This is a genomic window from Amycolatopsis sp. A133, from assembly GCF_031082405.1.
GTDB lineage: Bacteria > Actinomycetota > Actinomycetes > Mycobacteriales > Pseudonocardiaceae > Amycolatopsis.
On the sequence record NZ_JAVHJU010000001.1, the window covers coordinates 224522 to 282192 of the forward strand.

The 57671-nt window shown below is 71.4% G+C and carries 49 protein-coding genes (2 of these 49 running past the window's edge); 21 read left to right on the top strand and 28 right to left on the bottom strand.

The annotated features are described in order from the left end of the window. From Q5425_RS01130 to Q5425_RS01140, 3 genes are all read right to left on the bottom strand, one after another. On the bottom strand, positions 1–115 hold the 5' end (the start) of the coding sequence (locus Q5425_RS01130) for a CBS domain-containing protein (RefSeq protein WP_308670133.1). The gene continues 317 nt to the left of window position 1, outside the view; 115 of the gene's 432 nt are visible here — the first part of the coding sequence; it begins with the start codon at positions 113–115; its stop codon lies beyond the left edge, outside the window. Between the two features lie 102 nt (positions 116–217). Beyond that, the gene (locus Q5425_RS01135) at positions 218–664 is read right to left on the bottom strand and encodes a hypothetical protein (RefSeq protein ID WP_308670134.1); all 447 of its coding nucleotides are present in this window, start codon (positions 662–664) and stop codon (positions 218–220) included. After that, positions 661–2076 (bottom strand): PLP-dependent aminotransferase family protein, encoded by a 1416-nt coding sequence (locus Q5425_RS01140; RefSeq protein ID WP_308670135.1) that lies wholly within the window; start codon positions 2074–2076, stop codon positions 661–663. The genes Q5425_RS01135 and Q5425_RS01140 overlap by 4 nt, the downstream gene beginning before the upstream one ends. An 83-nt stretch (positions 2077–2159) precedes the next feature. Between Q5425_RS01140 and Q5425_RS01145 the strand changes: the two genes are divergently transcribed. Then, positions 2160–2732 carry a TIGR03086 family metal-binding protein gene (locus tag Q5425_RS01145; protein ID WP_308670136.1) on the top strand — a complete coding sequence of 191 codons (573 nt, stop codon included), beginning with the start codon at positions 2160–2162 and terminating at the stop codon, positions 2730–2732. Here Q5425_RS01145 and Q5425_RS01150 read toward each other — a convergent pair. Then, entirely contained in the window at positions 2725–3702 is a 978-nt protein-coding gene (locus Q5425_RS01150) for a neutral zinc metallopeptidase (protein ID WP_308670137.1), read from the bottom strand. The two genes, Q5425_RS01145 and Q5425_RS01150, sit on opposite strands and share 8 nt — an antisense overlap. 113 nt (positions 3703–3815) lie before the next feature. On the opposite strand from Q5425_RS01150, the gene Q5425_RS01155 reads away from it, so the two are divergent. Further along, complete coding sequence (locus Q5425_RS01155; protein WP_308670138.1) at positions 3816–5828, top strand: prolyl oligopeptidase family serine peptidase; 2013 nt, start codon at positions 3816–3818, stop codon at positions 5826–5828. Here the strand turns inward: Q5425_RS01155 and Q5425_RS01160 are convergent. Beyond that, positions 5818–6132, bottom strand: a complete 315-nt coding sequence (locus Q5425_RS01160) for a multidrug efflux SMR transporter (RefSeq protein ID WP_308670139.1) — start codon at positions 6130–6132, stop codon at positions 5818–5820. The genes Q5425_RS01155 and Q5425_RS01160 overlap by 11 nt on opposite strands. Further along, positions 6132–6743, bottom strand: a complete 612-nt coding sequence (locus tag Q5425_RS01165; protein ID WP_308670140.1) for an NAD(P)H-dependent oxidoreductase — start codon at positions 6741–6743, stop codon at positions 6132–6134. Before Q5425_RS01165 ends, Q5425_RS01160 begins: the two co-directional genes overlap by 1 nt. Before the next feature lie 76 nt (positions 6744–6819). Here Q5425_RS01165 and Q5425_RS01170 point away from each other — a divergent pair, with 76 nt between their 5' ends. After that, the gene (locus Q5425_RS01170; protein WP_308670141.1) at positions 6820–7395 is read left to right on the top strand and encodes a helix-turn-helix domain-containing protein; all 576 of its coding nucleotides are present in this window, start codon (positions 6820–6822) and stop codon (positions 7393–7395) included. Here the strand turns inward: Q5425_RS01170 and Q5425_RS01175 are convergent. Together Q5425_RS01175 and Q5425_RS01180 are read right to left on the bottom strand one after the other, a co-directional pair. Further along, the gene (locus Q5425_RS01175) at positions 7357–8040 is read right to left on the bottom strand and encodes a ferritin-like domain-containing protein (RefSeq protein WP_308670142.1); all 684 of its coding nucleotides are present in this window, start codon (positions 8038–8040) and stop codon (positions 7357–7359) included. The genes Q5425_RS01170 and Q5425_RS01175 overlap by 39 nt on opposite strands. 206 nt (positions 8041–8246) lie before the next feature. Then, a complete protein-coding gene (locus Q5425_RS01180) occupies positions 8247–9011 on the bottom strand; it encodes a DNA-processing protein DprA (RefSeq protein ID WP_308670143.1) in 765 nt (254 codons plus the stop codon). Between the two features lie 421 nt (positions 9012–9432). Between Q5425_RS01180 and Q5425_RS01185 the strand changes: the two genes are divergently transcribed. After that, positions 9433–10224, top strand: coding sequence for an isocitrate lyase/phosphoenolpyruvate mutase family protein (locus tag Q5425_RS01185; RefSeq protein ID WP_308670144.1), 792 nt, complete (start codon positions 9433–9435; stop codon positions 10222–10224). Positions 10225–10260: 36 nt separating this feature from the next. Here the strand turns inward: Q5425_RS01185 and Q5425_RS01190 are convergent, their stop codons facing one another. The 3 genes from Q5425_RS01190 to Q5425_RS01200 form a co-directional block, all read right to left on the bottom strand. Next, on the bottom strand, positions 10261–15438 hold the full coding sequence (locus Q5425_RS01190) for an adenosylcobalamin-dependent ribonucleoside-diphosphate reductase (protein ID WP_308670145.1): 5178 nt from the start codon (positions 15436–15438) through the stop codon (positions 10261–10263). A gap of 29 nt (positions 15439–15467) precedes the next feature. After that, positions 15468–15962 carry a transcriptional regulator NrdR gene (nrdR, locus tag Q5425_RS01195; protein WP_308670146.1) on the bottom strand — a complete coding sequence of 165 codons (495 nt, stop codon included), beginning with the start codon at positions 15960–15962 and terminating at the stop codon, positions 15468–15470. Positions 15963–16240: 278 nt separating this feature from the next. Next, entirely contained in the window at positions 16241–16714 is a 474-nt protein-coding gene (locus Q5425_RS01200) for a LysM peptidoglycan-binding domain-containing protein (protein WP_308670147.1), read from the bottom strand. Between the two features lie 358 nt (positions 16715–17072). Between Q5425_RS01200 and lexA the strand changes: the two genes are divergently transcribed. Then, positions 17073–17732, top strand: coding sequence for a transcriptional repressor LexA (gene lexA, locus Q5425_RS01205; protein WP_308670148.1), 660 nt, complete (start codon positions 17073–17075; stop codon positions 17730–17732). A 75-nt stretch (positions 17733–17807) separates the two neighbouring features. Here lexA and Q5425_RS01210 read toward each other — a convergent pair whose 3' ends face one another. The 3 genes from Q5425_RS01210 to Q5425_RS01220 form a co-directional block, all read right to left on the bottom strand. Further along, positions 17808–18815, bottom strand: a complete 1008-nt coding sequence (locus Q5425_RS01210) for a hypothetical protein (protein WP_308670149.1) — start codon at positions 18813–18815, stop codon at positions 17808–17810. A 71-nt stretch (positions 18816–18886) separates the two neighbouring features. Further along, positions 18887–20335 carry a GTPase HflX gene (hflX, locus tag Q5425_RS01215; protein ID WP_308670150.1) on the bottom strand — a complete coding sequence of 483 codons (1449 nt, stop codon included), beginning with the start codon at positions 20333–20335 and terminating at the stop codon, positions 18887–18889. Positions 20336–20377: 42 nt separating this feature from the next. Then, entirely contained in the window at positions 20378–20881 is a 504-nt protein-coding gene (locus Q5425_RS01220) for a winged helix-turn-helix domain-containing protein (RefSeq protein WP_308670151.1), read from the bottom strand. Between the two features lie 63 nt (positions 20882–20944). Here Q5425_RS01220 and Q5425_RS01225 point away from each other — a divergent pair, with 63 nt between their 5' ends. The 5 genes from Q5425_RS01225 to Q5425_RS01245 all read left to right on the top strand — a co-directional run bounded on the left by Q5425_RS01225 (position 20945) and on the right by Q5425_RS01245 (position 27886). Continuing rightward, positions 20945–22198 carry an MFS transporter gene (locus Q5425_RS01225; RefSeq protein WP_308670152.1) on the top strand — a complete coding sequence of 418 codons (1254 nt, stop codon included), beginning with the start codon at positions 20945–20947 and terminating at the stop codon, positions 22196–22198. A 9-nt stretch (positions 22199–22207) separates the two neighbouring features. Beyond that, complete coding sequence (gene valS / locus Q5425_RS01230) at positions 22208–24733, top strand: valine--tRNA ligase (protein ID WP_308670153.1); 2526 nt, start codon at positions 22208–22210, stop codon at positions 24731–24733. 123 nt (positions 24734–24856) lie between these two features. Beyond that, positions 24857–26182, top strand: coding sequence for a hypothetical protein (locus tag Q5425_RS01235; RefSeq protein WP_308670154.1), 1326 nt, complete (start codon positions 24857–24859; stop codon positions 26180–26182). 19 nt (positions 26183–26201) lie between these two features. Continuing rightward, entirely contained in the window at positions 26202–26954 is a 753-nt protein-coding gene (locus Q5425_RS01240; protein WP_308670155.1) for a hypothetical protein, read from the top strand. After that, on the top strand, positions 26954–27886 hold the full coding sequence (locus tag Q5425_RS01245) for a RimK domain-containing protein ATP-grasp (RefSeq protein ID WP_308670156.1): 933 nt from the start codon (positions 26954–26956) through the stop codon (positions 27884–27886). Before Q5425_RS01240 ends, Q5425_RS01245 begins: the two co-directional genes overlap by 1 nt. 7 nt (positions 27887–27893) lie before the next feature. On the opposite strand, the gene dapF is transcribed toward Q5425_RS01245, so the two are convergent. Together dapF and miaA are read right to left on the bottom strand one after the other, a co-directional pair. Beyond that, entirely contained in the window at positions 27894–28721 is an 828-nt protein-coding gene (dapF, locus tag Q5425_RS01250) for a diaminopimelate epimerase (RefSeq protein WP_308670157.1), read from the bottom strand. 10 nt (positions 28722–28731) lie between these two features. Continuing rightward, complete coding sequence (gene miaA / locus Q5425_RS01255) at positions 28732–29643, bottom strand: tRNA (adenosine(37)-N6)-dimethylallyltransferase MiaA (protein WP_308670158.1); 912 nt, start codon at positions 29641–29643, stop codon at positions 28732–28734. A 217-nt stretch (positions 29644–29860) separates the two neighbouring features. Between miaA and Q5425_RS01260 the strand changes: the two genes are divergently transcribed. Both Q5425_RS01260 and Q5425_RS01265 read left to right on the top strand, forming a co-directional pair. Continuing rightward, entirely contained in the window at positions 29861–31174 is a 1314-nt protein-coding gene (locus tag Q5425_RS01260; protein WP_308670159.1) for a DUF349 domain-containing protein, read from the top strand. A 603-nt stretch (positions 31175–31777) separates the two neighbouring features. Continuing rightward, positions 31778–32233, top strand: a complete 456-nt coding sequence (locus tag Q5425_RS01265) for a hypothetical protein (protein ID WP_308670160.1) — start codon at positions 31778–31780, stop codon at positions 32231–32233. Between the two features lie 19 nt (positions 32234–32252). Here the strand turns inward: Q5425_RS01265 and Q5425_RS01270 are convergent, their stop codons facing one another. The 3 genes from Q5425_RS01270 to Q5425_RS01280 form a co-directional block, all read right to left on the bottom strand. Beyond that, complete coding sequence (locus tag Q5425_RS01270) at positions 32253–32726, bottom strand: hypothetical protein (protein ID WP_308670161.1); 474 nt, start codon at positions 32724–32726, stop codon at positions 32253–32255. Next, positions 32723–34216, bottom strand: a complete 1494-nt coding sequence (miaB, locus tag Q5425_RS01275; protein ID WP_308670162.1) for a tRNA (N6-isopentenyl adenosine(37)-C2)-methylthiotransferase MiaB — start codon at positions 34214–34216, stop codon at positions 32723–32725. Before miaB ends, Q5425_RS01270 begins: the two co-directional genes overlap by 4 nt. A 330-nt stretch (positions 34217–34546) precedes the next feature. Next, a complete protein-coding gene (locus Q5425_RS01280) occupies positions 34547–35656 on the bottom strand; it encodes an FAD-dependent monooxygenase (protein ID WP_308670163.1) in 1110 nt (369 codons plus the stop codon). Between the two features lie 67 nt (positions 35657–35723). Between Q5425_RS01280 and Q5425_RS01285 the strand changes: the two genes are divergently transcribed. Then, the gene (locus Q5425_RS01285) at positions 35724–36449 is read left to right on the top strand and encodes a TetR/AcrR family transcriptional regulator C-terminal domain-containing protein (protein WP_308670164.1); all 726 of its coding nucleotides are present in this window, start codon (positions 35724–35726) and stop codon (positions 36447–36449) included. Here the strand turns inward: Q5425_RS01285 and Q5425_RS01290 are convergent. Next, positions 36414–37511 (bottom strand): NAD(P)/FAD-dependent oxidoreductase, encoded by a 1098-nt coding sequence (locus Q5425_RS01290; RefSeq protein WP_308670165.1) that lies wholly within the window; start codon positions 37509–37511, stop codon positions 36414–36416. The two genes, Q5425_RS01285 and Q5425_RS01290, sit on opposite strands and share 36 nt — an antisense overlap. Positions 37512–37595: 84 nt before the next feature. Here Q5425_RS01290 and Q5425_RS01295 point away from each other — a divergent pair, with 84 nt between their 5' ends. After that, positions 37596–38249 (top strand): helix-turn-helix domain-containing protein, encoded by a 654-nt coding sequence (locus Q5425_RS01295; RefSeq protein WP_308670166.1) that lies wholly within the window; start codon positions 37596–37598, stop codon positions 38247–38249. A 16-nt stretch (positions 38250–38265) separates the two neighbouring features. Here the strand turns inward: Q5425_RS01295 and Q5425_RS01300 are convergent, their stop codons facing one another. The 4 genes from Q5425_RS01300 to Q5425_RS01315 all read right to left on the bottom strand — a co-directional run bounded on the left by Q5425_RS01300 (position 38266) and on the right by Q5425_RS01315 (position 43451). Beyond that, positions 38266–38550 carry a hypothetical protein gene (locus Q5425_RS01300; RefSeq protein WP_308670167.1) on the bottom strand — a complete coding sequence of 95 codons (285 nt, stop codon included), beginning with the start codon at positions 38548–38550 and terminating at the stop codon, positions 38266–38268. A gap of 230 nt (positions 38551–38780) precedes the next feature. After that, positions 38781–40532: a cellulase family glycosylhydrolase gene (locus tag Q5425_RS01305; RefSeq protein ID WP_308670168.1), complete on the bottom strand. Its 1752-nt coding sequence runs from the start codon at positions 40530–40532 to the stop codon at positions 38781–38783. Between the two features lie 81 nt (positions 40533–40613). Next, positions 40614–42050 carry an RICIN domain-containing protein gene (locus tag Q5425_RS01310; RefSeq protein WP_308670169.1) on the bottom strand — a complete coding sequence of 479 codons (1437 nt, stop codon included), beginning with the start codon at positions 42048–42050 and terminating at the stop codon, positions 40614–40616. A 21-nt stretch (positions 42051–42071) separates the two neighbouring features. Continuing rightward, on the bottom strand, positions 42072–43451 hold the full coding sequence (locus tag Q5425_RS01315) for a glycoside hydrolase family 43 protein (RefSeq protein WP_308670170.1): 1380 nt from the start codon (positions 43449–43451) through the stop codon (positions 42072–42074). 210 nt (positions 43452–43661) lie between these two features. On the opposite strand from Q5425_RS01315, the gene Q5425_RS01320 reads away from it, so the two are divergent. Then, positions 43662–44384 (top strand): protein kinase domain-containing protein, encoded by a 723-nt coding sequence (locus Q5425_RS01320; protein ID WP_308670171.1) that lies wholly within the window; start codon positions 43662–43664, stop codon positions 44382–44384. Here the strand turns inward: Q5425_RS01320 and Q5425_RS01325 are convergent. Further along, positions 44369–45697, bottom strand: a complete 1329-nt coding sequence (locus Q5425_RS01325; RefSeq protein ID WP_308670172.1) for a jacalin-like lectin — start codon at positions 45695–45697, stop codon at positions 44369–44371. The genes Q5425_RS01320 and Q5425_RS01325 overlap by 16 nt on opposite strands. After that, positions 45694–47538 carry a phosphatase PAP2 family protein gene (locus tag Q5425_RS01330; RefSeq protein ID WP_308670173.1) on the bottom strand — a complete coding sequence of 615 codons (1845 nt, stop codon included), beginning with the start codon at positions 47536–47538 and terminating at the stop codon, positions 45694–45696. The genes Q5425_RS01325 and Q5425_RS01330 overlap by 4 nt, the downstream gene beginning before the upstream one ends. A gap of 906 nt (positions 47539–48444) precedes the next feature. On the opposite strand from Q5425_RS01330, the gene Q5425_RS01335 reads away from it, so the two are divergent. From Q5425_RS01335 to Q5425_RS01350, 4 genes are all read left to right on the top strand, one after another. After that, positions 48445–49173, top strand: coding sequence for an NUDIX domain-containing protein (locus Q5425_RS01335; RefSeq protein ID WP_308670174.1), 729 nt, complete (start codon positions 48445–48447; stop codon positions 49171–49173). Continuing rightward, entirely contained in the window at positions 49170–50303 is a 1134-nt protein-coding gene (locus tag Q5425_RS01340) for a 5'-methylthioadenosine/S-adenosylhomocysteine nucleosidase (RefSeq protein WP_308670175.1), read from the top strand. Before Q5425_RS01335 ends, Q5425_RS01340 begins: the two co-directional genes overlap by 4 nt. Continuing rightward, positions 50300–52288 (top strand): hypothetical protein, encoded by a 1989-nt coding sequence (locus tag Q5425_RS01345; RefSeq protein WP_308670176.1) that lies wholly within the window; start codon positions 50300–50302, stop codon positions 52286–52288. Before Q5425_RS01340 ends, Q5425_RS01345 begins: the two co-directional genes overlap by 4 nt. 70 nt (positions 52289–52358) lie before the next feature. Further along, positions 52359–54674, top strand: a complete 2316-nt coding sequence (locus Q5425_RS01350) for a tetratricopeptide repeat protein (protein ID WP_308670177.1) — start codon at positions 52359–52361, stop codon at positions 54672–54674. A gap of 1 nt (position 54675) precedes the next feature. Here the strand turns inward: Q5425_RS01350 and Q5425_RS01355 are convergent, their stop codons facing one another. Then, positions 54676–55239 carry an ABATE domain-containing protein gene (locus Q5425_RS01355; RefSeq protein ID WP_308670178.1) on the bottom strand — a complete coding sequence of 188 codons (564 nt, stop codon included), beginning with the start codon at positions 55237–55239 and terminating at the stop codon, positions 54676–54678. A gap of 47 nt (positions 55240–55286) precedes the next feature. Between Q5425_RS01355 and Q5425_RS01360 the strand changes: the two genes are divergently transcribed. Together Q5425_RS01360 and Q5425_RS01365 are read left to right on the top strand one after the other, a co-directional pair. Then, positions 55287–56192 (top strand): 2-dehydropantoate 2-reductase, encoded by a 906-nt coding sequence (locus Q5425_RS01360; RefSeq protein ID WP_308670179.1) that lies wholly within the window; start codon positions 55287–55289, stop codon positions 56190–56192. A gap of 38 nt (positions 56193–56230) precedes the next feature. After that, a complete protein-coding gene (locus tag Q5425_RS01365) occupies positions 56231–57157 on the top strand; it encodes a TAXI family TRAP transporter solute-binding subunit (protein WP_308670180.1) in 927 nt (308 codons plus the stop codon). Here the strand turns inward: Q5425_RS01365 and Q5425_RS01370 are convergent. Then, on the bottom strand, positions 57154–57671 hold the end of the coding sequence (locus Q5425_RS01370; RefSeq protein ID WP_308670181.1) for a HAMP domain-containing sensor histidine kinase. 880 nt of this gene lie beyond the right edge of the window; only the last 518 of its 1398 coding nucleotides appear in the window; its start codon lies off the right edge, out of view; the stop codon is at positions 57154–57156. The two genes, Q5425_RS01365 and Q5425_RS01370, sit on opposite strands and share 4 nt — an antisense overlap.

Consider the following 57671-nt stretch of genomic DNA (forward strand, 5'->3'; position numbering starts at 1 on the left):
CCATCGCGCCGACGTTGTGGTCGGCCAGTCCGGCCAGCAGCGTGGTCACCGTCGTCTCCGGGGTGACCGTCGCGACTGCCGACCCCTTCTTGCGCAGCAGATCCGCAATCCGCATGGCGATCCTTCCCGTCGGTGAGCTGGATCACCACAGGTTAGGGCCCCGCGACGCCCCGCGAAAGTCCGGCAAACGGGGCGTCTTCGTGGTATTCGGACCGATTCAGCCGAGCCGTTCGGCCAGGCCGTCCAGCGCCAGCCGGATTCCGGCCGCGTAATCGTCGTCGCCGAGGGCGTCCAGGCGCGCGCGGGCCAGCCCCAGCTGTTCGCGGGCCGCGGCCAGGTCGCCGAGCTTGCGGTAGTCCTCGCCCAGGTTGAGGTGCAGCGACGGGTAGAAGCCGCGCACGGCCAGCGACGAGTGGTACTCCTGGGCGCGCGAGTCGGTCAGCGAGTCGGCCGCCGCCAGTGCCCGCAGGTCCCACTCGAGTTCCTCCGCCGGGTCGTCGCAGACGTCGGCCATGTGGTGCGCCAGCGCGACGCGGTGCAGCGGGTCGCCGTCGTCGCCGATCGACGCCCACAGCGCCGCGAAGGTCGCGTACGCGCCGGCGCGGTCGCCGCCGACGTGCTGCCGCAGACCGGCGTCGATCGCCACCATCACGTCGTCGGTCATGCCGCTCCTTCGTCCGCCAGTGCCCGCAGCCGGGCCAGTCCCGGCTCGATCCGCTCGGCCGCGACCGCACCGTAACCGAACACCAAACCGGGCCGCCGCTCCCCCACGCCGAAGTCGCCGAGCGAGTACAGCCGGACGCCGTGCCGGCGCGCCGCGCGGACCAGCGGGCCCGTGTCGGCGGCCGAAGCGGCGCTCAGGTGCAGGCCCGCCGTCGACGGCAACGGCGTGAGGAAATCCGCGAAGTCCCGGGCGAGCACCGCGGACAGGAGTTCGTGGCGGGCGCGGTAGACCTTCCGCATCCGCCGGACGTGCCGGGCGAAGCCGCCTTCGGCCATGAACGCCGCCAGCGCCGCCTGCTCGACGTTCGGCGCGTGCCAGTCGGTGAGGTAGCGGGCCTTGACCAGGGCGGGCACCAGTGACGGCGGCGCGATGAGGAAACCCAGCCGCAGCGCCGGCGAGAGCACCTTCGAAAACGAGCCGACGTACACGACGCGGCCCCGGGAATCCAGGCTGTGCAACGGTTCCAGCGGCCGGCCGGTGTAGCGGAACTCGGTGTCGTAGTCGTCCTCGACGAGCACCGCGTCGTTGCGCTCGGCCCAGTCGAGCAGCTCCAGCCGGCGGTCCAGCGACATCGACAGGCCCAGCGGGTACTGGTGCGACGGCGTCACGTACACCAGCCGCGTGCCCGCCGGGATGGCGCCGACGACGATCCCGGAGGCGTCCACCGGCACCGGCGCGACGCGGACGCCGCGCGCGCCGAGCACCAGCCGCGGCGGCGGGTAGCCGGGGTCCTCGACGGCGGCGAGGTCGCCGGACCGCAGCAGCACCCGCGCGACGAGGTCGGTCGTCTGCTGGGCGCCGGCGGTGACGACGACCTGCGCCGCACTCGCACGGACGTCGCGCGACACGCCCACGTGGCGGGCGATCTCGGCGCGCAACCCGGCGTGGCCCTGCGGGTCGCCGTAGGTCATCAGATCGGCCTGGCCGGCGCGCAGCCGCTGCGTGATCAGCCGCCGCCAGGTGTCGAACGGGAACCGCGAGAGATCGGGGACGCCCGGCCGGAAGTCGAACTCCGGTGCCGGGGCGAACGGCGCGGGCGGCGGCGGAACGGCGTCCCACTCCGGCAGCGGCCGCACGCCCGGGCCGTCCGGGACCGGCGAAGGACGCTCCGCCGGCGAAGCCGTGACGAACGTGCCCGCGCCGACGCGCCCGGTGAGGAACCCTTCGGCGGTGAGCCGGTCGTAGGCCGCGCTGACCGTCGTCCGGGAGACCGCCAGCCGCTGCGCGAGCTCGCGGGTCGGCGGCAGCGCCTCGCCGGGCCGGATCCGCCCGGCCAGGATCGCCGCGCGCAGCTGCCGGTAGATCGCGTCGCGGTGGCCCCGGGTCCCGGTCAGGTCGATGTGGATCTCCACCCTTCCCAGCCTAGATCGGCCCACGAAGGTTGCGGTGGATTTGGCACTGTTCGTGGTCCGCTTCCCCGCCTAACGTCCCCGGCATGGATCTTCGCGAACTCGACCGCCGCACCCTGCTCGTCCTCGACAAGATGGTCGCCGGCGTCACCCCGGCCGACCTCACCCGCCCGACGCCGTGCACCGGCTGGACCCTCGCCGATCTCCTCCGCCACCAGGTCAGCGAGAACCACGCCTTCGCGACGGCGGCCCGCGAAGGCTCGGCTCCGGACTGGGACGCCGGTTCCCTGGGCGACGACGTCTACGCCGCGTACCGGGCGTCCGTCGACGACTTCCTCGACGCCTTCGCCGGCGACGCCGTGCTGGAGCGGAAGCTCACCATCAACCACTTCGGCACGTTCCCCGGCTCGATCGCCGCGCACATGCACCTGGTCGACACGGTCGCGCACGGCTGGGACCTGGCCCGCACGCTCGGCCTGCCCTACGAGCCGGACGCCGAAGCCGTGTACATCGCCACGAAGCTGGCCGAGCGGATCCCGGACGAAGGCCGCGAAAAGAACGGCTCGTTCGCCCGCAGCGTCGAGGTTCCCGCCCACGCGAACGAGCTCGACCGGTTCCTCGCGCTCCTCGGCCGCGACCCCGCCTGGACCCTCAGCTGACCTCGTCGACCGGGGCGCTCCACGTGTCGCACGCCTTCGTGGCCTTGGCGTCGTAGCCCGCCTTCGCCCAGGACAGCTGGTGCTCGCGGGAGCCGTGGGTGTCGCTGTCGTTGGCCCGGCCGTAGTCGGCGACCGCGGCGTTCGCCAGCGACCGGCTGATCGAGCCCGAGCCGGCGACGGCGGTCAGGAACAGCGCGCCGAAGCAGTTCGCCTGCAGCTCGATCCGGCGCACGACCTCCTTGTCGGCCGCGCTGTCCTCGTCCGGCGAGGTCATCTTGTCCGCCGCCGCGGAGAGGATGCCGCTCTCGCGCTGCACGTGGTGGCCGTACTCGTGGGCGATCGTGGCGATGTGCCGGGCCTTGTTGAGCCCGGCGTCCGACAGCATCCAGTCGGTCGGCGCGTAGATCGTCGTGTCACCGCCGCAGTAGTAGGCGACGGCTTCGTTCTCCGTCGGCGCTTCGCCGCACGAGCTGTGCTCCGGCAGCGTCACCGACACGGTGGCGGTCAGCGTCGGCTCGTTCGCCTTCTCGAGCGCCGGGCGCCACGACTGCTCCAGGCAGGCGACGAGCGCGCCGTAGTAGGCCTTGAGCTGCTCGGCCGCCCGGCCGAGGTCGGGCAGGTTGCAGGTGGCGGGCCCGGGGCTGATGCCGGCGCCGAGCAGCGGGTTGCGCGCCAGCTCCGGCACGGCCTTCGGGGTCTTCCCGGTGCCGCCGAACGTCCGGCCGGTGTCGGCACCCTGCGCGGCGAACGCGCGGCCGTCCACCCGGTGCGGCATCGTGGCGGCGATCAGGGAGAAGGCCACCACCACGATCAGGACCCCGGTGACGGCACCCCAGAGCCGGTTGCGCGGCGGCGCGATCGGGACGGGCGGGGCCGGGGCCCAATTCGGCGCCCACGGGTTCGGCTCCGGCACCCACGCGGGCTCGGGCGGCCGGGCCGTCCCCGGCCATGGCGGCTCGGCGTCGTTCACGTTCTCCCCCTGCTGTGTGGCACCAGCATACGGACCCCCCGGAAGGCGGGGATCACGAAACGAAAACGCGGCCGGGTGGCCGCCGGACCCCCGGCCGGGCGAGACTGAACCCCATGAGTGTCGAGGATCCTTACCTGTGGCTGGAAGACGTGACCGGCGACGACGCGCTCGGCTGGGTGCGCGCCCGCAACGGCGAAACGCTGGCCGAGCTGACCACCGGGGCGCGGTTCGCCGAGCTGCGTGACGAGCTGCGCGAGGTGCTCGACGCCGACGACCGGATCCCGTACGTGCGCCGCCGCGGCGAGTACTTCTACAACTTCTGGCAGGACGCGAGCCACCCGCGTGGCCTGTGGCGGCGCACGACACCGGAGTCCTACCGGCAGGCCGAGCCCGAGTGGGAGCTGCTGCTCGACGTCGACGCGCTGGCCGAGGCCGAGGGCGAGAACTGGGTCTGGCAGGGCGCCACCGTGCTGCGGCCGGACTACCGGCGCGGCCTGGTCGAGCTGTCCCGCGGCGGCGCCGACGCCACCGTGGTCCGCGAGTTCGACCTCGACGCGCACGAGTTCGTCGAGGACGGCTTCACGGTGCCGGAGGCGAAAACGCGGATCGGCTGGATCGACGAAGACCGCGTCTACATCGGAACGGACTTCGGCCCGGGTTCGCTGACCAGCTCCGGGTACCCGCGGCTGGCCAAGGAGTGGCGGCGCGGCACGCCGCTCTCCGAAGCCGTCACGGTCTTCGAAGGCAAGCCCGACGACGTCTCGATCGGCGCGTCCCACGACCCGACCGAAGGCTTCGAGCGCGACTTCGTCAGCCGCGCGATCGACTTCTACCGCTCGGAACTGCACCTGCGAACGCCGGGCGGGCTGGTCAAGATCGACATCCCGGACGACGCGAGCGCGTCCGTGCACCGCGAATGGCTGCTGGTGCGGCCGCGGACGGCGTGGACCGTCGGCGGCACCGAGCACCCGGCCGGCTCACTGATCGCCATCCTCTTCGACGCCTTCATGGCCGGCGACCGGGACTTCACGACGCTGTTCACACCCGACGAGCACACCTCGCTGAGCTACTGGGCCTGGACGCGCCACCACCTGCTGCTCGGCACGCTGCGCGACGTCCGCACCGAGCTGCGCACGCTGACCCCGGGCCCGGACGGCTGGCCGGAGGCACCGCTGGCCGGCGGGCCCGAGTTCGGCAGCGCGGACATCTTCGACACCGATCCCGACGTCAGCGACGAGTACCTGATCGACTCCAGCGGCTTCCTCCAGCCGTCGACGCTCAGCTGCGGCCACGTCGGCGAAGAGGTGGAGATCCTGAAACAGGCTCCGGCGTTCTTCGACGCTTCGGGCATGAGCGTCGCGCAGTACTTCGCGACGTCAGAGGACGGCACGAAGATCCCGTACTTCGTCGTCCGGCCGTCCGGGGCCGAGGGCGGCCCGGCGCTGCTGACCGGCTACGGCGGCTTCGAGATTTCGCTGACGCCGTCCTACAGCGGCATGATCGGCCGCGGCTGGCTCGCCCGCGGCGGCACGTACGTCGTCGCGAACATCCGCGGCGGCGGCGAGTACGGGCCCGGCTGGCACACCCAGGCGATCAAGGCCGAGCGCCACCGCGTGTACGAGGACTTCGCCGCGGTGGCCGCGGACCTGGTTTCGCGGGGCATCACGACGCCGGCGCAGCTCGGGATCCAGGGCGGCAGCAACGGCGGGCTGCTGATGGGTGTCATGCTGACGCGCTACCCGGAGCGGTTCGGCGCCATCGTCAGCCAGGTGCCGCTGCTGGACATGCGCCGCTACCACCTGCTGCTGGCCGGGGCGTCCTGGATGGCCGAGTACGGCGACCCGGAGGACGCCGCGGAGTGGGAGTACATCTCGGCGTACTCGCCGTACCAGAACGTCCACAAGGGACGGGAGTATCCGCCGTCGCTGTTCGTGACGTCGACGCGCGACGACCGCGTGCACCCCGCCCACGCCCGCAAGATGGTGGCGCGGATGCGTGAGCAGGGGCACGACGTCCGGTATCACGAAAACATCGAAGGCGGCCACGGCGCCGCCGCGGACAACGAGCAGCTGGCGTTCAAGTGGGCGCTGGTGTTCGAGTTCCTGTGGGAGCAGCTCACGAAGTGACCCGCGCGAGCACGACGCCGCCGACGATCAAGGCCAGCGCGGCCACCCGGCCGACGCTGAGCGGATCCTTGGTCACGACGACGCCGAGCACGATCGCGCCGACGGCACCGATCCCGGTGAACACCGCGTAGGCGGTGCCCACCGGGACGGTGTCCATCGCGCGCGACAGCAGGTAGACCGCGGCGGCGCCGAGCGCGAAGCACAGCAGCGTCGGCCACGGCCGCGTGAAGTTCTCCGTCGGTTTGATGCTCTGCGACCAGGCGATCTCGACGAGCCCGGCGAACACGAGCGTCACCCAGCCCATCAGAGCGCCTCGAGTGCTGCTTCGAGCGAAGTCCGCCGCTCACCGTCGCGCGCGGCGAGGTGCGGGTCGACCAGGGCGTTGGTCAGCTCGGCGTGCACGAACCGGACGTCGTCGACGCCGTAGTGCCCGGCGATGAAGTCCCGCAGGTAGCGCTCGTGATGGTCGAAAGGGGCTCGGGGAGTTCCGGGGGCATACGTCCCGCCGCGGGCGCCCGCGATGACGAACGCTGTGCCCTCGAGGTTCATGCGCGGGAACGTCACCTGGTCGATCCACGCCTTGAGGGCGGCCGGGATCGAGAAGTTGTACATCGGCGCGCCGATCAGCACGACGTCGGCTTCGAGCAGCTCGGCCAGGAGCGGTTCGACGACGGCCCAGGCCTTCTTCTGTTCCGGCGTCTCGACGACGTCGGCGTAGTGCGCGGGGTCGGTGATTCCCGCGGCGAGCAGGGCGTCGCAGATCTCCGTCCAGGCCTCCCCGATCACCGGCACCGGGTCGGCGGCGAGGTCGCGATACGTCCGGGTGCCCGTCCAGGTGGCGGCGTACCGGGCGGACAGCTCGCGGGAGAACGACGAGCGGCGGGCGCTGGAGTCGAGGTGCAGCAGGTGGGGCACGATTCCTCCTCAAGTGGACACGGTGTCCGTTTGACTCAACTGGACGCCGTGTCCGGATATTCCCTAGGCTGGCGCCATGCCCGAACGCGCCGACGCGGCTCGCAACCGCGCGAAGATCCTGGAGGCGGCGGAGGCGCTGTTCACCGCCCGCGGCGCGGCCGAGGTGACGATGGAGGACATCGCGCGGGCGGCCGGGGTCGGCCGCGGAACGCTGTACCGCCGCTACCCGGACCGTTCGTCGATCGCCGTGGCGTTGCTGGACGAGCACGAGCGCCGGCTCCAGGAGCAGCTGCTGCGCGGCGACCCGCCCCTGGGCCCGGGCGCACCCCCGGCCGAGCGGCTGGCGGCGTTCTACGAGGCGATGGTGGCGCTGCTGGAGCGGCACGCACCCCTGGTGCTGGGCACCGAGGTCGGCCATTCGCGTTTCACGACGGGCGCGTACGGCTTCTGGCGCACGCACGTCCGGGTCTTGGCGGAGGCGGCGGGGGCTGCGGATCCGGAAGTCCTGGCCGATGTGCTGCTCGCCCCACTGGCGCCGGAGCTGTTCCTGCACCAGACGTCTCGCGGTGTGCCGGCGGACCGGATCACCGCGGCGCTGAGGCAGCTGGCCGGGCTACTGGAGCCTCGCGAGGGCGGCGTCGAAGGCGGTTAGGACGTCCGCGACGAACTCCCGCCGTCCGACGCCGAGCCGCCCCAAGGCAGCGCCGTGATCCGCGGCGACCGTGATCGTGACGCCGAGCAGCAGTACCCGCCACGCGCCGAAGAGCGCGGCCCTCGCGGGCTGGCCCAGCTCGCGGAAAGCGATCCCGAGCCGGTGGCAGTGGAACGGCACGTGCCGCTCTTCGTCGGCGAGGATCCGCGCGGCGACCTGCGTGACCAGCGGGTCACCGGTGCCGTCCCGGAGCGCCCGGTAGTACCGCAGGGCGACGACTTCGGCGATGAGCAGCACCATGAGTTCCAGCCGCAGCCCGAGCGCCCGCCGCAGCTTGACGAACACGGTGTCCGACCAGTGTTTCCCGATGGTGGGCACCCGCGCGGCAGCCAGCAGTCCGGCGAGCATCCGGGCATGATTTTGTTCTTCGGCGACGAAGAGCCGCACGGCGGCGAGGTAGGTATCGTCCCCGGCGGCCTTCGCGATGAGGTTGGCACCGTCACCGGCCTCGCCGACCTGGAAGCGCTGGACGCTCTTGGCGACGTCGGGGTGAAGCTTCGCGCCCCGGTCCCAGGGCGGGTCTTCGCGCTGTCTGCGGCGTTCGGCCTCGGCTTCGAAGTCGTGGAGCCAGTGCGCGTGGGTCATAACTCCGATGATGCCGTGGGGTGGTGGATCCGGCGGGCGGCGCCTGACTCGAAGCCGCCCATTGAAACTTGGCCGGCTGCCACCGGAATCGCGACCGGGTACGGCACTGTCCGGTCGGACCGCTACCGCGCCGGGCGAACGCGGGCGCGTCCGGCGCGCACCTGGTCGAAGCCAATGCAAGGTGCCAGGTAGGACTGCGTGAACCGTCACTGCTCGAAAAGACCCGGTGGCGCCACGTCGCCGCGCAGCCGTCGCAGCTGATCAAGGAGCTCTTGCCGGTCAGTCATCGAATGGGCTCCGGCCGCGACTAGCAGTTTGTTGCCCGGCGCTTCGTCCGGTGAACTGCTCGGCACCAACACAGGTCGCCTTCCCCGGAGCGCCGTCTCACCGGCCGTCAACGTGCCGCCGGTTTCCCCTGCCTCGACGGCGACGAGACCCAGGCTCATCCCGACGATCACCTGGTTTCGGGTCATCGCCGCCCCAGCGGACCATCGCTGGGTCGGCGCGAACTGTGAAACGACCAGCATCCTGTTGCTCAGACCTTCGGGCGCGATTTGTTCGCGATAGGCCTTCTTCAAGGCAAAGCGTTCGATTCCCTCGGCCAGGACCGCGACCGTCCGCCCACCCGCCTCGAGAACCGACAGGTGTCCGGCGGTATCGACGCCCTTGGCGTAGCCCGAAACCACGGCTAGCCCCTCTTCGGCGGCGAGCCGACCACACGCCCGCGCCGCGCGGAGGCCGGCCACCGTGGCGTTTCTAGAGCCGCACAAGCCGACAGCCGCCACCCCGAGCAACTCCAGCGGCCCACGGACGTACAACACTGGTGGCGCGCCGGAAAAACGCCTCAGCCGCTCAGGGTACTGCGGATTGCCGCACAGTACGGCGCGCACCCCAGCGTCACGGAGCTTCGCAGCGGTCTCGTGTGCGTCGGCGAGAATCTCCCGAGGCAGCTCATCGATCGCGCGGAGCAATGCGGCGCGTCTCGGCCCCAGCAAGCCGCGAACGGCGTGACGAGGTCCGCCCGCGACGCCGGGAGCCAACAGAGCGAGCACGAGCTCACTGGTCTCAGGGCTGCGATCGACTGAAGGAATGGGTATAGAGCGGGCGAGAAGGGCCGGAGCCGACGTCGTACTGGGCTTGGTGGCAGCTCGCAACTTCCGACGCTGACATTCCTGTTCAGAGTTCCGGCGAACCTCGAGGATGCCGCCGAGAACACGATCGAGTAGCTCGCCGGAGAGGTCACCCGGCGGCCGGAACGCTCGAACAGCGGCTCGCCGAGGCCGTGGTCCGGTTCGAGGATGCGGCGGCTGACCGCGGGCTCGGATCGATGATGGGAGACTCGGGAGAACTATGCATTTGTCGGATGGATCCCGCGGGAGCAAGCTGGGACCCATGACCGCTGCCGAGCAGTTCCGCGCCCTGCACGAGCGATCCGAGCCCTTCCTGCTGCCGAACCCGTGGGACGCCGGGACGGCACGGCTCCTCGCCGGTCTCGGCTTCGACGCCCTCGCCACGACCAGCCTCGGCGTCGCCAACGTGGTCGGCCGGACCCGGGCGACCCGGGCGGAAATCCTGGCCAACGTGCGGGAGATCGCCGAGGCGACGCCGCTGCCTGTGAATGCCGATCTCGAGAACGGCTTCGCCGACGAGCCGGCCGAAGCCGCGAAGATGATCGACGCGGCAGCCGACGCCGGGGCGGTGGGTGCGTCCATCGAAGACCTCACGGACGATCCGCAGCGGCCGATCTACGAGCTCGGGCTGGCGGTCGACCGGGTTCGCGCCGCGGTGGAGACCGCGCGGGCCCGGTCGGTGGTGCTCACCGCCCGGTGCGAAAACCTCTGGCTGGGCGTCAACGACCTCGGCGACACGATCCGGCGGCTGCAGGCGTACGAGGAAGCGGGCGCCGACGTGCTGTACGCGCCGGGGTTGCGGACGCTCGAACAGATGCGTGCGGTGGTGACGTCGGTGGGCAAACCGGTCAACGTCGTGATGGGGTTCGCGGACCCGTCGATCACCCTCGAGCAACTGGCGGGGATCGGCGTCCGGCGGGTCAGCATCGGTGCGGCGTTGTCGCGGCTGGCGCTCAAGTCGTTCATGGACGGGGCGAAGGAGATGCGCGCGGGGCGGTTCGGCTTCGTCGGCGAGCTGCCGCCGGTTTCCGAACTGCACCGGTTCTTCGGCTGAACCGGGCGGCCGGCGCCCGGTTCAGCCGGAGATCCGTCAGCTGCAGCCGGACGTTGCGCCGCAACCTTCGCAGGCGTAGCACGAGCCTGCTGGGCGCATCTTCGTTCCGCACGTCATGCAGAGCGGGGCGTCCGCTGCCTTGCCGAGGCGCAGCTCCATCAGCTCCGTTGTCGTCTGGGCTTCGCGGTGCGGGTGCTCCGGTTCGTCCGCGTGCGGCTCCGGGGACGCGTCCACTGTGGACTGCAGCGCCTCCAGGTCGACGCCCTGGTTGCCGTAGGTCGCCTCGACCTCGGCCGAACGCTCGTCCGCCGAGAGGATGCCCAGCTGGGAGCGCTTCTCGTACGGGAGGTAGTCCAGGGCCAGCCTGCGGAACAGGTAGTCCATCACGCTCGTCGCGATGCGGATGTCCGGGTCGTCGGTCATGCCCGCCGGCTCGAAGCGCAGGTTGCAGAACTTCGACACGTAGAACTCGAGCGGGATGCCGTGCTGCAGGCCGACCGAAATCGACATCGAGAACGCGTCCATCACGCCGGCCAGGGTCGACCCCTGCTTGCCGAGCTTGACGAAGATCTCGCCGAGGCCGTCGTCCGGGTACGAACCCGCCGTCAGGTAGCCCTCCGCGCCGCCGACCGTGAACGACACCGTCTGGCTCGGGCGCTTCTTCGGCAGGCGCTTGCGGACCGGCCGGTATTCGACGACCTTCTCAGGCTCGGCGGCCGCGGCCGCCGTCTCCTTCTTCGCCGTCGACAGCGGCTGGCCGACCTTGCAGTTGTCGCGGTAGATCGCCAGCGCCTTCAGCCCGAGCTTCCAGCCCTGGAAGTAGATCTCCTCGACCTCTTCGACCGTCGCGGACTCCGGCATGTTGACCGTCTTGGAGATCGCGCCGGACAGGAACGGCTGCACCGCGGCCATCATCCGGACGTGCCCCATCGGCGCGATCGACCGCTCGCCGACTGCGCAATCGAACACCTCGTAGTGCTCCGGCCGCAGCCCCGGTGCGTCGACGACGTGGCCGTGCTGGGCCACGTACTCGACGATCGCCTCGACCTGCTCGTCCTGGTAGCCCAGCGCCGTCAGCGCGCGCGGCACCGTCTGGTTGACGATCTGCATCGAGCCGCCGCCGACCAGCTTCTTGAACTTCACCAGCGAGAAGTCCGGCTCGATCCCGGTGGTGTCGCAGTCCATCATGAAGCCGATGGTGTTGTGACTGACGAACCCGTTCGCCACGTAGGTCACGTTCTCGGGCACCGACAGGTCGAAGGTCGGCTGCAGGCCACCATCCTCGTTGGACAGCACCGGCTCGAACAGATAACCGAGCGCGTGTCCGAGGCGCTGGTCGGCCGTCTCACCGAAGATCCGGCGGCCGAGCATGCGCGGCACGCCGCCCGTCTTCCCGAGCGCCTGCACGACCGCGTCCCGGGATTCGTGCCCCGCCGGCACCAGTTCGTCCCACACCCGCCGAGGCAGGTGGATCCGGTCGCTCTTGGCCGAACCCCGCGGTTCGAGCGCGACCACCGCACGGTTCTTCCGGTCGCCCATGAATCCGACGACCTCGTCGAAGATCAACGCGTGGTCGACGTTGCGCAGCCGGACCTGGTGCAGCACATCGCCCCAGCCGCTGGTCGTCGCCCTCGTCGTGGAGGCCATGCCGAGCGACAGCAGGAGCGTGCGGATGTCCTCCGCGAACAGTTCCGACGCGGTCGCGACACCCGGCACCCCTTCGAGCACCGTGCCGTCTGCTTCGAAGAGCCCCCGCAGGAAAGCCGCGTAGACGCCCGCGGCGTTGGTCTCACGGATCGCCGCGGGGATCCGCGGTGTCCAGCCCTTTCCGGTGTGGTCGGCTCCCGGCAGGTCCTTCGCGAAGCCGGCCGCCTGCCACCACCTCGCCAACCGGACGGACTGCAGGGTCACCTCCTGGTACCCCTGGCACCGGCGGACGGCGGGGTCGAGGTTGAAGAGGCCCTTCGCCAGCGTCTGCAGCCGCACCACGACATCCGGATCGGTGTCGGCGACGCAGAAGCGGATGCCCTTGGCGTGCAGGCTGCCATCGCCCATGAAATAGCCGACCAGCTCGGCCAGGTCCTCGTCCACGGCGTCCGGGACGCAGATCGCCCGGTCGTCGGTGTAGTACGCCTGATCGAGCACGGGCAGCGGAACCTGCCGGGGGGCACCGACCAGACCGCCCAGCTGGAGTGGCACGAGATCGCCCGGCCGGATGTCGGCGAGACGCCGCCACACCCAGCCCCCGGTTTCGGCGTCGACCACCTTGGCGCGGTGCGCCAGTGTGCCCTGGAGGCGGTAGCCGCCCTTGGTCACGACGCGCCTGGTCGGCTCCTCGCCGTTGACGAAGAACTTCGTCGCCTGCCGAGGCCCCTCGTCGGTCGACACGGTGACGTCGATGTCCTGCCAGCGGTCACCGTAAAGGTCGCCGAGCTCGGACAACCGGGCCAGTCCCCGATCGGTCGTCACCAGGGTGTCGGCGGTCAGGCATCCGGTGGGGGCGAGCACCGACGCCTGCGCGTTGCGCCAGCCGTGCTTCGTCCCGATGTCGATGCCCTTCTTCCACTCCTCGGTCGCCAGCGCGCGGACGGCGGCGTCGTTCGAGTGGTAGGTGCGGACGAGCTCGTTCGCCGCCGCGTGCTTGCGCATCACGCGCTGGTGCGCTTCGGCGTTGCGGGCGTACCCCTCGTACGCGCCGACGACCTGGGCCATCTCCGCCGAACGCCGGTACGACACACCCGTCATCAGCGAAGTGATCGCCGCCGCGAGCGCGCGGCCGCCTTCGGAGTCGTAGGCGTGGCCGAGCGCCATCAGCAGCGCGCCGAGGTTGGCGTAGCCGATGCCGAGCTGGCGGAACTTCCGGGTGGTGTCGGCGATCGGCTCGGTCGGGAAGTCCGCGAAGCAGATCGAAACGTCCATCGCCGTGATGACGAACTCGACGGCGCGGGCGAACAGCGGCGCGTCGAACGTGCCCTGCGGCGTGATGAACTTCAGCAGGTTCAGCGACGCCAGGTTGCAGCTGGAGTTGTCGAGGTGCATGTACTCGCTGCACGGGTTCGACGCGGTGATCCGGCCCGACTCCGGGCAGGTGTGCCAGTCGTTGATCGTGCCGTCGTACTGGATGCCGGGGTCGGCGCACTCCCACGCGGCCTGGGCCATGGTGCGGAACAGCTTCTTCGCGTCGGTGCGGTCGATGACCTCGCCGGTGAGCCGGGCGCGCAGGCCGAAGCCGGTGCCGTTCTCCACCGCGTGCATGAACTCGTCCGACACGCGGACCGAGTTGTTCGCGTTCTGGTACTGCACGGACGAGATGTCCGCGCCGGAGAGGTCCATGTCGAACCCGGCGTCGCGGAGGACCTTGATCTTCTCTTCTTCGCGCGCCTTGGTCTGGATGAACTCCTCGATGTCCGGGTGGTCGACGTCGAGCACGACCATCTTCGCCGCGCGCCGGGTGGCACCGCCGGACTTGATGGTGCCCGCCGACGCGTCAGCGCCGCGCATGAAGGAGACCGGCCCGGACGCGGTGCCGCCGGAGGTGAGCAGTTCCTTCGAGGAGCGGATGCGGGAGAGGTTCAGCCCGGCGCCGGAGCCGCCCTTGAAGATCAGGCCCTCTTCGCGGTACCAGTTGAGGATCGACTCCATCGTGTCGTCGACGGCGAGGATGAAGCAGTTGTGAACACGGAGGTTTCCGGAAAGGTACTCGCCGGATTCCGTCTGGATGTCGTAGACCGGCATCTCGCCACGGCTCTCGACCGCGGCGATCTCCAGCCGCTTCCTCTCCCGGGCAGGCAGGCCGGGCTTTTCGAAGGACGCCTCCAGCTTCGCCGTCTTCACCGGATCGATGAAGCCGATTTCGTCCGCGAAGATCCGCCGGTCACCGGCGTTCTGGATCCGGATGCCCCAGAGATCGTGCCGATCCGGCCTGCTCTCCTTCTTGCGGCCCACCCGGGCGAAGATGCCGAACCGGGCCAGCAGCTGCTGGAGGCCACGGACCAGGCCTTCGCCGATCATGTCCAGCGCCACCAGAGTGGACCGTTCACGTGCGGACACATAGCCCTCGGCCTGGAAGATGCTCCGCAGGTACGCGGCCACGACCGGGAGCGGCGCCGTGTACAGGTGCTCCGGCACCTCCATTTCGGTCCCCCGGGCGCGCAGGCCCCAGCTCTCGACGAAGTTCTCGAGAACGTTGCCGTAGAGCCGGGTGCGGCGGCAGTCGAGCGTCTCTTCCTGGGTTTCGACGGCACGTTCGTGGCGGTGGACGTCCGGGAAGACGCGGTCGAGGGCATCACGCACCCAGGCCAGCTCGGCGTCGTTCACCGTCATCGCTTCGATGGTGAGCGAGCGGTTCGTCCCGCGGTACTGACCGACGAAGCCGTCCGACTGCAACCAGCCCGCCAGCGCGGCTTCGGCGACGTCGGTTTCCCTGATCTCTTCTTCACCGAAAGCGCTGCGGCGGTGCCATTCGAGCTGGTCTCCGACCCGCAGCTCGCCGGCAGGCACGAACTTCCCGCCGCCCGCACTCGCACGCCACACGAGGTGGTCCGCTGTCACGTCGAGGACGTGGCCCGACTTCGTCGTGACCCGCAGGACTTCCTTGATCCCGTTCGCCTTGGTGGCGACGACCTTGGTCAGCCCGTGCGCGTCGTAGACTTTGGCACCCACGGCGTTCAGCTCGACGAAGCGGCCGATCGGCACGGCGCCGCCGGGAGTGCTCACCAGGGCGTCGTACGGCTGGCAGGCGGAGACTTGCTGCTTCGACGGCGTGCCGACGTTGAACCAGACCGGGGAGTTGAAGCTGAAGACCTGGTGCAGCAGCATCCAGGTGAGTTCGTGCTCGAAGATCTCGAGGTCCTGCGGCGTGGCGAAGTAGCCGTGGTCGCCCGCGGCCTTGACGTAGGTCCGCACGACCCGGTCGATGAGCTGCTTGAGGCTGCGTTCACGCTGCGGGCTGCCGACGGCGCCGCGGAAGTACTTGCTGGTGACGATGTTGGTCGCGTTCACCGACCAGAACTCGGGGAACTCCACGCCGCGCTGCTCGAAGTTGACCGAGCCGTCGCGCCAGTTCGTCATGACGACGTCCCGCTGCTCCCAGGTCACCTGGTCGTACGGGTGCTGTCCCTCGGTCGTGAACACGCGCTGCACGCTCAGCCCGCCGGCGGTCTTGCCCTTCTTGCCGGCGGCCGCGCGGGCCCCCGTTCCCACGGTTTCCGTCATCGGTTGAACCCTCTCCCGCAGCGGGACGGCTAATCGCCGTCTTCGCGCTGATCGCTTCCCTTCGGGGCAGCAGCACCCGCCATGGCCTCACGCAGGTCGGCGATCTCCTTCTCGAAGTCTTCGACCGAGGAGAAGGAGCGGTAGACACTGGCGAACCGGAGGTAGGCGACCCCGTCGAGCTCACGCAGCGGGCCCAGGATGGCCAGGCCGACCTCGTGGCTCGGGATCTCGGCCAGCCCGGCGGAGCGGATCGACTCCTCCACGCGCTGCGCGAGCTGCTGCAGCGCGTCGTCGTCGACCGGCCTGCCCTGGCAGGCGCGGCGGACGCCGCTCACCACCTTGTCCCGGCTGAACTGCTCGGTGACCCCGGACCGCTTGACAACGGCGAGCACCATCGTCTCCGACGTCGTGAACCGCCGTCCGCACGACGCGCACGAGCGCCGCCTGCGGATCGCCTGGCCTTCATCCACCTCTCGGGAGTCGACGACCCGAGAGTCCGCATGCCGGCAGAACGGGCACCTCATCCGCCGATCACCTTCCCTCCGCGCCGGCCGCCCGCGGTCGACGCCCCGGCGGCCACCATGCACCCCTGCGCACCTGGTGATCGTTTTGTGGACATCCGGTGGGTAACGGCCGACCAGCTGTGGACAACTGCTGTCCAGTCTACCCCAACCTGTGGACCAACTACAGCGGTGTAACTACTACATGTAGCGGCGAAGGGTAGAACTCGGGAGGTGCGTGCGCAAGCGCCACGCCGGACGCGATCCACGCCCGGGTGAGTGCGGTTGACGGCCCCGGCGGATCAGGGTGCGGGCGCGGCGGCCGGGTCGGCCACGGGGACCGTGAGCGGCAGCCCGGGCACCAGAACGGCCTGGTCCAGGCGATTCAGTTCCTTGATGCGGGCGACAACCGCGCCAGGCTCGCTGTCCGGCGCGAATCGCGCGGCCAGCGAAGCGAGCGTGTCGCCCTGACCGACCGACACCGTCGCGGTCCGCTCGGGCACCGGGGCGCCGGACGCCCCGCTCCCCAGAAGACCCAGTCCGGTGATCACGAGGCAGCTCGCGACGGCGAGCGCGGCGAGCCACGGCCACCGCACCGGCACCCGCCGCGGCGCCGCGCAGGGTGCGCCGGCCGGACGGCGGCCGGCCACGACCCGCGCGCGGGTCGGCGGGCGGTGCACCTCGCCGCGGCGCCCGCGCAGCACGCGCACGGGACGGAGGGGCGCCGGGACCGGGGTCGCCGGGCGAACGTGTCCGCGTTCGGCCAGAATGGACATCCGAACCTCCTCGAAACCCTGTGTCCGCCCGTTTCCCGGGCCGGAGCGGCCCGTGGATCAAGGTCGAACAGGCGTTCTATCGAACGCCCGTGCGAAGGTCTACCACCTGCCACCGACAAAATCGAGCGGACACGGCGTGTCGATCGAACAGATGTTTGAAATCGTCGTGCCCGGGGGCTAACGTCGGTGACCAGGGCATCTGCCGGGCAGATGCCGCCGGCGAGCGTGCCCGCACCCCGCGGGCGGCGGCCGGCGCGCAGATACGTGCAGCGAACGTCTGGGAGGCGACGCAGTGGCGAAGGAGAACAAGGCGGGCAGGACCAGTGGGTCCCCCGGCGGCTCGGGCAAGGTGCACGCCATGCCCGAGGTGTACGAGGTGGACGACGCTCTCACCGTCCGCCAGCAGCAGGTCCTCGACGTGATCCGCTCCTGGGTGAGCCGGTTCGGCTACCCGCCGAGCGTCCGCGAGATCGGTGAAGCGGTCGGGCTGACGTCGACGTCGTCGGTCTCGCACCAGCTGCGCGCGCTGCAGCGCAAGGGCTACCTGCGGCGCGACGCGAACCGCCCCCGCGCAGTCGGTGTCCTCTCGGCGACCGACGACAACCCCATGGGCATCGAGATGGACCAGCAGCCGGTCATGCCGAAGGCGGCGTACGTGCCGCTGGTCGGCCGGATCGCCGCCGGTGGCCCGGTGCTGGCCGAGCAGGCCATCGAGGACGTCTTCCCGCTGCCGCGGGAGATCGTCGGCGAGGGCGAGCTGTTCCTGCTGAAGGTCACCGGTGATTCGATGGTCGACGCGGCCATCACCGACGGCGACTGGGTGGTCGTCCGCCAGCAGCCGGACGCGGACAACGGCGAGATCGTCGCGGCGATGATCGACGGCGAGGCCACGGTCAAGACGTTCAAGCGCAAGGGCGGCCACATCTGGCTGATGCCGCACAACGAGGCGTACGAGCCGATCCCCGGCGACGACGCCACGGTGCTCGGCAAGGTCGTCGCCGTCCTGCGGCGTCTTTAGGGGGTCGCTCCCGGGCTTTCGCACGGCCCGGGAGATTCACCGGATCGGATGATCTTCGGCCGTGGGGAGCCGAGATCAGCGGCGAGCTCGGCGACGCAGCTTGCTGAAGCCGAACCAGCCGAGGCCGATCACCGCGACCGTGATCCCGGCGGCGGGCAGGACGGGCAGCCCGGCCCCGTCCCCCGCCGAACCGGACGACGCGCTCGTGCCGGTCGTCCCCTCTGCCGGTGCGCCGGACTGCGCGGCCGACGCCGCCGCGCCCCGCACCGTGCGGAGGGGCTGGCCCACGCCTTCGCTCCCCGAGATCAACGTCCCGTCGGGATCGAAGGCGATCGCCTCGCCCTGCTTTTCCCCCGGCAACGGGATCCGCACCGGGTTGCGCTGCAACGCCGCCGGCACGTCGCCGTCCGGAGCCGCGTACACATACGCGTCCGTGTAGGTCCGCAACGCGACGACGCTGCCGTCGGCCGTGGACGCGCCGCCCGTCACCAGGATCGAACCGATCGAGCCGACCGGGCCGCCCTGGGTGTCGGTCGTCTCGAACTTCACCGTGCCGACCTTCTCGAGGTTGGTCGGTCCTGGGCTCGCCAGCGGGCCCGAAGGCCGGTACACGCGAGCCTCGCCGAGAACGTCCTTGGTGATCAGGTACGGCGTGCCCGCCTTGTCCATGATCAGCGCTTCGGTGTCGTGCTGGCCGTCCGGGTACATGAGCCGGTGCAGCGTGACCTTGCCCTGGGGGCTCATCTCCAGCAGGGCGACCGTCAGCCGGCCCTTCTGGTTGTCGCCGGTGTCGGACAGCCACAACCGCCCGTCGGACGTGCGGGCCAGGTCCTCGACGTCGAACGGGTCCGTCCGGTCGGTCATGACCTTCTGCACCTTGCAGTCCCGGCCCAGCACGAACACCTGGACCTTGCTGCCGCCGTCGTTGATCGCGTACAGCTGCGAACCGTCGGAGACCAGGCCGGACAGCTCGCCGATCCGGGAGTCCTTCATCGTGCACAGCGGCTGCGGCGTCTCGGCCGCCGACGCGGGCACCGCCCCGCCCAGCACGGCCGTGAAGACCAAAACGACAGCCCAGCGCACCCAGCCACCTCCGAGTAAGTTCCGGTGTGCGATCCCCGTGGACCGCACACCGGAACTTACTCGAAGACGTCTCAGGCCCTGGTCGAGTTGGTCTCGTACTCGCGCAAAGCCGCCGCGAAGTCCGGGCGGACCCGCACCAGCAGGCGCGTGCCGTCCTCGGCGTGCTCCTCTTCGAGGACCTCGCCGTCCGCGTGCGCCCGCGCGACGAGCTCGCCGCGCGAGTAGGGCACGAGGACCTCGACCGTGACCTCCGGCCGCGGCAGGCGGTCGGCGATCACCTCGACGAGCTCGGGGATGCCCGCCCCGGTCCGCGCCGAGACCTGGACCGAACCCGCCAGCGCGTGCCGCAGCCGGGCCAGGCTGACCTCGTCGGACGCGTCGGTCTTGTTGATCACCAGCAGCTCCGGCGGGAGCGGCTCCTTGCGCTTGCGCGTGATCTCGCCGAGCACCTCGCGCACCGCGCTGACCTGCTCCTCGGGTGCCGGGTCGGACCCGTCCACCACGTGCACGAGCAGGTCGGCGTCGGCCGCCTCCTCCAGCGTCGAGCGGAACGCGTCCACCAGCTGGTGCGGCAGGTGCCGCACGAACCCGACGGTGTCGGTCAGCGTGTAGCCGCGCCCGTCCGGGGTCTGCGCGCGCCGCGTGGTCGGGTCGAGGGTGGCGAACAGCGCGTCCTCCACCAGCACCCCGGCCCCGGTCAGCGCGTTGAGCAGGCTCGACTTGCCGGCGTTGGTGTAGCCGACGATCGCCACGCTGGGCACCTCGTTGGCCAGCCGCCGCCCGCGCTTGGTCTCGCGGATGGTGTCCATGGCGGCGATCTCGCGACGCAGCTTCGCCACGCGCTTGTTGATCCGCCGCCGGTCGGTCTCGAGCTTGGTCTCACCGGGACCGCGCAGGCCCACACCGCCGTTCGCGCCGCCGGCGCGGCCACCGGCCTGCCGGGACAGCGACGTACCCCACCCGCGCAGCCGCGGGATCAGGTACTGCAGCTGGGCCAGCTCGACCTGCGCCTTGCCCTCCTTGGACCGGGCGTGCTGGGCGAAGATGTCGAGGATCAGGGCGGTCCGGTCGATGACCTTGACCTTCACCTTCTCCTCGAGCTGCCGCAGCTGGCCCGGCGAGAGCTCGCCGTCGCAGATCACGGTGTCGGCGCCGGTGGAGCCGACGATGTCCCGCAGCTCCCGCACCTTGCCCGAGCCGATGTAGGTGGCCGGGTCCGGCTTGGCCCGCCGCTGGATGAGGCCTTCGAGGACCTCCGAGCCCGCCGTCTCGGCCAGGCGCGCCAGCTCGGCCATCGACGCCTCGGACTGCAGGGCCGTGCCCTCGGTCCACACGCCGACCAGCACGACGCGCTCGAGCCGCAGTTGCCGGTACTCGACCTCGGTGACGTCGTCCAGCTCCGTGGACAGTCCCCTGACCCGGCGCAGCGACGCCCGGTCCTCGAGCTCCATTTCGCCTGTCGACAGGTCGCCGTCGTACAGGTCGTCGTCGTGGTCTTCGGTGTGTGTCAGTTCTGTCATCGTGCCTCCATGTTCCCACGATTCGCCGCGGGAACCGAACTTTTACGTGCTGGGATAGGTGGCGAGGTAGATCGCGGTGCGCTCGGCGCCGGGACGGCGCGGGCGCGCGCGGAATTCCTCGAGCAGGGCGTCGAGCCGCGATTCCAGCTCCGCCCGCTCCTCGGGGGCCACCTGGACGACCAGGCGTGCCTGGTGCACACCCTCGAACCCGGTGTCGGCGATCTCGGCCAGATAGGCCTCGAGCACCGCCTGTTCCACACCCTTGTCACCGCATGAGTCGAGTGTCCACGAAAGCCCCGTCGAAAGATACGGAATTTCCTTCGCGCCACGGGCCCCGCGGCGCGGGGGCTGCGCGGCGAGGAAGCCGGTCTCGACGAGCTTGCGCACGTGGTGCAGCGTCGTCGCCGGGTCCCGGCCCAGCTTTTCGGCCAGCTCCTTGTTCGTCAGCGCCTCCGAGAAGGTCAACCGGATGATGCGCAGCCGTATTCCGGAGGCCAGCGCCGCGGCCTCGGCTTCAGTCGCGGCACGTCGTTTCTCAGAGGGCACGCGCACAGCCTAGAGCGAACAGTGATTGACACTTTCCAATCACTCCCGGCACACTCGGGGACCATGCACCGGGGGTCACTCTTCCGCCACGCCGACTTCAGGCGGCTCTGGGCCGGCGACACGGCCAGCCAGTTCGGCACCGCCGTCGGGTACACCGCCATCCCGCTGCTCGCCGCGGTGACCTTGGCGGCGACGCCGTTCGAGATGGGCCTGCTGACCGCGGCCCAGACCCTCGCGTTCCTGCTGATCGGGCTGCCCGCCGGCGTGTGGGTGGACCGGATGCGGCGCCGCCGGGTCATGCTCACCGCCGACTTCGTCCGCTTCGCCCTCCTGCTGAGCGTGCCGCTCGCCTGGTGGGCCGGGGTGCTGACGCTCGCCCAGCTGCTGGTGGTCGTTCTGTTCGTCGGCGTCGCGACGGTGTTCTTCGACGTCGCCTACCAGTCGTACCTGCCCTCGCTCGTCGGCCGGGAGCACCTCCTGGAGGGCAACGCGAAGCTCCAAGCCGTCCAGTCGGTCGCGCAGATCGCCGGGCCGAGCGGCGCGGGCGTGCTGGTCCAGCTGGTCAGCGCGGCGAACACGGTGCTCGTCACCGCTTTCGGCTACCTGACGTCGGCACTGTGCCTGCTGCGGATCCGCGCGGCCGAACCGGAGCCCGAGCGGACGGAGCACACGAAGCTGCTCCCGCAGATCGTCGAAGGACTGCGGTTCGTCTTTTCCGACAAGCCGTTGCGCTCGAGCGTCGCGTGCACGGCGACGGCGAACCTCTTCGGCGGCGCGTTCATGGCGGTCCAGGTGCTGTTCCTGACCCGCACCGTCGGGCTGTCCCCGGCGGCCGTCGGCGTGCTGCTCGCCGTCGGCGGCGCCGGCGGCATCCTCGGCGCGGTCTTCTCCGGCGCCCTCACCCGGCGGATCGGCCACGCCCGCACGATCTGGCTGGTGCCCCTCCTCTCCTGGCCCGCGCACCTGCTGATCCCCTGGACCGGCCCGGACTGGCGGCTCGCCGTGGCCGCGTTCGGCGAGGTCGTCTACGGGTTCGGGGTGATCATCTACAACGTCGCTCAGGTGTCGTACCGGCAGGCGATCTGCCCGGACCGGCTGATGGGCCGGATGAACGCGAGCGTGCGTTTCCTCGTCTGGGGCACGATCCCGCTGGGCGGGCTGCTCGGCGGCGCACTCGGCGAAGGGCTCGGGCTGCGCGGTGCGGTGTGGGTGGCGGTGGCCGGCGAAGCGGCTGCGGCGCTGTGGGTCGTCTGCTCGCCGCTGCGGAAGATGCGCGACCTGCCGACCGAGGCGAAAACCGGTTCCGGCGCCGCCTAGAGTTGTTTCATGAGTACCCCATACGAGCGCCCGCGAGTCCCGGACAAGGTCGGTGTCGACGGTCTGGAGGCCAAGTGGGTACCCGTATGGGAATCCACCGGACTGCACCGCTTCGACCGGACGAAAACCCGGGCCGAGGTCTACTCGATCGACACGCCGCCGCCGACGGTCAGCGGGGCGCTGCACATCGGGCACGTCTTCTCCTTCACCCAAACCGACGTCCTCGCGCGGTTCAAGCGGATGCGCGGGCTCGAGGTGTTCTACCCGATGGGCTGGGACGACAACGGCCTGCCGACCGAACGCCGGGTGCAGAACCACTTCGGCGTCCGCTGCGAGCCGTCGCTGCCCTACGACCCGGAGTTCCGCCCGCCGGAGAAACCGGGCAAGGACGTCGTCGCGGTGTCGCGCCGGAACTTCGTCGAGCTGTGCGAGACCCTGACCGTGACCGACGAGCAGGTGTTCGAGCAGCTGTGGCGGCAGCTCGGGCTCTCGGTCGACTGGACGATGACCTACCAGACGATCGGGCACGACTCCCGGCTGATCTCGCAGCGCGCGTTCCTGCGCAACCTCGCCCGCGGCGAGGCGTACCAGGCCGAAGCGCCGACGCTGTGGGACGTGTCGTTCCGCACCGCCGTGGCGCAGGCCGAGCTGGAGGACCGCGAACGCCCGGGTGCCTTCCACGACTTGGCGTTCACCGGTCCCGACGGGGCCGACGTCGTGATCGCGACGACCCGGCCCGAGCTGCTGCCCGCGTGCGTCGCCCTGGTGGCGCACCCGGACGACGAACGCTTCCGGCCGCTGTTCGGGAAAACCGTGCGGACACCGGTGTTCGGCGTCGAGGTGCCCGTGGTGGCGCACCACCTCGCGGATCCGGAAAAGGGCCGCGGCATCGCCATGGTGTGCACGTTCGGCGACACCACCGACGTCACGTGGTGGCGGGAGCTGCGGCTGGCGACGCGGGTGGTGCTGGGCCGCGACGGCCGGTTCCTGCCCGACGCGCCGCACGACGTGCCCGCCGGGGCGTACGCGCCGCTCGCCGGCAAGACCGTCCACACCGGACGCGAGATCATGGTCCGGCTGCTGCGCGAAGCCGGGGCCCTGCGCGGGGAACCGCGGCCGATCACGCACTCGGTGAAGTTCTACGAAAAGGGCGACAAGCCCCTGGAGATCGTCGCCAGCCGGCAGTGGTACCTGCGCAACGGCGGGAACGACCCGGCGTTCCGGGAGAAGATGCTCGCCCGTGGCGAAGAGCTGAACTGGGTGCCGGGCCACATGCGGGTCCGGTACTCGGCGTGGGTGGAGAACCTGGCCGGGGACTGGCTGATCAGCCGCCAGCGGTTCTTCGGCGTGCCGATCCCGCTGTGGTACCGGCTCGACGCCCACGGCGAGCCCGACTACGACGCCCGGCTGCTGCCGGAGGCCCTGCCGGTCGACCCGAGCAGTGACGTCCCGCCGGGGTTCACCGAGGACCAGCGCGGGGTGCCCGGCGGGTTCGCCGCCGATCCGGACGTGATGGACACGTGGGCGACGTCGTCGCTCACCCCGCAGATCGTCGGCCGGTGGAGCGTCGACGACGACCTGTTCGAGCGGGTCTTCCCGATGGACCTGCGGCCGCAGGCGCACGAGATCATCCGCACCTGGCTGTTCTCGACGGCGGTCCGCGCCGAGCTGGAGCACGGCGTGCTCCCGTGGCGGGAGACGTCGATCGCGGGCTGGGTGCTCGACCCGGACCGCAAGAAGATGTCGAAGTCGAAGGGCAACGCGACGACGCCGGTGGACATGCTGCAGCGCCACGGTTCGGACGCGGTCCGCTACTGGGCGGCGAGCGCGCGCCCGGGCGTCGACACGGCGGTGGACGAGGGCCAGATGAAGGTCGGCCGCCGGCTGGCGACGAAGCTGCTCAACGCGAGCCGGTTCGTGCTCGGCCTCGGCGTGCCCGCGCCCTCCGCGGTCCCGGCCGAGCCGCTCGACCAGGCGCTGCTGGCGTCGCTTTCCACCGTCGTCACCCAGGCGACGGCGGCTCTCGAAGCGCTGGACTACGCGCGGGCGCTGCAGGTGACGGAGACGTTCTTCTGGACGTTCTGCGACGACTACGTGGAGCTGGTGAAGGGCCGCGCGTACGGCGACCTCGGCCCGTCGGCCGCCGCTTCGGCGCAGGCGGCGCTGGTGACGGCGTTGTCGGCGGTGCTGCGGCTGTTCGCCCCGTTCCTGCCGTTCGCGACCGAGGAGGTGTGGTCGTGGTGGCAGGAGGGCTCGGTGCACCGGGCGCACTGGCCCGCGGCGACGTCGTCCGGCGGTGACCCGGAGCTCCTCGCGCTGGCGAGCCGGGTGATCGCGGCGGTGCGCCGGGCGAAGACGGACGCGAAGGTGTCGATGCGCTCGCCGGTGGAGACGCTGACGGTGACCGCGCCGGCCGCGGTGCTGGCGCGGTTTGCGCAAGCCGAGCCGGACATCCGCGTGGCCGGCGCGATCTCGGAAGTCATCACGAAAGAAGGCGATTTCTCCGTCGAAGCCACGATCGGCAGCCCCGCCTAGCGCCGTCGGCCCGCCGGAATTCCCGCCCGGTGCACAAAAAATCATGGCCCGTGGTGTATCAGGGCGGGTTCCGCGGGGGTCTCTACCACCGATCGCCGCACGGCGGTCGATGGGAGGTTCATCATGACCACAGTGGACGAACTCGTCGCCATCAAGCAACGAGTCGAACGGGAACTGCTCGACCGGCCCGGCGTGACCGGCGTCGACGTCGGCTACAAGGAGGTCGGCGGGGAACGCACGGACCAGGTCGCCATCCGGGTGCACGTCGCCCGGAAAACCGACGATGTCCCGCACGAGGAGCGCATTCCGGAACAGATCGAAGGAGCCGTCACCGACGTCGTCGAGCGCCGGTACGAATTGCACGTCGCCACCCTGGAACTCGACGTTTCCGCGCAGGCGGACTCCACGCACTACGCCACGCTCCAGGGCGGGATCAGCATGGGCCCGAGCCGCGCGATCGACAACCACATCTTCGCCGGCACGCTCGGGGCGATCGTCGTCGACAACGTGACCCGCGCCCGCGCCGCACTGACCAATTTCCACGTCGCGGCCGTCGATTCCGGCTGGCACACCGGCGACCGGATGGTGCAGCCGAGCCGGATCGACACCGGCGTCGTGCCGGCCGACGAGTTCGGCGCCATCCTGAGAGCCACCCTCTCGGGCAACGTCGACGGCGCCGTGATCTCCCTCGACCCCGGGAAGGCGAGCTCGTGCACGGTCGCCGGAATCGGCGCCGTCCGCGGCGGCCGGGCCGCCGTCCTCGGCATGGCCGTCCGCAAGCGCGGCCGCACCACCGGCCTGTCCCACGGCACCGTCGACGGGATCGCGGCCACCGTCAACGTCGACTACGGCGACGGCCTCGGCGTGCACACGCTGACGAACCAGGTCAGCATCGCGGCCGACCCGGCCCGGAACCGGATCTTTTCCGACCACGGCGACTCCGGCTCGGTGATCGTCGACGAGGACGGGTTCGTCGTCGGCCTCCTCTTCGCGGGCGCCGGGCCCAGCACGGTCGCCAACCCGATCCGCGCGGTACTGGCCGAGCTGGACATCTCCCTGTGCACCGGCAAGTCGATCGTCAAGGACCTCAAGGACGGCCGCAAGGACTTCCTCAAGGACAAGGACGTCCGCAAGGAGCTCCAGAAGGAGTTCGCGCTCGACAAGCGGATCAAGGACATCCGGGACGTCTTCAAGGAGCGCGAGCACGGTCCCGGCCCGCTCGGTCCCGGCGGCGGGCAGGAGCTCGAACAGCGGCTGCGGGCGGTCGAGGACCAGCTCAGCGGGCTCGGCGGGTTCGTGGGCCCGGAACTGCGTCCCGACCTGGTCTCGCCGCTCACCGGCCCGGAGTCCCTGACCGACGCCGAGACCCGGCAGCTGCGGGCGGAGCTGGAACAGCAGGTCGCCGACTCGGTCGCCGCCAAGTCGGAATTCGACGCGCCTCCGGCGTGACGACCGGGGAGGCACCGCCGTGCTGCTCGTCCTCTGTTCGCTCGACGACACCGACAGCCAGTGGTTCGCCCGCCGGGCCACCCGGGCCGGCCGGGCGTGCGCCGCGGTGACGACCGAACACCTCTCGTTCGCCCGCCGGCACGACCACCGCGTCGGCCCGGCGGGCGACGTCCGCACGACCATCGAGCTCGCGGACGGCGTCGTGCTCGACGGCTCCGCGCTGACCGGCGTGCTGAACCGCGTCCGCGAGCCGCCCGCGCTCGCCTGGTACCGGGCCGAACCCGCCGAGCGCGACTACGCCTCGGCCGAGCTCTTCGCCTACACGCTCAGCTGGCTCGCCGGGCTGCGCTGCCCGGTGCGCAACAAGCCGACCCCGCAGTGCCTCGCCGGTCCGGCCCCGGACCCGGTGCACGCCTGGGCGGCAGCGCACGCCGCCGGTCTGCGCTGCGCCCCGATCCGGCTGGGCACCGCCACCCCCTGGCCGCCCGGCGACGCGGCGCTCGCGGGCGCCCGGGCCGCCGCGGCGGGGCCGGTGCGGGCGCGCCAGGTGCTCTGCCTGGACCGGGAGGTGCTCGACCGGGACGTACCGCCCGCCACGGCGGCCGGGGTGCGCCGGCTCACCGGGCTCCTCGGCGCCGCGACCGCGTTGCTCGGCATCGACTTCCTGGTCGGGGGCGACGACTGGTGGTTCGCCGGTCTCACCGCGCTCCCCACCCTCCGCACCGGCGGCGACCTGCTGGTCGACCGGCTGCTCCGGGCCTTGGAGGCGTGATGACGGTGTTGCTGTGGGGGCTCCCCGACGAGTCCCCGATCGACCTGGTCGCCACCGCGTTGCGGGCCCGGCACGCCGACGTCGTCTTCGTCGACTCCCGCGCCGCCGCCCACGACACGATCGACCTCCGGCTCGACCCCGGAGCCGGCGTCGGCGGCGTCCTGCGCACCCGCGACCGGACGGTCGAGCTCGCCCGGGTCACCGGGGTGTACCTGCGGCCCGTCGAGCCCGAGCTCTTCCCCGGCCTCGGGCCCGCGGAACTCGCCCGTGCCCGGCGCTTCTGCGACGCGCTGACCGCCTTCACCGAGCTGACCGGCAGCTCGGGGCAGTGCCGCGTCGCCAATCGCCTGCTCGCGATGGGCTCCAACATCTCGAAGCCGTACCAGGCCCAGCTCATCACCCGGCACGGCTTCGGCACACCGTCGACCCTGGTTTCCAGCGACCCGGCGGAGGTGCTCGCGTTCGCCGGCCGCCACGGCCCCCTGGTGTACAAGTCGATCAGCGGCATCCGCTCGATCGTCACCGCGTTCGACCCCGTCGCCGACGCCGGCCGGCTGGCGCGGCTGCGCTGGTGCCCGGTCCAGTTCCAGGAACGGCTCGACGGCCCCGACGTCCGCGTGCACGTCGTCGGCGACCGGGTCTTCGCGGCCGAGATCACCACGACGGCGATCGACTACCGCTACGCACGCCGAGAGGGGACGACGGCCTCGCTGCGCGCCCACGACCTCGGCCCCGGGCTCGCGCAGCGGTGCGCCGGGCTCGCCGCGGCGCTCGGGCTGCCGTTCGCCGGGATCGACCTGAGACTGGTCCCCGACGGCCGCGTGGTGTGCTTCGAGGTGAACCCGTCCCCGGGATTCACCTGGTTCCAGCACGAAACGGGGCAGCCGATCGCCACCGCGCTGGCCGCCTGGCTGACCGGGGGCCGGCCCTGACCGGGCCTCAGGAAGCGGCGGCGGCCCACCAGGCTTCGTCGATCTCGCCGCGGGCCACGATCTCCGCCGGGCCCGACAGCGTCGACGCGCCGCGCGACACCGTCACCTCGACGCGGCCGCCCGGGAGGTCCACTGTGGACCTTCCGGTGTCGGTGCCCGCCAGGTGGAAGGCCGCCGCCACCGCGGCGACCGTGCCGGTGCCGCACGCCCGGGTCTCGCCCACCCCGCGCTCGTGCACGCGCATCCGCAGCGCGCCCTCGCCGAGGCGGTTGATGAACTCGAGGTTCACCCCGTGCGGGAACACGTCGTGGTCGAAGTCGGGCTGGTCGCGCAGGTCCAGCCCGGCCACGTCGTCGTCCAGCAGCGACACCAGGTGCGGGTTGCCGACGTCGACCGCCACGCCGGAGAACGGGCGGCCCGCCACCACCGTGACCGAGGTGCCCGTGATCGTCGCCGGTCCCATGTGGACGGTGACGGAGCGGTCCGGGTGCACCACCACCGGGCGGTCGCCCGCCCGGGTGCCGACGACGAACTCGCCTTCGGTGGCCAGGCCCGCGTCCACCAGGTAGCGGGCGAACACGCGCACGCCGTTGCCGCACATCTCCGCGATCGACCCGTCGGCGTTGCGGTAGTCCATGAACCACTCGCCCGCGGACGGCTCGCCGAGCGCGGCGGCGCGCACGACGCGCAGCACGCCGTCGGCCCCGAGGCCGCGGCGGCGGTCGCACAGCGCGGCGACCCTCGCCCCGGTCAGCTCGAGGCGGCCCGCCGCGTCGGGGAGCAGCACGAAGTCGTTCTGCGTGCCGTGCCCCTTGAGGAACTCGATTCCGCCCATGGGGGCAAGATTACCGGCCCAGGGTATCCAGGACGCGCGCGGCCAAGCCGGGATCGGCGCCGTCGAACCAGCGGATCCGCTGGTCGCGCCGGAACCAGGACCGTTGCCGCCGGACGAAGCGCCGCGTCGCCTGCGCTGTCGCCGCGGCGGCCGCTTCGAAGTCGCCGTCGCCGTCCAGCTCGGCGAGCACCTGCTGGTACCCGAGCGCCCGCGACGCCGTCTTCCCCTCGCGCAGGCCCCGCTTCTCCAGCTCGCGCACCTCGTCGACCAGCCCGGCGGCGAACATCCGCCGGACGCGCTCGTCGACGCGCTCGTCGAGCTCGCCCGCGTCCCGGTCGACGCCGATCAGGACCGTGCCGTAGCGGGCGGGCCCCGGCTCGGGCAGGTTCGCCGAGAACGGCTCGCCGGTGATTTCGATGACCTCGAGGGCGCGCACGATCCGCCGGGTGTTGGTCGGCAGGATCTTGGCGGCGGCGACGGGATCGCGTTCACCCAGCCGGGTGTACAACGCGGCCGTGCCGAGCTCCGCCGCCTCCGCGTCCAGCCGGGCCCGGACCGCCGGGTCGGTGCCCGGGAACCGCAGGTCGTCGAGCACCGCCTGGACGTACAGGCCGGACCCGCCGGCCAGCACCGGCACGCGGCCGCCGGCCAGGAGCCGCTCGACCTCGGCCCGCGCGTCGCGCTGGTAAACCGCGACGGACGCCGTCTCGGTCACTTCCAGCACGTCCAGGAGGTGGTGCGGGACGCCGCGGCGCTCGGCCTCGGTGGCCTTGGCGGTGCCGATGTCCATGCCCCGGTAGAGCTGCATCGCGTCCGCGTTGACGACCTCCCCGCCGAGTACGCGGGCCAGGTCCACGGCCAGCGCGGTCTTGCCGGTGGCCGTCGGCCCGACCACGGCGATCGGGACAACGGGGCTGTTCACGGCGGCTGACGATACCTGCGGGCCGACACAGAGCGTCCACCGGAAGTAGGATCACGAGCTTCGAGTGGCCCATCCAGTACCACGGTGCGCGCTGAGCTGCTTGAATGCCGCGTGGGGCCGTAGCATCCGAGCACGGCCCGTGACGACCGCATTACCCGGCCCCGCTCCACGGCGGGGCGCCCGCGCGAGCGGGCGTACAGGCGATAAGGAGCCTGCGATGGCCCAGGAGAACACTTCCACCGGTACCCCGGCCCCGCACCCGGTGCCGCACGCGCTGCACGCCGGGCACGCCGCCCCGCCCGTGCCGCCCGCCGAACCCACCCCGTCGACCTGGGGCCGGATCGACGAGGAAGGCACTGTCTACGTCGTCACCCCCGAAGGCGAACGCGCCGTCGGCGTCTGGCAGGCCGGCAGCCCCGACGAGGGCCTGGTGCACTACGCGCGCCGCTTCGACGACGTGCGCACCGAGGTCGAGCTGCTGGAGACCCGGCTGATCTCCGGGGCCGGCGACCCGAAGCACGCGCTGTCGAGCGCCACCCAGATCCGGGACGGGCTGGCCGAGGCCGCGCTGGTCGGCGACCTGGCCGCGCTCGCCGCGCGGCTGGAGTACGTCATCGGGCACGCCGAGAAGGCGCTGACCCGCGCGAAGGCGGAGCGCGAGGAGGCCCGCGCCGCGGCGGTCGCCCGCAAGCAGGAGCTGGCCGAGGAGGCCGAGAAGATCGCCGCCGACTCCACCCAGTGGAAGGCGGCGGGCGACCGGCTGCGCGCGATCCTCGACGAGTGGAAGACGGTCAAGGGCGTCGACCGCAAGACCGACGACGAGCTGTGGAAGCGGTTCTCCAAGGCCCGCGAGGGCTTCAACCGCCGCCGCGGATCGCACTTCGCCGAGCTGGACAAGCAGCGCGCGTCGGCCAAGCAGCGCAAGGAAGAGCTCATCGCCGAGGCCGAGGCCATCAGCGAGTCCGAGGACTGGGGCGAGACGGCGGGCCGGTACAAGGACCTGATGACCGAGTGGAAGGCGGCCGGCCGGGCACCGAAGGACAGCGACGAGGCGCTGTGGCAGCGCTTCCGCGCGGCGCAGGACAAGTTCTTCGCCCGCCGCTCCGCGGTGTTCTCCGAGCGCGACGCGGAGTTCGGCGCGAACGCGGCCCGCAAGGAGGAGCTGCTGGTCGAGGCGGAGAAGATCGACGCGGCGGCCAACCTCGAGGCGGCGAAGAGCGCACTGCGGCGCATCCAGGAGCAGTGGGACGAGATCGGCAAGGTCCCCCGCGAGCGCATCCGTGAGCTGGACGGCCGGCTGAAGGCGGTCCAGGACGCGGTCAAGTCGGCGGAGGACAACCGCTGGCGCCGGACGGACCCGGAGGCCCAGGCGCGGGCGGCGCAGTTCCGCGAGCGGGTGGAGCAGTTCGAGTCCCAGGCGGAGAAGGCGCGTGCGGCCGGAGACGAGCGCCGGGCGAAGAAGGCTGACGAGCAGGCGGCTCAGTGGCGGGAGTGGCTGCAGGCCGCGGAGGCGGCGGTTGCAGATCGGTAAGGCTTGCGCTTTAGGCCCTTCCTGCCGGCTTCGGGGCTGGTGGGGAGGGCTTTTTGCTGGGGTGCTGGGGATTTGGCGGCTCTGGTTGCCGCCGCTTCGAACCGGCTTGTGCACCGGGCGGTGGGGGTCTTTCAGGGCTGACCGAACGCGAGGTCGTGCGGTTCGGGTGGCTCACGGCCGTCGCGGGCACCGCTGTCTTCGGATTGCCGCGGCTTCGAGCCGGCTTGTGCACAGGACCACCGTGATGTGGACAAGCCGGCTGGGCGGATGGGTTTCGGGCCGTTCTGTCGGTGAGCGCCGATACGCTGGAAGCGGGGGCAGCCCCCAGGGAGGGCGGGCCTTGCCGGGCCGGGCCTCGGCGGGCCGGGCCCCGGCGGTGCAGGCTTGGGCGGTGCAGGCTTGGGCGGTGCGGGCCTCGGCGGGTTGGGCCTTGCCGGGCCGGGCGGTGCGGGCCTCGGCGGTGCGGGCCTCGGCGGCGTAAGCCCAGTCGGCGCCGGGCGCTCGGCAAGCCGAAGGTGCACGGGTCGCCCGATGGGGTCTGGTCGCCGCCACGACCGGGGGTTATCGCGCGCTTCCCTTCCCTCCCGGTGCTGCACTTTGATCATGACCAGGACACCCCGCAGCGCCGGCAGGATTCTCTCCGCTCTGGTGATCAGCCTCGCCCTCGCCGGGCTTGCCCCCGCACTTGCCGCCCCCGCCGGGGCCGCGTCGCTCGTCTCGACCGCCGAAACCGGCAAGGGGAAGGTGAAAGTCGAGGGGAAGCTCGGCAAGGACCACGTCAAAGTCAACGAAAAGGTCGATCTCAAGGGCAACCTGAAGGTGCTCGACGCCGCCCGCGCCGAAGATGGCACCCAGACCCTGGAAACCGTCATCGTGCAGCAGCTGCAGGCCGGTGCCTGGGTGAACCTCGCCGACACCACCTGCCGGCCCAACGGCGGCTTTTCCTTCACCCTCCGCTTCAGCCTGAGCGCCACCGTCTCGCTGCGGCTCTACCACCCCGAGACGACCCTGTACGCCGCCGCCTACTCGGCCGGCACCCTTACTCTGCGCGTCGGCTGAACCTGGTCCCCGCCGGTTTTCAGGAGCGCGAGAACGCCGTGCGCATCCACTGCACCGCGAGGCAGATCATCGCGATCCAGGCGATCACCATGCCGAAACCGGGGCCGCCGCCCGCGGATCCCGGGGCGTGCGACGACTGCTGCGACCAGATCGCCAGCAGCCCGTCCACCGAAGCGAACCAGCCGCCCGCCGCGCAAACCCAGGCCAGCCACCAACGCCTCGTCACCAGGGCCAGTGCCGATGCCAGGATGCCGACGCCGGTCGAGGTCGCCGCGAACAGCTGGGGGATGCCGCCGCCCTCGCCGGCCAGTACCTGCCAGCCCGCGTGGTCGCCCACCCACGGGAGGATCAGACAGATCAGCAGCACGAACGTGAACACCGCGATGGTGAACCCGCGGCGGCCCAGCTCCACCGTGCGGGACGCGCGGGCGCCCGCTTCGTCGATCTCGGCGGCCAGTTCCGCCAGCTCACCCTGGCCACGGGGCTCGGTCACAGCGCACACCCACTCACCGGTTCGGGCTGGGCGGCCGGGGCACCGAAGCCCGGCAGGCCCAGCGTGACGCCGCTCGTCTTCGGCCGCAGCCCGGCCTCCGCGTTGTCGCCCGCCCGCGTCCGCCGGTGGGACAGCAGGTCGCCGTCGGCCACCAGGTGGTGCGGTGCGGCGTAGGTGACGATCGTCTCGACGACGTCGCCGGGGCGGACCCCGCGGTCCACCTGCGGGCCGGCCGGGGTGAAGTGCACCAGCCGGCCGTCGCGGGCGCGGCCGCTCATCCGCTGCGTCTCGGCGTCCTTGCGGCCCTCGCCCGCGGCGACGAGCAGCTCGACGCGGCGGCCGACGATCTTCTTGTTCTCGTCCCAGGAGATCGCGTTCTGCAACTCGACCAGGCGCTCGTAGCGTTCCTGCACGACCTCCTTGGGCAGCTGGCCGTCCATCGTCGCGGCCGGCGTGCCGGGGCGCTTCGAGTACTGGAAGGTGAACGCGCTGGAGAAGCGGGCCTGCGCCACGACGTCCAGGGTCGCCTGGAAGTCCTCCTCGGTCTCGCCGGGGAAGCCGACGATGATGTCGGTGGTGATGGCCGCGTCGGGCATGGCCGCGCGGACCTCGTCGAGGATGTTCAGGAAGCGCGCCGAGCGGTAGGACCGCTTCATCTCGCGCAGGACCCGGTCGGACCCGGACTGCAGCGGCATGTGCAGCTGGTGGCAGACGTTCGGGGTCGCGGCCATGGCGTCGATGACGTCGGAGGTGAACGCCGCCGGGTGCGGTGAGGTGAACCGGACGCGCTCGAGGCCGTCGACGGTGCCGCACGCGCGCAGCAGCTTGCCGAACGCCAGCCGGTCGCCGAACTCGACGCCGTAGGAGTTGACGTTCTGGCCGAGCAGCGTGACTTCGAGCACGCCCTCGGCGACGAGCGCCTCGACCTCGGCGAGGATCTCGCCGGGCCGGCGGTCGCGTTCCTTGCCGCGCAGGGCGGGGACGATGCAGAAGGTGCAGGTGTTGTTGCAGCCGACCGAAACGGACACCCAGCTCGCGTAGGACGATTCGCGGCGCGCGGGCAGCGTCGAGGGGAAGGTCTCGAGCGATTCGAGGATCTCGACCTCGGCCTCGGCGTTGTGCCGGGCGCGCTCGAGCAGCGTGGGCAGCGACCCGATGTTGTGCGTGCCGAAGACGACGTCCACCCACGGCGCCCGCTTGACGATCTCCCCGCGGTCCTTCTGCGCGAGGCAGCCGCCGACGGCGATCTGCAGGTCCGGGTTCGCGACCTTGTCCGGGCGCAGGTGCCCGAGGGTGCCGTACAGCTTGTTGTCCGCGTTCTCCCGGACGGCGCAGGTGTTGAACACGATCAGGTCGGGCTTCGCCCCGGCGCCGGCCGGGACGTAGCCGGCGTCCTCGAGCTGCCCGGCGAGCCGCTCGGAGTCGTGCACGTTCATCTGGCAGCCGAAGGTGCGGATCTGGTACGCCCTGGGTGCCTGGTTCTCGGTCATCGGCTTCCAGGGTAGACCCGCCCCCACCTGCGTCTCGGCGTCCCCTCCCGGCTGCTCCTCTTCTCACGCGGAGTCACCCGCTCGGCGGCCGCCGTGCGACGGCGGGTAGCGGCCGTGACCGAGGGGCGGGTCCGCCGGCGGCGGTCGCTCCCCCGGCGCCTCGGCCGCGGCCACCGGCTCGGCGGGTTCCGCTCGCTGCTACCGCGATGCGCAGTCTGCGGTCGGGGCCCCCGCAGGCCGCCGGGCACCGATCCGCTCCACGGCCCGGCTCACCTACTCGCGGACGCGCTGTGGGCAAGCAGGGTGTCGAGCGCACCGCCGAGCCGAAGCTCAGCTTGGTTGGAAGAACTCGAGCATCCTCCGGCTTGCGTCGGGGGACATCAGCAGTTCCTGCATCTGCGCGGACATCCGCGCCGCCGCGCCGGTGCGCTCGAACATCTCGCCTTCGTACTCTTCGATGGCCGCGGGGAAGTCGCCTGGGTGCGCCGCCAGGGCCAGGGCCAGGAAAGCGCCGTCCAGCAAGGCCATGTTCGCTCCTTCTCCCACCGGGGGCATCAGGTGGGCCGCGTCGCCGACCAGGGTGACGTCCGGGCGCGACGGCCACGTCAGGCCGATCGGGAGCGTTGTGATCGTTCGTGGCTGGACCAGGTCGTCGCAGGCTGCGATCAGGGCCGTGAAGCGGGGGTCCCAGCCGCGGAGGAGGTCGATCAGGCGGGCTCGGGCTGCGGGTGGGTTGTCGAACGGGATGCCCGTCTTGGCCAACCAGTCCTCGCCCGTGTTGTAAAAGCTGACGCCGATGCGGACGCGGCCGTCGCCGTTGCGCTGGGCCGCCAAGGACTTTCCGTCGCCCAGTACCCAGTAGTTGCCGCGGCCGACCATCGCCGCGAGGTCGGGGTGCGTGCGGTCGATGTCGGGGATGCCGAGCTCGACGACGTTCTGGCCGACGTGCTCCGGGCGGGCGTCGGTGAGCAGGGGCCGGACCCGGGAGTTCGCGCCGTCTGCGCCGACCAGCAGGTCGTACGGCGCGCTGGTGCCGTCGGCGAAGTCCAGCACTCCGTCGGCGGCGGACTCGAACGCGTGCCCCCAGCGCACGGCGCCTTCGGGGAGCGAGTCCAGCAGCAGGTCGCGCAGATCGGCACGGTCCACCTCGGGCCGCAGGAGCGGGGCGTCGTCGGGTGTGTCCTCCTGCAGCAGCAGCGTGCCGTCCGGCTCGAGGAGCCGCATGTCCTGGCCTTCGCCGCGAGCGATCGCGAAGAACCCGTCGATCAGGCCGGCCTCGCGCAGCGCCCGCTGGCCGGAGTGGATGTCGAGCATGCCGCCCTGGCCGCGGGCGTCGCGCGACGGTTCCCGTTCGTACACGACGGCCTCGATGCCGTGCACGTGCAGCACCCGGGCGAGCGCCAGGCCGCCCAGGCCGGCTCCCACGATGGCGATGGCCATGGATCCCCTCCGATACGGTGTCCGTCTCGATACACTGTATCGCAGAGTGCGTTGTATTGTCACCACCATGTTGGTGTGGGAGCGGCCGGAACCGCCGGATCGGCCGGTGCCGGCCCCGCTGAGCCGGGACCTGATCGTCCGGACGGCGGTCGAGCTGGCCGACGAGGCCGGCCTGGAATCCGTGTCGCTGCGCAAGCTCGCCGGCGCGCTGGACGTCGGGCCGATGCGGCTCTACGGCTACATCGACACCAAGGACGAGCTGCTCGACCTGATGGTCGACGCGGTGCACGCCGAGATCCGGCCGGCCGGCGACGGGTGGCGCGAAGTGCTGACTTCGGTGGCCGAGGCCACCCGCCGGGCCGTGCACCGGCACGAGTGGTTCGCCGACCTGATCGGCGGGCGGCCCCAGCTCGGGCCGAACGCGCTGGCCCGGGGCGAGGCGGTGCTGGCCGCGCTCGGCGGCGTCGACGTGGACATCGTCATGCCGGTGGTCACCGCGGTCGACGCCTACGTGATCGGCGCGGTCCGGCGGGAGATCGCCGAATGGCGTGCCGAGCGGGCCACCGGGCTGGACAAGCGGCAGTGGCAGAAGACCTTCGGGCCCTACCTGGAGCGCACCTTCGCCACCGGCCGGTTCCCCGCGCTGGAAACGGTGGTCCGCGACGGCGCCCACCTCGACGCCGACGAGACCTTCCGCATCGGCCTCGGCTTCCTGCTCGACGGCATCGGAGCAGGCATCGAAGCAGGCCGGCCGGAATCAACCCGCCAGCAGGGCGACCATCCCCCGGGGTGAGTCGGCCCCGAACATGACCGGGTAGATGTCGTCCGCCCCTTCGGCCTCCGCGCGCGCGAACATGGCCTGCTCGTACGAGGCCAGCGCCGTCTCGACGTCGCCGGGGTGGGCGGCGATGGCCCGGCCGAGTTCGGCGCCGTCCAGCATGGCCAGGTTGGCCCCTTCGCCGTTGGGGGGCATCAGGTGGGCCGCGTCGCCGAGCAGGGTCACCCCCGGCACGCGGTCCCAGCGGTGCCCGATCGGCAACGTGCAGAGGCGGCGCAGCACCGGCGGGGTGTCGCTGCCGGTGATCAGGGCGGTCAGCTCGGGAGCCCAGCCGCCGAACTCCCCGGCGACCCGCGCGGTCACCGTCGCGGCATCGGCGCCGTCGAGCCAGTCCTGGGGTTTGAACAGGTGCGTGTACGCGTGGAGGGTGCCGCCGCTCTCCCGGTGGGCCACGATCCCCTGGCCCGGCGAGAGCGCGTAGAGCGCTCCGGCGCCGACGGCCTTCGCGGCGGCGGGGTGGCGGGTGTCGCCGTCGAACAGGAAGGTCTCGACGACCGACACGCCGACGTACTCGGGGGTGGCACCCGAGAGCAGCGGCCGGACCCGCGACCACGCGCCGTCCGCGCCGACCAGCAGGCTCGTGCCGAAGGTGGTGCCGTCGGCCAGGCTCACCTCGTGGCCGCCGTCGCCGAGCGCGCGCACCGCGGTGACCTTGTGTCCCCATTGGACGGTGCCGGGCGGGAGCGAGTCGAGCAGCAGCTGCCGCAGTTCGCCGCGCTGCACCTCGGGACGCACGCCGGTGCCGTCGTCGGGCTGGTCGAGCAGCACGGTCCCGGTGCGGTCGACGACGCGGGAGGATTCGCGGCCGGGCAGGACGAGCTCGCGGAACCCCTCGGTCAGGCCGGCCGCTTCGAGCGCCGGCCGGCCGTTCCACGGGTGGATGTCGAGCATCCCCCCCTGGTGGCGCGCGGCCGGTGAGGCTTCCGCCTCGTGGACGGTGACCGGGATGCCGTGCAGGTGCAGCACGCGCGCCAGCACGAGACCGCCGAGGCCGGCTCCGATGATCGTGACAGTCATGGTCTACCTCCGATTGGATTGTCGTTCCAATCACCAAGCTAGCACGAGTTTGGATCGGCGTTCCAACCATGCGATGATCGGCACATGGCAAAACGGCGTGCGGACGGGCTGTCCAAGGCGGTGATCGTCCGGGCCGCGGCCGAGATCCTGGACGAAGGCGGCGAGGCGGCGCTGACGTTCCGCGCGCTCACCACGCGCCTGGCCACCGGCTACGGGGCGATCTACCACCACGTCGCGAACAAGAGCGATCTGCTCGCGGCGGCGACCGGCGACGTCATCGCCCGCGTCACGAGCGGCGTGGCCGGCGACGCGCAGCCGCGGGAGGCGCTGCGCGCGGTCGCGCTGGGCCTGTTCGACGCGATCGACGCCCACCCGTGGGTCGGGGCCCAGCTCTCGCGGGAGCCGTGGCGGCCCGCGCTCCTGGAGATCTACGAGAGCATCGGCGGGCTGCTCGAGGCGCTCGACGTGCCCGAGCGAGCGCTGTTCGACGCCGCGGGCGCGCTGGTGAACTACGTCCTCGGGGTCGCCGGGCAGAACGCCGCGAACGCTCGGCTCCTCGCCGCCGGCGAGGGGGACCGGTCGGCCTTCCTGGCCGGCGTTTCCGCGCGGTGGGAGGCACTCGACCCGGAGAAGTACCCGTTCGTGCACAAGGCCGCCGCGCACCTGCGCGAGCACGACGACCGCGAGCAGTTCCTCGCGGGCGTCGACCTCTTCCTGGCCGGTGCCGCGACCCTCTGACCCGCCGTGGCGGCGGTCAGGCCACGTACTTGCAGCCGGTGGCCCGGAGCACGCCGTTGGCCAGGACCTCGTAGGCGGTGCAGCTCTCCGTGGCCGGACCGACCGGGACGAGCAGCACGTCGAGGCCGACCAGCCGCCACGCGTACAGCGTCCCGATCCGGAACACGTACGGCGCACCGTGATCGGGGAAACCGGCGCAGGTGCCCGCCATGGTGAGCGCACTCCAGTTCGCCCGCTCCTGCGCCGCACTGGGACAGCTCGTCGTGGTTTCGGCCAGGGCGCTGGGCGCCGCCGCGAGCATTCCGCCTAGTGAGGCGGCCACGAGCGAAGCAGCCGCGACACACCGCCGAACCGACCGGAACCCGACCATTTCCCCACCCTTTCGACGTCGATTCCGAATGGGGGCGGCGAAACGCTCCGGCCCTCCCCGCGGCCTCACGCTACGCCGAGCGAACCGGGGCCGATATGGGACAACCGGGCGATCGCCGGGAAACACCCTTCCCCGAGCGGAATCCGTGGTGACGCCGCTGGTTACCGCACGGCAGCGGGCGCCCAAGCCGCGAGTTCCGCGCGAACCGCCGCCAGCTGGGCCGCGGTCGGCGCCGACGCCGGTTCCGCGATCAGCGCGTAGTGCAGGCCCGGTGTCGCGGGCAGGCGCAGCCGGTCGCCCACCCGGGTGACCGAAGCCAGGTCCGTGACCACCGTCGGTGTCATTCCCGCCGGCACGTGCAGTTCCGTCGGGGCGGCCGCGGCACTTCCCTGCCACACCAGCACTCCGTACCGCCCGGTACCCGTCAGCGCGGCGGTCGCCGGCATCGTGGCCGGCACCTGGTTCCAGGTCAGCGTCTGGCTTCCGTCGCGCGACCGGTCCTCGTACGTGAACGCCAGCGTGTGGCCCGCGACCGCCGCCGGGTAGAGCCGGTCGAGCAGGCGGGCGTCCTGGCGGAGCTGGACCGTTCCGTCGTCCGCGGTGCGGGCCGACGAGAAGTCCTCGCCGTTCCAGGCGTCGCCTTCCGTGCGGACCTTGTCCGGGTTGTCGTTCATCAGCTCGTGGTGGCGGCCGCTGTAGATGTCCCACTGCCACTGGGTTCCCGACAGCACCGGACCCGATTCCGCCGGCTTGCGCCACCAGTTCGCGCCCGGCAGCCGGGAGTCCAGGGCCTGGTACATCGCCTTGTCGACCGTCGGGGTCTTGTCGGAGGTGTAGCCCGTCATCGGGTGCCCGAACTCGGTGACGATCGCCGCCGTGCCCAGTGCGGCCGCGCGGTCGCGGACCGTGCCGAAGCTCGCGCTGTACTGGCCGTCGCCCGCCTTGCCCGGCATGAACACCCCGGACTGGGCGAGCTGGTCGTAGAAGTGCGTGTTGAACACGTACCGCGGGCCCATGGCGCCGGTGTCCTGGAAGCCGCCGGGGTGGAGCTGGAAGGAGATGTTGGCGTTCCAGAACATGTTCGGCTCGACGAAAGCGGGCTTGTCCTGCCAGCCCGCGGTGTCCATCGCGGCGCGGAACCGCGTGAAGAACGGCCACAGGACGTTCTGCTCCCACGCCTTGCTGTCCTGCCCTTGGTCGTACCGCCCGGCGAAGGGCTCGTTGTACGGGTCCATGCCCGCGATGCCGGCGAACTGGCCGGCCGTCAGGTTCGTCCGCAGGTAGGTCATCGTCTGGACGGCCTGGCCGACGAACTCGTCCTGGACGCCGCGGGCGTTGTGCCAGAAGTCCTTCGTGGCGTCCTGGACCGCGCCGTTCTGGGTGATGTTCTGGCCCCAGTGGGCGCAGATGCCGCAGCTCTCCGCCGGGTAACCCCCCAGTTCGACTACCCACTTCGGCGCACCGTCGCCGGTGTACCAGCTGCCGCGGTTGAACAGGTAGCGGGAGAACAGGTCCTGGTGGAAGTCGGGCAGGACGGTGAACCCCTCGTCCAGGAACGCCTTCAGCTGCTCGGTCAGCGCCGCCAGGTACGACGTGTTCACCGGCCCGCGGACCGGCTGCGTCCCGGCCCACGCGATCGGGAACCGCACCGCGTTCGCGCCGGTGAGCGCCCGCATCGACTGGGCCGAACGGCGCGCGTCGGCCGCGGAGGCGAACGGCAGGAAACCGTTTTCTGCGAGCTTGGTCTCCCCCGAGACGTTGAAGCCGCGCAAGACGACTTCGCGGCCGTACTCGTCGACGAAGGCCGAGCCGCGCACGGTCAGCCGGTGCGGCGGGACGTCTTCCGCCACCGCGGAGGCGACGACACCGGACGACAACGCCACGGCGGTGAGCAAAGCCACGAGCATGCGCATGATGGCGGCCCCAAACATGAAGGAGTTTCGCAAAAAGCTAGCGACCCGGTCCCCGGCCCGTCAAGGGCCGGACGGAGCCGATCAGGCCGCCCGCCGGAGCCACTGCTGGTTCGTCACGCCGGTGCACGGGTACTGCTTGACGGCGGCGCTGTCGGCCGTCGACGCGGACACGACGTCGAGGCATTTTCCGCTGTGGCGGGCCACCAGCCGGACGTACCCGCTGTCGGCGGCCTGGAGCTGCCACTGCTGGTTCGTGCCGCCGGTGCACGCCCACTGCACCGCCGCGGCGCCGTCCGCGGTGGAGCCGCCCGAGACGTCGAGGCACTTCCCGCTGTGCCGGGCGATCAGGTTGGCGTACCCGTTGCCGAGGTCGAGCACGCTCCACTGCTGGTTCCAGCCGCTGTTGCACGAATACTGCTTCACCGCCGTGCCGTCGTCCTTCGCGGAACTCGGGACGTCCGCGCACTTTCCGCTGTGTCGCGCGACCAGCGACTCGTACGCGCTGCCCGTGCCGGCCCCCGCGAGCACGCCCGTCGCCGCGTCGATGCTCACCTTCGGGAACCAGTTCATCGACATCGTGGTGGCACTGGGGAACGTCAGCGGCAGCCACACGTACCGCGACTCGGTGACCGGCCGGTTCCAGGCGCCCGCCCAGCGGTCGCCCAGGTAGAGGTAGGAGGTCGCCTGCGTGCCCTGCACCGGCAGCACGTACGCGGTCTGGCTGCCGTAGCCGGTGGAATCCCCGACGTTCGTCAACCCGCTCCACGTCCCGGTGACGCTCGTGGCCGTGGCGTACTTCTGCTGGTTCGGCTGCCAGCCCGTGGCACCCGAAGTGAGCAGGAAGTAGACGCCGTTGCGCTTGAACATCGCCGGGGCCTCGCGGTACGAGCCGGGCCACAGCGTCTTCACCAGCGCCGAAACACCGGTGTAGTCGGCGGTGAGCCGGTAGACGTTGAGATCGGCGTTCTCCCGGGCCGCGGAAGCCATGTACGCGGTTCCGTCGTCGTCCTTGAACAGCGTGATGTCACGCGACATGTGGGCGCCGAGCGGGCGGAAGCTGCCACGGTAGCCGTAACTGCCGTCGACCGTCGAAGACGTGGCCACGGCCGCGCGCGCTTCGGCGTAGTCGGCGCCGTTCTCCTTGTGCATCCACATCACGTACTGGCCGGTCGAGCTGTTGTAGATCACCTTCGGCCGTTCGATCTTCGCCCGGCCCAGCTCGGCCGCCGAGGACTGCGTCAGCACGTCGCCCCGGAACTCCCACGTCTTCAGGTCGGTCGAGCGGTAGGCCGAGACGGCCCGGAAGGTGTCGTCGGCGTTGCGGTTCTCGCCGAACCAGTAGTAGTACGCCCCCACCTTGAGCACGCCACCGCCGTGGGCGTGCACCAAGGCACCGGAGGTGTCGGTGAACTGGCTCCCGTTGGTCACCGTCACCGGCGCGGCGTGCGCCCCGGGCGCGCCGAGCAAGAGGGTCGCGAACACGAGCAGGGCCAAAACCGCGCCACGTCGTCGTAGCATGACGGCTCCTTCGCAAGCGGGTCAGTAGCCGACGCGGAAAGTCGCGTCCTGCTTGTCCACAGTGGAGGACGTGCTGCCGAGCGGGTCGATCCGCAGCACGTGGTCGTGGTGCCGGAGGTAGCGGTCCGGGAAGTTGTGCGAGCGGAAGGACGACCAGCTCGCGTCGGCGAGTCCGGCCGTCTGGTGGAAGGTGGCATCCGCCTTGAAGGTCGCCGAGCCGTCGTCGGCCGCCAGGCGCAGCTCGTAGTTGCTGTGCCGCAGGTACCGGCCGGGGTAGTTGACGGACTCGAACGACACGCCGGCCGCGTCCGCCAGGCCGGGGGCCAGCTTCCACAGCTGGTCGGCGTACGGGTCGAACGGGTAGGCGTCGATGCGCCCCACCGAGTCCGCGTGGCGGACGTAGCGGTCCGGGAAGTTGTAGGACTTGAGCCGCCGCCAGGCCGGTGCGCCCCACCGGGCGACGAGCGCGGACCTCTCCGCGGCCGTGATCGGCGTGATCCCGGGGTGCTTGGAGTTCAGCGGCTGCGTGTAGGCGCGGTCGCCCAGCAGCGTCCAGTTCCCGGCGGCGACATCCGTGGTCTCCCAGCAGAAGAACCGGCCGTTGGGGCTCCACGTGTCGCCCCACAGGTACCAGCGGTTCCCCGACGGCGCCGGCACGATCTGCGGCGCCTCCACCCCCCGCCCGGGTGAAATCCCGGTCTTGTAGGTGGTGAAACCGCCGGGGGCGAGGGCGCCGGAACGCTGGCCGACCAGAGTGCTGTTGGTGTTGTTCTTGACGTACAGGTAGTTGACCCCGCCGATGGTGGCCATCGTCCCGTCGATGGTCGCGTGGCCGGGGTCGAAGAACACCTGCGCGGCACCGACCGTCACGAAGTCGGTGGTGTAGTTGACCATGATGACGTCGTGGCCGCCGTAGGCCGCCGAGTAGATGATCGCGTACTGGTGGCGCGAAGGGTCCCAGAAGGCCTCCGGCGCCCAGCTGTGGGTGGCCATCGAGTGCAGCTTGAGCCGGCGGTAGCCGGTGAACCCGCGCAGGTCCGCCGAGTCCCAGACGTGGACGTACTGGTTCTGCAGCGACCAGTCGGTGCCCTTGAGGTCGGTCGCGAGCACGACGAACCGGCCGTCCTGCCCGCGGAGGACGAACGGGTCGCGCAGCCCGCCGGTGCCGGCCGTCGGGGTCACCACGGGGTTGTTCTGGTTCAGCGGCATCCAGTCGAGGCCGTCCGCGCTGACCGCCAGGTGCAGCCCGTAGCCGGCCCCCGCCATGGACGGCGATTCGGTGAAGTACGCCATGACGTAACCGTCGTGGGCGGCCTGGGCGCGGGCCACGGCTTTGCGGCCGAGCACGCCGGCGACCGCGGTTCCGGCCGCGCCCGCCATCAGTCCTCGTCGACTGATCATCGTCCACCCATCTCGCCGTCGAGTGCCGGGCACGGGAATTGTTAGCGCTAACAATTGTCAGTGTAGGTGAGCCACGCCACACCGTGTCAAGGTCCGATCGTCGGGAGCCGGACTCCGCTCCCGCGGGAAATCAAGTCGATCAAGCGAACCGGATCCGCGTGGCGGCCGTATCTCCGGGCAGGACGGTGGACGACTCGGAGGGACGACGACGTGACGCGCGAAGGGACACTCATCGGCGAGCGGTACCGGCTGCTCGGCCCGGCGGGCCACGGCACGGTGGTCTGGCACGCCCGTGACGAGCGGCTCGACCGGATCGTCGCCCTCAAGCCGCTGTTCGACGAGCCGCCCGCGGTGCCGTCGATCCCCGCGCCGCGGGGCGCCGTCTGCGACGTCGTCGACGAGGACAGCACGACCTACCTGGTGCTGGCCTACCCGGGCGCGCGGACGCTGACCGAGCTGCTCGACGAGCACGGCACGCTCGCCCCCGGGCTCGTCGCCCGGTTCGGCGCCCAGCTGGCCTCGGCGCTGGCGGCCGCGCACGACGAGGGCGTCCTGCACACCGCCGTCGATCCGGACCACGTCGTGATCTCGGCCGAAGGCCGCGCCGGGATCCTGGCCGCGACCGGCTCCGGTGCTCCCGCCTACCTCGCCCCCGAGGTGGTCGACGGCGGCTTCCCCGACTTCCCGGCCGAGGTGTTCTCGCTCGGCGCCACCCTCTACGCCGCCCTGCACGGCCGTCCCGGCGCCGAGGCGGCCGAAGCGGCCCACCACCCGGTCACCGAGGCCGTGCTCGGGCTGCTGCACCCCTACCCGACGGCCCGGCCCACGATGGCCGCGGCCGAAGAGCTGCTGAGCGGCTTCCTGCCCCGCCACCCGGTCTCGCGGCCGGACGGCGGGGCAAGGCGTGCTTCAGGCGACTACCGCTGCGTGTAGACGAACCCGGTCTTGTCGACTGCGTCGCCGGCGCGGCCGTGGAAGCCGGCGATCTGCCAGCCGTCCGGGGCCGTGCGGGTCACGCAGTCCGCCGTGGCCGTGCCGCCGGCCAGCGTGCGCCCGAGGCTGGTGGTGAACCGGGCCGAGAAGATCCGGGTCGTGCCGCTGTACTTGCCCTGGCACAAGGTCGCCGTCGTGACGTATTCGCCGCTGCCGAGTGTGAGCGACGCCGCGGTCCCGCCGGAGCCACCGTGCGTCAGGGTGGTGCCGTTCTCCAGGGTCACCCCGATCTGGTCGACGCGGGACCCGCTGCGCAGCGACAGCGTCCGCACCCGGGCCGCCGCGGGCACGGCGACGACGTCGGTGAAGTAGTTCCCGTGCGGGCCGCCGAACTGGTCCGACAGCTGCAGCGCCGGGTTGCGCTGCCAGCTGAACCGCACGGTGACCGGGTCGTGGTCGGACAGCATCCGGCCCTCGCCGTCGAGGAACTTGGCGTGCTCGTTGTTGTAGAAGGTCGCGTCGAGCGACACGAGTTTGCTGCCGCGGTAGAGCACCTTGTCGACGACCTCGCAGTCGTTGGTGACCGCCTGCGGGTCGCACACCAGCGCCGGGCTCCCGGGGGCCGGCGCGACGCCGCCACGCACGAGCTTCACCCACGCGTCGGTCAGGCCGTTGTCCGAGGCGAACCCGCCGATCGTGTCGGCCGCGCGGGTGTAGCGCGTGTTGGTGTCGCCCATGACGACCACGGCGTTGCCCGCCGAGTGCGACTTGATGAACGCGGTCAGCTGGGCCAGGTTCGACGCTCGCGAGGCCTGGTCGCCGTCGTTCGTGCCGGCGTTGGTGTGCGCGTTGTAGAAGTCGACGTACACGCCCTCGGCCAGCCGCACCCGCATGAAGGTGAAGCCCTTCGGGGTCAGGCAGTCGCCGGAGTCGAGCTGGCAGGACGTCCAGCGGACGCGCTCGAAGTCGTCGGCGTCGTACGGCAGCGACGACAGGGTGTTCAGCCCGCTGCCGATGCCCGCACCGCCGCTGGTGGGTGTGCGGTACGGGTGGTTGTCGGCGGCGTAGAGCTTGGCGTGGTAGTTGAAGTCCTCCTCGACGTGCACGACGTCGTAGGGCCCGATCCGCTGCCCGATCGCGGTCGTCGCGGGATCCCGCGGCGTCGGCGCGCTCGAGATGCTCTCGGGCAGCCCGGCGACGTTGTAGCTCAGCACCGAGAAGCTGCCGCCGCCGTCGGCGGCGTGCGCGGCCGCCGGGCTGACCACTGTGGACACCGCGGTGGCGAGCACCAGCGCGGCGAGGCGTTTTTTCACGAGAACTCCCGCAGGATTCGGACGGACAAACCGGTGGCGGTGTAACGCGGGACGACCCGGTATCCCGGGCGGTCGGCCCGGATGGCGGAGAACCGGCCGCGCAGGCGCCGGGCGCACAGCACGTCGGCCTCGTGCGCCGGGCCGGAGCCGGTCAGCCGGATCTCGAGGACGCCGTGCTCCAGGGTGGCCTCGCCGCGCACGAGCACCGCCGGACCGGCCGTGACGGACAGCGTGCCCCCGGTCTGGCGGTAGCCGCCGGCCCGGAGCCCGGCCACGCGCAGCGCGCCGCCGTCGAGGACGACGTCCCCGGTGCCCAGCGCGTCCGGTGCCGCCGCGACCAGCGTGCCCGCCTCGACACGGGTGCCTCCGCGGTAGCGGTTGCGCCCGGTGAGCGTCAGCGTCCCGGTGCCCGCCTTGACGAGCCCGCCGTTGCCGCCGATGTCGTGGCGCCAGCTGTCGTTCGCGCAGAACCCGCCGCGCGCGGCGTCCATCGTGACGCGGACACCGGCGTCGAACGCGCCGTAGCCGTCGGCCGCGGCGAAGAGGTTCAGGCGCCCCCAGAGCTCCGGGCCGTCGAGCAGCGGGTTCCCGGCCGGGAACGCCGTCGTGCGCAGGACTTCCCGTCGCTGCGCCGTGTCCAGGTACGGCAGGCGTGTCTCGAGGAGCACCTCGGCGCCCTTCGGGACCCGCATCGCGGTGCGGGCGGGGCGGTCCGGCAGCCCGTAGGCCGCCCGGCGCGCGACCATCGCGGCGTTCGCGCGGCGGTCGCCGTACTCGTCGGCGCCGGTGTGCGCCCGCGCGAAGAGCGTGTCGGCCGTCGTGCCGGTTTTCGCGGTGAAGTACTTCAGCGCCTGCTCGCGCGCCCCCGCCTTGAGCGTGGCGTGCTCCGGGTCGGCGAGCGTCGCGGCGGTGAGCGCGGTCGCCGTGATCCGGCCGCCGATCACGTCGGCGGGCGAGTGCATGCCGGCGACGATCCGCGTGTCGGACAGGTCGTAGGCGCGCGCCACCAGTTCCTGGAACCGCTCGGGGACCGCGTAGGCCAGCGCGAGGCAGGCCAGGTGGAACGCGTTGGTGTGGCCGCTGGGAAATCCGCCGTCGTCGACGGGGCCGATGTTGCGCTGCCGCAGCAGCTGCGGCGCGACGATCACCTCGGACTCGTAGCCGGGGTAGCCGAGCGCGTCCGTCCCGCCGGTGGGAACGACCCGGCTGTCCGCGGTCAGCCGCCACGGCCGCGGGTACTGGTAGGCGTACTTGCTCGGGTTGCCCGAGGCGAACGGGCCGCGGACGGTGTCGACGAGCTGCGCCACCAGGCCGAGTTCCGAGTCGTGCGCGCCGGCGCCGAGCGCGGAGCCCGCCGGGGCGTTCGCCGGGACGGCGTCGTCGATCTTCGACGGCGGCGTGCCTTCGGGCGCGGTGGTGATGCTCGTGACGGCCTTGGCGCCGCTGCGGTAGAGGCCGGCAAGGGGTCCAAGACCGCCGATGGCGGCGTAGGACTGGTGCTGGCGGTCGTAGACGAAGGCACGCTCGGCTTCGGCGGCGGTCCGGGCGCGGGTGACGGCGACGCAGTGCCGGACGTTCGCGCGCAGCACCGCCGCGTCGAGCACGACCCCACTGTCCCAAGTGGACCCGGTACGCCACAGCCGCTGCATCCCGGTGAGAATCCGCACCACCGCGTTGGTTTCCGGCGTGCGGTTGGCCGCGAGGTTGGTGCGGTAGGCGTCGACGAAGGCCGTCTCCTCCGCCCAGGCGGGGCCGCCGAGTGCAGCGGGAACGGCGGCGACGGCGGGCACGAGCGCGGACCAGCGCAGGAAGGTCCGCCGGTCCAGGTGCGCAGGAATCAAGTCGTTCTCCTGGGAAGGCGCCGGAAAAAGCGCACGGGAATCGCTGGAATGATCAGCGCCCGGCCGACCCCGGTCAAGGAGCGTCCGGAGTAATTCGCCGGTCGGCAACCTGCTCTTCTGCGGAAATATCGTGAATTCGTCGAATTCACCCCGGCCCGGACTTCGGCGGCGCGTCCGTAGCCGAGCCGTCCGTGGGCCGTGGCGCGGATGAGCACCCACCAGTGCGCGGGGCGGCGCGGCCGGGTTCGTCAGTGACACCTCCAGTTCGGCGCGGCCGCCCGGTGCGACACGACCTCCTCGGTACGGGTTCCGTGACGGGAAAGATCTCCCGGCGGGATCCCGCGCAGGTGGCGGGTTCCAGCCGCAGGGGCGCAAAGCCCGCGGCCCGCAGCCGGACGCGCGCGTCCGCCGTCGGCTTCGATCGGCTCGCCCGTTCTTCAAGGAGGTCGGTCCGCCAGGCCGACCGCACTCCGCCGTGCAGCGCAACGAACGCCGTGGCCGGAAAGCCGGTCGATTCGTACAGCCGCCGGGTGATCGCGTCCGAGGGGCGATCACCGAGCCCGGGGCGGCCGGGCGCTCCCGGTGGAGGCGCCCGCCGGGCCGGATCGGGGCGCGGCCTCCTGCACGCCGCGCGGGAAACCGGCGTCCCGCCAGTCCCTGCCCGGCGATGAGGATGACGAGGTCGAACGTGCGCGTCCAGCGCTGTCAGGCGAAATCCCGTGGGTGGCGCGAACGGGGACCGCTCCTCCGCTTGACGGCGCGTCCCTGACGTCCGGCTGTCAACCGTCGTCCCTGGACTGACGATCGCTCCGTCACCCGTACGCCGCAGCTCGTTAACCCTCCGTCATCTTCGACAATCTCAGATTCACCTTTACTGTCTATGTGACAGTAATTAGAGTCGACACCATGCCCGATGGTCGTTGGACTCCCCCACCCGTTCTGCTCGCCGTCGATCTGGTGATCTTCACCCTGCGCGAATCAGTGCTGCACGTGCTCCTCGTTGAACGGGGTATCGACCCGTTCCGCGGCGCGCTGGCGCTGCCGGGTGGCTTCCTCGCCACCGGCTCCGAGGACATCATCACGGCCGCGCACCGGGAACTGCACGAAGAAGCCAACCTCGACGCCACTCGATTGCACCTGGAACAACTCGGCGCCTACGGCACACCTGATCGCGACCCGAGGGGACGGGTCGTCTCCGTGGCTTACCTCGCGATCGCGCCCGGGCTCCCGGAACCTCTGGCCGGCACCGATGCTGCCCATGCCGCTTGGACACCGGTCTCCGACATCTTGACCCACCGTGCCCGGCTGGCCTTCGACCACGAACAGATACTTAACGACGGCCTGGAACGGGCTCGGGCCAAACTCGAACACACCGCCCTCGCCACTGCGTTCTGCGCTCGCCACTTCACGATCAACGACCTGCAGAAGGTCTACGAGGCGGTCTGGGGCGTCGAACTCGACCCCCGGAACTTCTACCGCAAGGTTCAGGCGGTCGACGGCTTCATCGTCCCGATGGGCGCCGAACGCCGGGCCGGCCGAGGCCGCCCGGCTCGCCTGTTCACGTCCGGAACCCGGACAGCGCTGTTCCCACCCCTGGTACGCCCCACCCCGATGACAGCGGAGGCGCGAGGATGACCGATGACCTGGTAGTGATGCTCACCGCGTTCAACGAGGAGTACAAGGCCGTGCACCAGCGGCTGACCGGCATCACGACGCACCGGCACGACCGGGGTACGCGGTTCGAGATCGGCACGATCCCCGGCAGTTCGTGCCGCGTCGCGCTCGCCCTCGCCGGCAAAGGCTCGCAGTCGGCCGCCGTTCTCTCCGAACGCGCGGTCCAAGAGTTCTCGCCCGCGGCGATCATGTTCGTCGGTGTCGCCGGCGCACTTTGGGACACTCCGCTCGGCGATGTCGTCGTCGCCACCCACGTCTACGCCTACCACGGCGGCACCAGCGAGGACGACGGCCTCAAAGCCCGCCCCCGGGTGTGGGAAACCGACCACGAAGTCAGTCAGATCGCCCAGCACGTCGCTCGCGCCGGCAGTTGGGCCCACGGTCTTCCACCGGAAACCGCAGTGCACTTCGGTGTCATCGCGGCCGGCGAAGTCGTCCAGAACTCCCGGATCTCGGCCGAGGCGCGTTGGATCCGTCAGCACTACAACGACGCCCTGGCCATCGAAATGGAAGCGGCCGGCGTGGCCCAGGCAGGTCACCTCAGCGGTTCGCCCGTCGCCGTCGTCCGCGGTATCAGCGACAAAGCGGATGGCTCCAAAACCACCGCCGCCGACCGCAGCTGGCAACCGAAGGCCGCGGCCAACGCGGCCGCCTTCGCCGTCCACCTCGCCACCGAACTCGTCCGCGAACGAAAGCAGGCCGCCATGAACGACGACACCACCCCCGGCCACGGCACCGTTTACTCCACCTCCCACGGACAGGTCGGGATCCAGGCTGTCAACGTCACGGGCAGCACGGTCTGGCAGAACACCGGCCCGTCCGCGATGAGCACCCCGGACTTCGCCGCCGAACTGGCTTCACTCCGCAACGACCTCGCCCGTGAACGCCACCGCGGCCGGCTCGACAACGACACCTACGACGCTGCCCGGACCGAACTCGACATCGCCGACGGCGCTCTCGAGTCGGCGACGCCGGAAAGCAGGAAGACCTTCGTGCTCGCGCTCAAACGACTCGGCGGCCTGATTGCCGACCTCACCGGTTTGGCAGCCAAGATCACTGCACTGATCACCGCGGCCAAAGGCATCTCATGACCAGCCCGCACCCGACGACCCACGCCACGGTCGGAAAGGGAGCACATGTCGGCATCGTGGCGACAGAGGTCCACGATTCGACCGTCTACCAAGTACTTCCCGGAGCCTCACCAGCCGAGAAGTACGCCGTCGGGCTCCGTTACCTGGAAGACGGGATCCCCAGCCGGGCCCGCGAACTCATCGAAGAAGCCCGCGGGCACGGTCTCACCGATGGGAACGTCCAGTTCCATTGGGTGCTCGCGATGCTCTCCAAACGGTCCTATCGTGATCTCACGTCCGACGAACGGCACCAGCTGGCGGGTCTGCCCGCGATTTGCGCGGCGCTCCCCGACGATGCGTGGGCCCGTGCGCTCGACGCCCTGTGCGAACTGCTGGGCTATCTCGCCACGCCCCACAGCAACCCGCAACCGGCGATCAGGGCGCTCACGGAACTCGATCGGCCGCAACGCGAGCAGATCCAGCGCCATCTCGACCTCGTCCTCACCGGCGGGCTCCGCGACAGCTTCTGGGCCGAAACCCGTCGCAACGCCGAAGCGACGCAGCTGGGCAACGGCCGGACGGATCGCGTCTGGGCCTATTTCCACCCTCGACCGGTCCGGCCTCGAGTCCGCCAACCTGCACCCTCCGAAACCACCTCACGAGATCGTGCGCGAGCCACGATCGGAACACTCGTGAGCACCCTCGCCGTCCTCTACCTGGGGCGGACGATCTTTCTCAATGCGCAGGTTCTGCCGATCGTCGCCTACCTCTCCGCCGCGGCCGCTGCCGTCTTGGCCGTCCGCAACGGCCATGAGTGGCGCTACCGATCTGCTCGGATCGCGGCCAAGGACCGCCTTTACCGTTCCCGGCCCGGTCGCGGAAGTGCCGTCGAGGAGGGCTTCAGCCGCCGGGTGGATCATGCGTTCACCCACTACTTCGCCCGCTACGCACCTCGCGACGACACCCGGCAGGAGTGCCTTGCCGCGACGGCGGGGTTCCAGGCTGTACTGCGGAACGAGATCGCCGAGATCTATCGCGAAAGCCGTATCCCGATCGGGCGCGTGAGATGGCTGATCCGTCACGAAGCCGGCAGCGTTGTCCGCCAGTGGAAGGCCGGCGAGCTGTTCCGGTACCGCACGCAATACCGGGTCGAGCCGTCGATCAAACTTCGCTGCGTCGGCATGACCGTCGTGCTCGTCGCGGCAGCCGGCTACACGATCGCTTCGGCCGTCGCGACCAGCCTGGTTCCCCATGTAGCCGCAGCCGTCATCGCAATTGCGGCCACGACAACAGCGGGTGCAGGGTGGTCGCGAATCGTCAGCGAACGCCGCCGGATCGCGGAAGACCAGCTCGACTGCGACGAAGTGCTCGCATCTCGCGAAGCCGCCTACGCTCGCTGGAAACACAAGCTCGATTCGACCCGGCCCTCCGAAGCCGAGATGGAGCAGTGGCTCAACGCCGACAAGATCAAGTTGCTGGACAAAGCGTTGAAACACTACCGGCTCGCCTGGCGCGACATCCTCACCCATGCGTTCCTGCAGACTCCCGCCAAGTCCTGCAAACGAGCACGGGTCAACGGCGCGCCGTGGCGCTACTCCAAGTACGACATCCGGCTTTTCTTGATCACGCACGACGGCGTGCGGGAACTCAGCACGGAGATCGACTTCGAGAACGCCTGCCTCAACGGTGAAGAGCGCAACAACTTCCGCTTCGACGCTGTCTCGTCGGTCCACGTGGCCACCAGCTCGGAACTGAGCTACAGCATGGAACTGGTGCTCATGAACGGTGAGCCGCAGAACATCGACATCACCGACCACGAATCCAGCGAAGCCGCATCGGACGAGAGCCCGCTCGCACTGGCGAAAATGTCTCTCGAAGCAGCCGGTTTCACCAATACACTGCACATTCTGGAAGGCATTGCCGCGGAAGGGAAGAACTGGATCAAGCGCGATCCGTACATCAACGCCGCTCCGGGAGGGGCTATCACAGAAAACCGCCTGCGCTGACGTCGCTGATTTCCCGGATGCAAGAGGCCATCCCGCTGGGTTAGCCTGTGTTCCGGGAAAGGAGCGCTCGGTGGGGGACGACGAGGAAACCACGGTTTCCGGAACCGCGAACGCCTCGGGCGCCGGCAGCATCGCGGTCGGCGCCGTCGGGCGGGACGTGCACATCGGCCCGGCCGCCTCGGCTCCCGGCACCGCGCACGCCCACAGCGGCACCGTCTCCGCCGGGGTCGTTCTGGGGGATCTGATCGTCCACCAGGCCGCCGTGCCCGGGCCGGCCGCCGTCGTGACCAGGCTGACCCGTGAAACCGGTGACCCGGCCGAGCTCTTCGTCGGCCGCGAAGAACAGACGCGGCGGCTCCTCGCTTTGCTGGAGCCCGGCGCCGTGGTGGTGACCGCCGTCGCCGGGATGGGCGGGATCGGGAAGACCGCGCTGGCGCGGCACGTCGGCGTGGCGGCACACGGCCGGTTCGGCGGCGGTGTCTTCTTCGTGGACCTGCACGGCTACGACTCCGCACCGATCCGGCCGCGGCAGGTGTTCGGGTCCCTGCTGCGCGTCCTCGACGTCCCCGCCGACGGGATCCCGCCGGACGCCGGCGAGCGGGCCGCCGTCTACCACCAGGTCCTCGACCAGCTCGCCCGGGCCGGGCGCCGGGTGCTGCTGGTGCTCGACAACGTCTCCGCCGCCGATCAGGTGCGCGACCTGCTGCCGCGGCACCGCTCGCACCGGGCGCTCGTCACGACCCGCGACACCCTCGGCCTCCCGGGCGCACACCGCTTCGACCTGGACGTCCTGGCCGATGCCGACGCCGTGCAGCTGCTGACGCGGGTTCTCGCGCAGCGGAACCCCGAGGATCCGCGGGTGTCCGAAGCGCCCGCCGCGGCGTTGCGGCTGGTGCGGATCTGCGGCGCGCTGCCGCTGGCGATCCGGCTCACCGCGTCGATCCTCGCCGACGAGCCGAGCCTGCCCGTCGACGGCCTGGTCGGCGAGCTGACCGCAGCCGGCGGTCCCGGCGTCCACCGGACCGAGCACGGCGAAGAGACCGTCGGGGCCGTCTTCGACCAGTCCTGGCACCGGCTCCGGACGCGCGCCGCCGACGCCGCCGCCCTGCTGCCCCTGCTGACGATCGATCCCGGACCCGACTTCGCCACGGACGCGGCCGCGGCGCTCGCGGGCACCACGTCCGCCGTCGCCGCGGCCCGGCTGCGCACCCTGCGCGCCGCGTCCCTGCTGCAGCAGACGGCGACGGGCCGGTGGCAGCTGCACGACCTGATCCGGCTCTGCGCCTACCAGCACCTCACGCCCGAGACCGCCGGCCCCGCCGCGGAGAGGCTCCTCACCCACTACGCCGAGCTGGTGACGGCGGCCGACAGCCGGTTCCGGGCCTTTTCGGGCGAGCCGGTGGACGAGCGGTTCCCCAGTACGCAAGACGCCCTGGCGTGGCTCGACGCCGAACGCACCACGCTGACCGCCGCCGTCGTCCGCGCGCACGGGATCGGGGCCCATCGATTCGCGTTCCACATCGGTACCTACCTGACCGAGTACCTCGAGTGGCGGCACCACCTGACCGATTGGCTCCTGGTCACCGACTACGCCACGCGAGCGGCGGCGCTCCTCGACGACCCGGATGCTTCGGCCACGGCCTGGAACAACTTCGGCAACGCCCTGGAGCAGGCGCGCCGGTACGACGAAGCGATCGACGCCGATCAGCGGGCCCTGGCGCTCTTCCGCGAGCTGGGCGACCGCCGGGGGGAAGCCTCGAGCTGGAGCAACCTCGGCATCGCCCTGCTGGGCGAGCTCCGGATCGACGAGGCGATCGACGCCCACCGCCACGCCCTGCGCCTGTACCGGGCCCTCGGCGATCGCCCTGGGCAAGGCCGCGCCTGGGCCAATCTCGCGCACACGTTTTCCAGCGCTCGGCGGTACGACGTCGCGATCAACGCCTGCCGTCGGTCGTTGCGCCTGTTCCGGGAGATCGGTGACCGGCACCTCGAGGCCCGGGCGTGGGACAACCTGGGGAACCTGTGCAACGAGCTGCAGCGCTTCGGCGAGGCGATCGACGCGTACTCCCTGGCCGTGGCCCTCCACCACGACGTCGGTGACCAGCGCCGCGAAGCCGTGGCGTGGGATCACCTGGGAACTGCGCTGCGCCAGGGGTTCGAGTTCGAGAAGGCGATCGAGGCGCACGGGCGGGCCATCCGGTACTTCCGGCACACCGGTGCCTGCCGCGAGGAAGGCCTGGCCTGGTTCAACCTGGCCTTCGCGCTGGGGCCCGCGCGCTCGGTGGAAGAGGCGAAGTCGGCGTGGGAGACGGCCGCGAGGCTCTTCCGCGAGGCGGGCGACGAGGAGCTGCTCGCCCACACGGTGCGGTGGCTGGAAAACCCGTGAGCTACCGGACGGCGGACCGGTAGCGCTGCATCTTCTCCCGGCTCCCGCACGCACTCATCGAGCACCAGCGGCGCGCGCCCGCCCGGGACGTGTCCAGGAACAGCAGCGAGCACTCGGGGTTGGCGCACTCGCGCAGGCGGGCGGCCTCGTCGCCGCCGAGCACCGCGACCGCGTCCGCGGCGATCAGGCCCAGCAGCGACGGCACGGTCGCCGGGACCGGCCGCGCCCGCAGCCCGGCCGGGGTGAGGTGCAGGGCGCTGACCGGCGGCGGGTGCGCCGCCCACCGGTTCACGGTGGCGATGTCCTCCGCCTGCGCCGGGTCGTCGCCGAGCTGGGTGCGCAGCAGGCGGTAGACGGCCTCGCGGAGTTCGCGGGCCGCGGCCAGGTCGGCCGCCGAGCAGGCCGGATCGGCCGGGGTCAGCCCGGCTTCGGTGCACCAGCGGCCCAGTGCCGCGGGGTCGGTCAGGCGCTCGAACCCGCCGTCGCGCCACCGCATGCCGACCGTGGCCGTGAAGTTCACCGACGGCCGCCCGCCGTGGAAGCGGAACCCCTGCTTGTCTCCCACGCCGGGAACGCTACCGTGTTACCGGTTGAACCGGTAACGTGCGCGGAGTGAAATTCGCGATCATCGGCGCGGGCGGCCTCGGCGGGTTCTTCGGGGCCCGGCTCGCCGCCGCCGGACACGACGTCTCCTTCCTGGCCCGCGGCGAGCACCTCACGGCGTTGCGCGAGCGCGGCCTCACCGTGCTCGGCCCGGACGGGACGGCCACCACCCGGCCCGTCCACGCCAGCGGCGACCCGGCGGAGCTCGGTACCGCCGACGCCGTCCTGCTGGCGGTGAAGACCTGGCAGCTCGACGCCGCCGTGGCCGCGCTCCCGGCCGGGACGGACGCGGTGATCACGCTGCAGAACGGGGTCGACGCCCCCGCGCAGGTCGCCCGGGTGCTGGGCGAGGACGCGGTCCTCCCCGGCGTGGCGAAGGTGATCGCCGCGCTCGCCGGGCCGGGCACGATCCGGCACGTCGGCGGCCCCGGCTCGCTCGACGTCGCGGAGTGGGACAACCGGCCGAGCGAGCGGGTCGAGCGGATCCGCGCCGCGTTCGGCACCGCCGGGATCGCCACCACACCCCCGGCGGACATCTGGGCCGACCTGTGGGCGAAGTTCCTCTTCATCGCGCCGGCCGGCGGGCTGGGCGCGGTCACCGGCGCCCCGTTCGGCGAGCTGCGCGGGCACCCCGAAACGCGGCGGACGCTGCAGGCGGCCATGGCGGAGATCGAACGCCTGGCCCACGCGTCCGGCGTCGCACTGCCCGCCGACGTCGTCGCCGCCACGCTGGCGTTCGTCGACCGGCAGCCCGCCGAGGGCACGACGTCACTGCAGCGCGACATCGCGGCCGGTCGTCCGTCCGAATTGGACGCTTGGACCGGTTCCGTGGTGCGGCTCGGCCGGGAGACCGGCGTCCCGACGCCCGTCAACGACGTCCTCCACGCGGTGCTGCGGCTGCGCGAAAACCGGTGAGGCTGCCTGCCGGGCGCGAAGTCTGGCACGATCAGGCCGTGACCGGCAGCAGGCGCACGTGCGGACTCGCGATGGCGGCCGTCCTCCTGCTGGTGCTGACCGCCTGCACCGCCGGCTTCGGCGAGCTCAAACTGCGGATCGCCGCGGGCAACTCCGGTGGCGTCTACTACAAGCTCGCCCAGACCCTCGCCGGCGCCTGGCAGACCGGCCTGGACATCGACCGGCCGCAGGTGCTGCAGACCCAGGGCTCGCCCGACAACGTCGACAAGGTGCTCACCCGCCAGGCCGACGTCGCCTTCGTCGCCGCCGACGTCGCCGCGGACCGCTACCAGGCCCGTCGCGATTTCGCCGCGCTCGCCCGGATCCACGACGACTACCTGCACATCGTCGTCCGGGCCGACTCCGACATCCGGTCGGTGTCCCAGCTGAGCGGCCACCGGATCGCGATCGGCTCACCGCAGTCCGGCGTCGAGTACATCGCCGAGTGGCTGCTCCTGGCGCTCGGGCTGCGCGACTCGGTCGGCACGACCACCCGCGGCCTCGACGATTCCGTCGTCGCGCTGCGGAACCACGAGGTCGACGCGTTCTTCTGGTCCGGCGGGCTGCCCACGCCGAAGCTGCTGGAACCGGAGAATCGAGGCCGGCTGCGCCTGCTCGACCTCGCCGATGTGCTGCCGAAGGTGCAGGCGCTCAGCCCGGTCTACAGCACCGCGACGATCCCGGCGAGCACGTACGACCAGCTCCTCCCGGTGACGACGCTGGTGGTCCCGAACTTCCTGGTGGTCCCGAAGTCCATGCCCGACGACGTGGCGGAAGCCCTGGTCCGCGGCCTGTTCGACGCCCGCCCCCGGCTCGCGCTCGCCAATCCGGCGGCCCTGTCCATCGACGTCCACCCGGGCATCGAGACCCAGCCGGTCCCGCTCCACCCCGGCGCGCTGCGGTACTACCGGGCGCAGAAGACCTAAACGACCGGGAACACCATCGCGATCCGCAGCCCGCCGTCCTCGGGCAGCTCCAGCTCCAGCTCCCCGTCGGAGTGGGCGACGAGCTCGCTGACGATCGCCAGCCCCAGACCCGAACCGGGCACGTTCTGATGCGCCGGGCTGCGCCAGAACCGGTCCAGCGCGCGGTCGAGCTCATCCGGCTGCAAGCCCGGCCCGTGGTCACGCACCGACAACCGCACCCGGTCGCCCTCCCGTACCACCGCGATCCGGATTTCCGTCCCCGCCGCGGTGAACTTCAGCGCGTTGTCCAGGAGGGCATCCAAGATCGTCTCCGCGCCCCGCGGTGGCATGCACACGCGCGCGCCATCCCCGGAAGCGTCCACGACCAGGCGCACGTCCCGCGCCTCGCCGACCACCGACCAGTCCGCGACCCGGTCCGCCACGACCTCGTCCAGCACCACCGGGTCCAGCTCGCCGCCGGAGGCCTCGGCGCGGGCCATCGACAGCAGCCCGTCCAGGATCTGGTGCAGCCGCC

Coding starts and splice junctions, on each gene's coding strand:
- Q5425_RS01135 (WP_308670134.1), bottom strand. CDS start 664: ATGACCGACGACGTGATGGTGGCGATCGACGCCGGTCTGCGGCAGCAC.
- Q5425_RS01145 (WP_308670136.1), top strand. CDS start 2,160: ATGGATCTTCGCGAACTCGACCGCCGCACCCTGCTCGTCCTCGACAAG.
- Q5425_RS01155 (WP_308670138.1), top strand. CDS start 3,816: ATGAGTGTCGAGGATCCTTACCTGTGGCTGGAAGACGTGACCGGCGAC.
- Q5425_RS01160 (WP_308670139.1), bottom strand. CDS start 6,132: ATGGGCTGGGTGACGCTCGTGTTCGCCGGGCTCGTCGAGATCGCCTGG.
- Q5425_RS01170 (WP_308670141.1), top strand. CDS start 6,820: ATGCCCGAACGCGCCGACGCGGCTCGCAACCGCGCGAAGATCCTGGAG.
- Q5425_RS01175 (WP_308670142.1), bottom strand. CDS start 8,040: ATGACCCACGCGCACTGGCTCCACGACTTCGAAGCCGAGGCCGAACGC.
- Q5425_RS01185 (WP_308670144.1), top strand. CDS start 9,433: ATGACCGCTGCCGAGCAGTTCCGCGCCCTGCACGAGCGATCCGAGCCC.
- Q5425_RS01190 (WP_308670145.1), bottom strand. CDS start 15,438: ATGACGGAAACCGTGGGAACGGGGGCCCGCGCGGCCGCCGGCAAGAAG.
- nrdR (WP_308670146.1), bottom strand. CDS start 15,962: ATGAGGTGCCCGTTCTGCCGGCATGCGGACTCTCGGGTCGTCGACTCC.
- Q5425_RS01200 (WP_308670147.1), bottom strand. CDS start 16,714: ATGTCCATTCTGGCCGAACGCGGACACGTTCGCCCGGCGACCCCGGTC.
- lexA (WP_308670148.1), top strand. CDS start 17,073: ATGCCCGAGGTGTACGAGGTGGACGACGCTCTCACCGTCCGCCAGCAG.
- hflX (WP_308670150.1), bottom strand. CDS start 20,335: ATGACAGAACTGACACACACCGAAGACCACGACGACGACCTGTACGAC.
- Q5425_RS01225 (WP_308670152.1), top strand. CDS start 20,945: ATGCACCGGGGGTCACTCTTCCGCCACGCCGACTTCAGGCGGCTCTGG.
- valS (WP_308670153.1), top strand. CDS start 22,208: ATGAGTACCCCATACGAGCGCCCGCGAGTCCCGGACAAGGTCGGTGTC.
- Q5425_RS01235 (WP_308670154.1), top strand. CDS start 24,857: ATGACCACAGTGGACGAACTCGTCGCCATCAAGCAACGAGTCGAACGG.
- Q5425_RS01245 (WP_308670156.1), top strand. CDS start 26,954: ATGACGGTGTTGCTGTGGGGGCTCCCCGACGAGTCCCCGATCGACCTG.
- dapF (WP_308670157.1), bottom strand. CDS start 28,721: ATGGGCGGAATCGAGTTCCTCAAGGGGCACGGCACGCAGAACGACTTC.
- Q5425_RS01260 (WP_308670159.1), top strand. CDS start 29,861: ATGGCCCAGGAGAACACTTCCACCGGTACCCCGGCCCCGCACCCGGTG.
- Q5425_RS01265 (WP_308670160.1), top strand. CDS start 31,778: ATGACCAGGACACCCCGCAGCGCCGGCAGGATTCTCTCCGCTCTGGTG.
- miaB (WP_308670162.1), bottom strand. CDS start 34,216: ATGACCGAGAACCAGGCACCCAGGGCGTACCAGATCCGCACCTTCGGC.
- Q5425_RS01280 (WP_308670163.1), bottom strand. CDS start 35,656: ATGGCCATCGCCATCGTGGGAGCCGGCCTGGGCGGCCTGGCGCTCGCC.
- Q5425_RS01285 (WP_308670164.1), top strand. CDS start 35,724: ATGTTGGTGTGGGAGCGGCCGGAACCGCCGGATCGGCCGGTGCCGGCC.
- Q5425_RS01290 (WP_308670165.1), bottom strand. CDS start 37,511: ATGACTGTCACGATCATCGGAGCCGGCCTCGGCGGTCTCGTGCTGGCG.
- Q5425_RS01295 (WP_308670166.1), top strand. CDS start 37,596: ATGGCAAAACGGCGTGCGGACGGGCTGTCCAAGGCGGTGATCGTCCGG.
- Q5425_RS01300 (WP_308670167.1), bottom strand. CDS start 38,550: ATGCTCGCGGCGGCGCCCAGCGCCCTGGCCGAAACCACGACGAGCTGT.
- Q5425_RS01305 (WP_308670168.1), bottom strand. CDS start 40,532: ATGCGCATGCTCGTGGCTTTGCTCACCGCCGTGGCGTTGTCGTCCGGT.
- Q5425_RS01310 (WP_308670169.1), bottom strand. CDS start 42,050: ATGCTACGACGACGTGGCGCGGTTTTGGCCCTGCTCGTGTTCGCGACC.
- Q5425_RS01315 (WP_308670170.1), bottom strand. CDS start 43,451: ATGATCAGTCGACGAGGACTGATGGCGGGCGCGGCCGGAACCGCGGTC.
- Q5425_RS01335 (WP_308670174.1), top strand. CDS start 48,445: ATGCCCGATGGTCGTTGGACTCCCCCACCCGTTCTGCTCGCCGTCGAT.
- Q5425_RS01340 (WP_308670175.1), top strand. CDS start 49,170: ATGACCGATGACCTGGTAGTGATGCTCACCGCGTTCAACGAGGAGTAC.
- Q5425_RS01345 (WP_308670176.1), top strand. CDS start 50,300: ATGACCAGCCCGCACCCGACGACCCACGCCACGGTCGGAAAGGGAGCA.